The 55,287-nt window shown below is 70.6% G+C and carries 57 protein-coding genes (1 of these 57 only partly in view); 28 read left to right on the top strand and 29 right to left on the bottom strand.

Annotated elements, in window-relative coordinates:
* From AC07EJ_RS41250 to AC07EJ_RS41225, 6 genes are all read right to left on the bottom strand, one after another.
* Positions 1-527, bottom strand: the 5' portion of a protein-coding gene (locus tag AC07EJ_RS41250; RefSeq protein ID WP_389491294.1) for a uracil-DNA glycosylase. Its footprint begins 151 nt before the window's first position; the window shows 527 of its 678 coding nt (coding positions 1-527); the start codon lies at positions 525-527; its stop codon lies off the left edge, out of view.
* 34 nt (positions 528-561) lie between these two features.
* Positions 562-1,650, bottom strand: coding sequence for a WD40/YVTN/BNR-like repeat-containing protein (locus AC07EJ_RS41245; protein WP_478886170.1), 1,089 nt, complete (start codon positions 1,648-1,650; stop codon positions 562-564).
* Between the two features lie 92 nt (positions 1,651-1,742).
* Positions 1,743-3,794, bottom strand: a complete 2,052-nt coding sequence (locus AC07EJ_RS41240) for an ABC transporter ATP-binding protein (RefSeq protein WP_478886169.1) — start codon at positions 3,792-3,794, stop codon at positions 1,743-1,745.
* 34 nt (positions 3,795-3,828) lie between these two features.
* Entirely contained in the window at positions 3,829-4,734 is a 906-nt protein-coding gene (locus tag AC07EJ_RS41235; protein WP_362910117.1) for an ABC transporter permease, read from the bottom strand.
* The gene (locus tag AC07EJ_RS41230; protein WP_478886168.1) at positions 4,731-5,681 is read right to left on the bottom strand and encodes an ABC transporter permease; all 951 of its coding nucleotides are present in this window, start codon (positions 5,679-5,681) and stop codon (positions 4,731-4,733) included. The genes AC07EJ_RS41235 and AC07EJ_RS41230 overlap by 4 nt, the downstream gene beginning before the upstream one ends.
* Complete coding sequence (locus tag AC07EJ_RS41225; protein WP_478886167.1) at positions 5,678-7,555, bottom strand: peptide ABC transporter substrate-binding protein; 1,878 nt, start codon at positions 7,553-7,555, stop codon at positions 5,678-5,680. The genes AC07EJ_RS41230 and AC07EJ_RS41225 overlap by 4 nt, the downstream gene beginning before the upstream one ends.
* A gap of 259 nt (positions 7,556-7,814) precedes the next feature.
* Here AC07EJ_RS41225 and AC07EJ_RS41220 point away from each other — a divergent pair, with 259 nt between their 5' ends.
* From AC07EJ_RS41220 to AC07EJ_RS41210, 3 genes are all read left to right on the top strand, one after another.
* Entirely contained in the window at positions 7,815-8,996 is a 1,182-nt protein-coding gene (locus AC07EJ_RS41220) for an ROK family transcriptional regulator (RefSeq protein WP_389491305.1), read from the top strand.
* Positions 8,993-10,555, top strand: coding sequence for a M81 family metallopeptidase (locus AC07EJ_RS41215; RefSeq protein WP_389491308.1), 1,563 nt, complete (start codon positions 8,993-8,995; stop codon positions 10,553-10,555). The genes AC07EJ_RS41220 and AC07EJ_RS41215 overlap by 4 nt, the downstream gene beginning before the upstream one ends.
* Before the next feature lie 121 nt (positions 10,556-10,676).
* Complete coding sequence (locus AC07EJ_RS41210) at positions 10,677-10,931, top strand: type B 50S ribosomal protein L31 (protein ID WP_389491311.1); 255 nt, start codon at positions 10,677-10,679, stop codon at positions 10,929-10,931.
* Positions 10,932-10,993: 62 nt separating this feature from the next.
* Here AC07EJ_RS41210 and AC07EJ_RS41205 read toward each other — a convergent pair whose 3' ends face one another.
* Positions 10,994-12,073 (bottom strand): NADH:flavin oxidoreductase/NADH oxidase, encoded by a 1,080-nt coding sequence (locus AC07EJ_RS41205; protein ID WP_389491313.1) that lies wholly within the window; start codon positions 12,071-12,073, stop codon positions 10,994-10,996.
* Positions 12,074-12,252: 179 nt separating this feature from the next.
* Between AC07EJ_RS41205 and AC07EJ_RS41200 the strand changes: the two genes are divergently transcribed.
* Positions 12,253-12,654, top strand: a complete 402-nt coding sequence (locus AC07EJ_RS41200; RefSeq protein ID WP_389491316.1) for an ArsR/SmtB family transcription factor — start codon at positions 12,253-12,255, stop codon at positions 12,652-12,654.
* On the opposite strand, the gene AC07EJ_RS41195 is transcribed toward AC07EJ_RS41200, so the two are convergent.
* The 3 genes from AC07EJ_RS41195 to AC07EJ_RS41185 form a co-directional block, all read right to left on the bottom strand.
* Positions 12,601-13,971 carry a nucleobase:cation symporter-2 family protein gene (locus AC07EJ_RS41195; RefSeq protein ID WP_389491318.1) on the bottom strand — a complete coding sequence of 457 codons (1,371 nt, stop codon included), beginning with the start codon at positions 13,969-13,971 and terminating at the stop codon, positions 12,601-12,603. The two genes, AC07EJ_RS41200 and AC07EJ_RS41195, sit on opposite strands and share 54 nt — an antisense overlap.
* Before the next feature lie 173 nt (positions 13,972-14,144).
* Positions 14,145-15,494 carry an FAD-dependent oxidoreductase gene (locus AC07EJ_RS41190; RefSeq protein WP_478886166.1) on the bottom strand — a complete coding sequence of 450 codons (1,350 nt, stop codon included), beginning with the start codon at positions 15,492-15,494 and terminating at the stop codon, positions 14,145-14,147.
* Between the two features lie 95 nt (positions 15,495-15,589).
* A complete protein-coding gene (locus AC07EJ_RS41185; protein ID WP_389491323.1) occupies positions 15,590-16,234 on the bottom strand; it encodes a DUF305 domain-containing protein in 645 nt (214 codons plus the stop codon).
* 116 nt (positions 16,235-16,350) lie between these two features.
* Here AC07EJ_RS41185 and AC07EJ_RS41180 point away from each other — a divergent pair, with 116 nt between their 5' ends.
* Positions 16,351-17,853 carry an LVIVD repeat-containing protein gene (locus AC07EJ_RS41180; protein WP_478886165.1) on the top strand — a complete coding sequence of 501 codons (1,503 nt, stop codon included), beginning with the start codon at positions 16,351-16,353 and terminating at the stop codon, positions 17,851-17,853.
* Here AC07EJ_RS41180 and AC07EJ_RS41175 read toward each other — a convergent pair.
* Positions 17,841-18,533, bottom strand: coding sequence for a TetR/AcrR family transcriptional regulator (locus AC07EJ_RS41175; RefSeq protein ID WP_478886164.1), 693 nt, complete (start codon positions 18,531-18,533; stop codon positions 17,841-17,843). The two genes, AC07EJ_RS41180 and AC07EJ_RS41175, sit on opposite strands and share 13 nt — an antisense overlap.
* Before the next feature lie 540 nt (positions 18,534-19,073).
* On the opposite strand from AC07EJ_RS41175, the gene rox reads away from it, so the two are divergent.
* A complete protein-coding gene (gene rox, locus AC07EJ_RS41170) occupies positions 19,074-20,657 on the top strand; it encodes a rifampin monooxygenase (protein ID WP_478886163.1) in 1,584 nt (527 codons plus the stop codon).
* A gap of 226 nt (positions 20,658-20,883) precedes the next feature.
* Here rox and AC07EJ_RS41165 read toward each other — a convergent pair whose 3' ends face one another.
* Positions 20,884-21,585 carry a 2-phosphosulfolactate phosphatase gene (locus AC07EJ_RS41165; protein WP_478886174.1) on the bottom strand — a complete coding sequence of 234 codons (702 nt, stop codon included), beginning with the start codon at positions 21,583-21,585 and terminating at the stop codon, positions 20,884-20,886.
* A gap of 192 nt (positions 21,586-21,777) precedes the next feature.
* Between AC07EJ_RS41165 and AC07EJ_RS41160 the strand changes: the two genes are divergently transcribed.
* Together AC07EJ_RS41160 and AC07EJ_RS41155 are read left to right on the top strand one after the other, a co-directional pair.
* Entirely contained in the window at positions 21,778-22,362 is a 585-nt protein-coding gene (locus AC07EJ_RS41160; RefSeq protein ID WP_389490411.1) for a GNAT family N-acetyltransferase, read from the top strand.
* Positions 22,363-22,391: 29 nt separating this feature from the next.
* Positions 22,392-22,637, top strand: coding sequence for a DUF2630 family protein (locus tag AC07EJ_RS41155; protein ID WP_389490409.1), 246 nt, complete (start codon positions 22,392-22,394; stop codon positions 22,635-22,637).
* 61 nt (positions 22,638-22,698) lie between these two features.
* On the opposite strand, the gene AC07EJ_RS41150 is transcribed toward AC07EJ_RS41155, so the two are convergent.
* From AC07EJ_RS41150 to AC07EJ_RS41140, 3 genes are all read right to left on the bottom strand, one after another.
* Positions 22,699-23,373, bottom strand: a complete 675-nt coding sequence (locus tag AC07EJ_RS41150) for a phosphatase PAP2 family protein (protein WP_478886162.1) — start codon at positions 23,371-23,373, stop codon at positions 22,699-22,701.
* Positions 23,374-23,446: 73 nt separating this feature from the next.
* The gene (locus tag AC07EJ_RS41145) at positions 23,447-24,382 is read right to left on the bottom strand and encodes a M56 family metallopeptidase (RefSeq protein ID WP_389490405.1); all 936 of its coding nucleotides are present in this window, start codon (positions 24,380-24,382) and stop codon (positions 23,447-23,449) included.
* 121 nt (positions 24,383-24,503) lie between these two features.
* The gene (locus AC07EJ_RS41140) at positions 24,504-25,058 is read right to left on the bottom strand and encodes a DUF5134 domain-containing protein (protein WP_389490403.1); all 555 of its coding nucleotides are present in this window, start codon (positions 25,056-25,058) and stop codon (positions 24,504-24,506) included.
* Positions 25,059-25,334: 276 nt separating this feature from the next.
* Between AC07EJ_RS41140 and AC07EJ_RS41135 the strand changes: the two genes are divergently transcribed.
* The gene (locus AC07EJ_RS41135) at positions 25,335-27,137 is read left to right on the top strand and encodes an FUSC family protein (protein ID WP_478886161.1); all 1,803 of its coding nucleotides are present in this window, start codon (positions 25,335-25,337) and stop codon (positions 27,135-27,137) included.
* Positions 27,134-27,664 (top strand): MarR family winged helix-turn-helix transcriptional regulator, encoded by a 531-nt coding sequence (locus AC07EJ_RS41130; protein WP_389490399.1) that lies wholly within the window; start codon positions 27,134-27,136, stop codon positions 27,662-27,664. The genes AC07EJ_RS41135 and AC07EJ_RS41130 overlap by 4 nt, the downstream gene beginning before the upstream one ends.
* Positions 27,665-27,769: 105 nt before the next feature.
* Here the strand turns inward: AC07EJ_RS41130 and AC07EJ_RS41125 are convergent, their stop codons facing one another.
* A complete protein-coding gene (locus tag AC07EJ_RS41125; RefSeq protein ID WP_389490396.1) occupies positions 27,770-28,549 on the bottom strand; it encodes a FadR/GntR family transcriptional regulator in 780 nt (259 codons plus the stop codon).
* 142 nt (positions 28,550-28,691) lie between these two features.
* On the opposite strand from AC07EJ_RS41125, the gene AC07EJ_RS41120 reads away from it, so the two are divergent.
* The 7 genes from AC07EJ_RS41120 to AC07EJ_RS41090 all read left to right on the top strand — a co-directional run bounded on the left by AC07EJ_RS41120 (position 28,692) and on the right by AC07EJ_RS41090 (position 36,495).
* The gene (locus AC07EJ_RS41120) at positions 28,692-29,927 is read left to right on the top strand and encodes a M20 family metallopeptidase (RefSeq protein WP_389490394.1); all 1,236 of its coding nucleotides are present in this window, start codon (positions 28,692-28,694) and stop codon (positions 29,925-29,927) included.
* Positions 29,924-31,372: an aldehyde dehydrogenase family protein gene (locus tag AC07EJ_RS41115; RefSeq protein ID WP_389490391.1), complete on the top strand. Its 1,449-nt coding sequence runs from the start codon at positions 29,924-29,926 to the stop codon at positions 31,370-31,372. The genes AC07EJ_RS41120 and AC07EJ_RS41115 overlap by 4 nt, the downstream gene beginning before the upstream one ends.
* Positions 31,373-31,409: 37 nt before the next feature.
* Positions 31,410-32,210, top strand: a complete 801-nt coding sequence (locus AC07EJ_RS41110) for an SDR family NAD(P)-dependent oxidoreductase (protein ID WP_389490389.1) — start codon at positions 31,410-31,412, stop codon at positions 32,208-32,210.
* 53 nt (positions 32,211-32,263) lie between these two features.
* Positions 32,264-32,593 (top strand): DUF3311 domain-containing protein, encoded by a 330-nt coding sequence (locus tag AC07EJ_RS41105; protein ID WP_478886160.1) that lies wholly within the window; start codon positions 32,264-32,266, stop codon positions 32,591-32,593.
* Positions 32,590-33,951: a sodium:solute symporter family protein gene (locus AC07EJ_RS41100; RefSeq protein WP_478886159.1), complete on the top strand. Its 1,362-nt coding sequence runs from the start codon at positions 32,590-32,592 to the stop codon at positions 33,949-33,951. Before AC07EJ_RS41105 ends, AC07EJ_RS41100 begins: the two co-directional genes overlap by 4 nt.
* A complete protein-coding gene (locus AC07EJ_RS41095) occupies positions 33,908-34,111 on the top strand; it encodes a hypothetical protein (RefSeq protein WP_478886158.1) in 204 nt (67 codons plus the stop codon). Before AC07EJ_RS41100 ends, AC07EJ_RS41095 begins: the two co-directional genes overlap by 44 nt.
* Positions 34,112-34,176: 65 nt before the next feature.
* Entirely contained in the window at positions 34,177-36,495 is a 2,319-nt protein-coding gene (locus AC07EJ_RS41090; protein WP_478886157.1) for a penicillin acylase family protein, read from the top strand.
* 8 nt (positions 36,496-36,503) lie between these two features.
* Here AC07EJ_RS41090 and AC07EJ_RS41085 read toward each other — a convergent pair whose 3' ends face one another.
* From AC07EJ_RS41085 to AC07EJ_RS41055, 7 genes are all read right to left on the bottom strand, one after another.
* A complete protein-coding gene (locus AC07EJ_RS41085; RefSeq protein WP_389490380.1) occupies positions 36,504-37,889 on the bottom strand; it encodes an NAD(P)/FAD-dependent oxidoreductase in 1,386 nt (461 codons plus the stop codon).
* Between the two features lie 417 nt (positions 37,890-38,306).
* Positions 38,307-38,813 carry a DUF302 domain-containing protein gene (locus AC07EJ_RS41080; protein ID WP_393587633.1) on the bottom strand — a complete coding sequence of 169 codons (507 nt, stop codon included), beginning with the start codon at positions 38,811-38,813 and terminating at the stop codon, positions 38,307-38,309.
* Positions 38,810-39,568, bottom strand: coding sequence for a hypothetical protein (locus tag AC07EJ_RS41075; protein ID WP_389490375.1), 759 nt, complete (start codon positions 39,566-39,568; stop codon positions 38,810-38,812). Before AC07EJ_RS41075 ends, AC07EJ_RS41080 begins: the two co-directional genes overlap by 4 nt.
* A 705-nt stretch (positions 39,569-40,273) precedes the next feature.
* Positions 40,274-40,546, bottom strand: coding sequence for a hypothetical protein (locus AC07EJ_RS41070; RefSeq protein ID WP_389490373.1), 273 nt, complete (start codon positions 40,544-40,546; stop codon positions 40,274-40,276).
* Positions 40,547-40,584: 38 nt separating this feature from the next.
* Positions 40,585-40,851, bottom strand: coding sequence for a hypothetical protein (locus AC07EJ_RS41065; RefSeq protein WP_389490371.1), 267 nt, complete (start codon positions 40,849-40,851; stop codon positions 40,585-40,587).
* A 98-nt stretch (positions 40,852-40,949) separates the two neighbouring features.
* Complete coding sequence (locus AC07EJ_RS41060; protein ID WP_389490369.1) at positions 40,950-41,162, bottom strand: hypothetical protein; 213 nt, start codon at positions 41,160-41,162, stop codon at positions 40,950-40,952.
* Positions 41,163-41,166: 4 nt separating this feature from the next.
* Complete coding sequence (locus AC07EJ_RS41055; RefSeq protein WP_389490367.1) at positions 41,167-41,742, bottom strand: DUF5994 family protein; 576 nt, start codon at positions 41,740-41,742, stop codon at positions 41,167-41,169.
* 281 nt (positions 41,743-42,023) lie between these two features.
* On the opposite strand from AC07EJ_RS41055, the gene AC07EJ_RS41050 reads away from it, so the two are divergent.
* Positions 42,024-42,518, top strand: coding sequence for a DUF5994 family protein (locus tag AC07EJ_RS41050; protein WP_389490364.1), 495 nt, complete (start codon positions 42,024-42,026; stop codon positions 42,516-42,518).
* A 320-nt stretch (positions 42,519-42,838) separates the two neighbouring features.
* On the opposite strand, the gene AC07EJ_RS41045 is transcribed toward AC07EJ_RS41050, so the two are convergent.
* Positions 42,839-43,225 (bottom strand): VOC family protein, encoded by a 387-nt coding sequence (locus AC07EJ_RS41045; protein WP_389490362.1) that lies wholly within the window; start codon positions 43,223-43,225, stop codon positions 42,839-42,841.
* Positions 43,226-43,304: 79 nt separating this feature from the next.
* Between AC07EJ_RS41045 and AC07EJ_RS41040 the strand changes: the two genes are divergently transcribed.
* Positions 43,305-43,856: a GNAT family N-acetyltransferase gene (locus tag AC07EJ_RS41040; protein WP_389490360.1), complete on the top strand. Its 552-nt coding sequence runs from the start codon at positions 43,305-43,307 to the stop codon at positions 43,854-43,856.
* Positions 43,857-43,893: 37 nt separating this feature from the next.
* Here AC07EJ_RS41040 and AC07EJ_RS41035 read toward each other — a convergent pair whose 3' ends face one another.
* The 3 genes from AC07EJ_RS41035 to AC07EJ_RS41025 all read right to left on the bottom strand — a co-directional run bounded on the left by AC07EJ_RS41035 (position 43,894) and on the right by AC07EJ_RS41025 (position 45,454).
* A complete protein-coding gene (locus tag AC07EJ_RS41035) occupies positions 43,894-44,577 on the bottom strand; it encodes a glycerophosphodiester phosphodiesterase (protein ID WP_389490358.1) in 684 nt (227 codons plus the stop codon).
* Between the two features lie 80 nt (positions 44,578-44,657).
* A complete protein-coding gene (locus tag AC07EJ_RS41030) occupies positions 44,658-44,783 on the bottom strand; it encodes a hypothetical protein (RefSeq protein ID WP_389490356.1) in 126 nt (41 codons plus the stop codon).
* A gap of 86 nt (positions 44,784-44,869) precedes the next feature.
* Positions 44,870-45,454 (bottom strand): PadR family transcriptional regulator, encoded by a 585-nt coding sequence (locus AC07EJ_RS41025; RefSeq protein WP_393587645.1) that lies wholly within the window; start codon positions 45,452-45,454, stop codon positions 44,870-44,872.
* Between the two features lie 153 nt (positions 45,455-45,607).
* On the opposite strand from AC07EJ_RS41025, the gene AC07EJ_RS41020 reads away from it, so the two are divergent.
* From AC07EJ_RS41020 to AC07EJ_RS40990, 7 genes are all read left to right on the top strand, one after another.
* On the top strand, positions 45,608-46,747 hold the full coding sequence (locus tag AC07EJ_RS41020) for an LLM class flavin-dependent oxidoreductase (RefSeq protein ID WP_389490352.1): 1,140 nt from the start codon (positions 45,608-45,610) through the stop codon (positions 46,745-46,747).
* A gap of 107 nt (positions 46,748-46,854) precedes the next feature.
* Entirely contained in the window at positions 46,855-47,799 is a 945-nt protein-coding gene (locus tag AC07EJ_RS41015) for an alpha/beta hydrolase (protein ID WP_478886173.1), read from the top strand.
* A gap of 82 nt (positions 47,800-47,881) precedes the next feature.
* Positions 47,882-49,300, top strand: coding sequence for a DUF6421 family protein (locus AC07EJ_RS41010; protein ID WP_478886156.1), 1,419 nt, complete (start codon positions 47,882-47,884; stop codon positions 49,298-49,300).
* A gap of 26 nt (positions 49,301-49,326) precedes the next feature.
* Complete coding sequence (locus AC07EJ_RS41005; protein WP_389490416.1) at positions 49,327-50,085, top strand: SDR family NAD(P)-dependent oxidoreductase; 759 nt, start codon at positions 49,327-49,329, stop codon at positions 50,083-50,085.
* Complete coding sequence (locus tag AC07EJ_RS41000) at positions 50,082-51,152, top strand: threonine aldolase family protein (protein ID WP_389490414.1); 1,071 nt, start codon at positions 50,082-50,084, stop codon at positions 51,150-51,152. Before AC07EJ_RS41005 ends, AC07EJ_RS41000 begins: the two co-directional genes overlap by 4 nt.
* A 105-nt stretch (positions 51,153-51,257) precedes the next feature.
* A complete protein-coding gene (locus AC07EJ_RS40995; RefSeq protein ID WP_478886155.1) occupies positions 51,258-51,851 on the top strand; it encodes a transglutaminase-like domain-containing protein in 594 nt (197 codons plus the stop codon).
* 33 nt (positions 51,852-51,884) lie between these two features.
* Positions 51,885-52,571, top strand: coding sequence for a B3/B4 domain-containing protein (locus AC07EJ_RS40990; RefSeq protein WP_478886154.1), 687 nt, complete (start codon positions 51,885-51,887; stop codon positions 52,569-52,571).
* A 40-nt stretch (positions 52,572-52,611) separates the two neighbouring features.
* Here the strand turns inward: AC07EJ_RS40990 and AC07EJ_RS40985 are convergent, their stop codons facing one another.
* Entirely contained in the window at positions 52,612-53,340 is a 729-nt protein-coding gene (locus AC07EJ_RS40985) for a lysophospholipid acyltransferase family protein (protein WP_478886153.1), read from the bottom strand.
* A 175-nt stretch (positions 53,341-53,515) separates the two neighbouring features.
* Positions 53,516-53,932, bottom strand: a complete 417-nt coding sequence (locus AC07EJ_RS40980) for a DUF4395 domain-containing protein (RefSeq protein WP_389490343.1) — start codon at positions 53,930-53,932, stop codon at positions 53,516-53,518.
* A 76-nt stretch (positions 53,933-54,008) separates the two neighbouring features.
* Between AC07EJ_RS40980 and AC07EJ_RS40975 the strand changes: the two genes are divergently transcribed.
* Together AC07EJ_RS40975 and AC07EJ_RS40970 are read left to right on the top strand one after the other, a co-directional pair.
* Complete coding sequence (locus AC07EJ_RS40975) at positions 54,009-54,416, top strand: TlpA family protein disulfide reductase (protein ID WP_389490341.1); 408 nt, start codon at positions 54,009-54,011, stop codon at positions 54,414-54,416.
* Positions 54,417-54,626: 210 nt separating this feature from the next.
* On the top strand, positions 54,627-55,133 hold the full coding sequence (locus AC07EJ_RS40970; protein ID WP_478886152.1) for a flavin reductase family protein: 507 nt from the start codon (positions 54,627-54,629) through the stop codon (positions 55,131-55,133).
* Positions 55,134-55,287: the final 154 nt, after the last annotated feature.

Here is a 55,287-nt window from a genome sequence, read left to right as displayed (position 1 = left end):
CGCAGATTGCGGGCGTCGCGGCCCCACAGCACGGACACGAGCGGACGGCCGCGCGCGGCCAGCGCCCTGATCGCCTGCTCCGTCACCTCTTCCCAGCCCTTGCCGCGATGTGCGGCGGGGCGGCGAGGGGCCGTGGTGAGCGCCCTGTTGAGCAGGAGCACGCCCTGCCGCGTCCAGGGCGTCAGATCACCGTTCGACGGCTGGGGCAGGCCCAGGTCCGTGTTCAGCTCGCGATAGATGTTGATGAGGCTGCCGGGCAGCGGCCGCACCTCGGGCGCGACCGAGAACGAGAGCCCGACGGCATGTCCCGGCGTCGGATAGGGGTCCTGGCCGACGATCAGGACCCGCACCTCGTCGAACGGCTGCTGGAACGCGCGCAGCACGTTCGCCCCGGCCGGGAGGTAGGTGCGTCCTGCGGCGATCTCGGCGCGCAGGAACTCGCCCATGGCGGTGATCTGTCCCGCGACGGGTTCGAGGGCCTTCGCCCAGCCGGCTTCTACGATTTCGTGCAAGGGTCGTGGTGCCACGGGCGTCACCCTACTGCCGTGACCGACGGGCCGATCAACCGACCACGGCCGCCCGCACGCACAGCACGTCCGGCAGATGGGAGGCCAACTGCCGCCAGCTGTCCCCGTCGTCGGCCGACGCGTACACCTCGCCGTTGCGATTGCCGAAGTACACGCCCGCCGGGTCGCAGTCGTCCGTGCACATCGCGTCGCGCAGCACCGTCCCGTAGTGATCGCCCTGCGGAAGCCCCGCAGTCAGCGGCTCCCAGCTCCTGCCCGCGTCCTGCGTACGGAACACGCGGCAGTGCCGCTCCGCGGGCACGCGGTCCGAGTCGGCGTTGATCGGGAAGACGTACGCCGTGTCCCCGCGGTGCGGATGCGCGGCGGCGGCGAAGCCGAACGTCGAGGGGAGGCCCGCCCCGATGTCGCTCCACCGGGTACCGCCGTCGTCGCTGCGGTACACGCCCCAGTGGTTCTGGAGGTAGAGGCGGTCCGGGTCGGCCGCGTCCTGCGTGACCTTGTGGACGCACTGGCCGAACTCGGGGTTCGTATCCGGCAGGAAGACCGCTGAGACCCCGGAGTTCGCGGGGTCCCAGCTCTTTCCGCCGTCCCGGGTGCGGAACACCCCGGCCGTGGACACCGCGACCGTCACCGCGCTCGCGTCACGCGGATCGGTGACCACCGTGTGCAGCCCCTCACCGCCACCGCCGGGCACCCACTTCGACCGCGTCGGGTGCTCCCACAGCGGACGCACCAGATCGAACGTCTCGCCCCGGTCCTCCGAGCGGTAGAGCGCCGCCGGCTCGGTGCCCGCGTACACCACGTTCGGCTCCGCGGCGGCCGGGTGCAACTGCCACACGCGCTCCAGCGAGGCCCCGGTGTCCTTCGGGAACTTGACGGCGGGGCGCGAAGGCTCGGTCCACGTACGGCCCAGGTCGTCGGAGTGGAAGACGGACGGGCCGAAGTGCGCGCTGTCACCGCCCGCAAGGAGCCGCGGGACCTCGCCCCGCGTGTCGATCGCCACCGAGTACACGGCCTGCGAATTGAAGTACGGGCCTTCGTCGAACTCCCACGCGCCGCCGCCCCGCCTGCGGCCGATGAAAAGCCCTTTGCGTGTGCCTACCGTCAGCAGCACTTCAGTCATGCCGAACACCTCCGAGGACGCCTTTGTCTCAGGTACGGGCCAGTCTGCACCCGACCACTGACAGTCACCCTCGGAGGCGGCATCGTTGCAGGTCACACCGGCTGGGCGGCCGCCTCGTCGGGCACCGGCAGCGGAAAGTGACAGGCCACCTGGTGGCCGGCGCCGCGCGGCGCCGCGACCGGCGGCTCGACCTCGGCGCAGACGTCCTGCGCGAGCGGGCAGCGGGTGCGGAACCGGCACCCCGACGGCGGCTTCGCCGCGGACGGCGTCTCGCCCGTCAGCGGAGACCCGGAACCGGCCGCGGCCGACGGATCGGGCACGTTGACCGTGTCGAGCAGACCCCGCGTGTACGGATGCAGCGGCCGCGCGTACACCTCCTCCGCGGGACCGGTCTCGACGAGCTTGCCGAGGTACATCACGCCCACGGTGTCGGCGAGGTAGCGCACCACCGCGAGATCGTGCGAGATGAACAGATACGTCAGGCCGCGCTCGCGCTGGAGCTCCCGCATCAGGTTGAGGATCTGCGCCTGCACGGACACGTCCAGCGCCGACACCGGCTCGTCCGCGACCACCAGATCGGGCGAAAGCGTCAACGCCCTTGCCAGGCCGAGGCGCTGGCGCTGGCCACCGGAGAACTCGTGCGGATAGCGGTGCACGGCGCCGCGCGGCAGCCCCACCGCGTCGAGGAGCGTGCCGATCTGCGCCTCCTGCTCGGCGCGGCTGCCGACGCCCTGGATGACCAGGGGTTCCCGCAGGATCTCGCCGACCCGCATCCGCGGGTCCATGGCCGCGGTCGAGTCCTGGAACATGAGCTGGATCCGGCGGCGGTGCGCCCGGCGCCCGGCCCGCGTGAGGCCCGCGAGGTCCTCGCCGCCGAACCGCACCGATCCGGCCGTCGGGTCCTCCAGGCCCGCGACGATCCGGCCGAGCGTCGTCTTGCCGCACCCGGACTCGCCGACCATGCCGAACGTCTCGCCCTTGCGGATGGTCAGCGACACCCCGCCCACCGCGCTGACCGTGCCGCGACTGCGCGAGAACGGGCCGCCCTTGAGCGGGAACTCCTTGACGAGACCGTCGAGTTCGAGGAGCGGCGCACCCGGGGCCGACTGTGCGGGGATCACGGCCGGCGCGATCACGTCGGCCGCTTCGCCTTCCTCGGACACGTCCGGCACCGGGTGGAAGCAGGCGAACCGGTGCTCCGCTCCCCGTAGTCCGTCGTCGGCGAGCGGCGGCTCCTGGGTGCGGCACTCGTCCGTGGCGAACAGGCAGCGCGGCGCGAACCGGCAGCCCTGCGGACGCACCGTCAGGTTCGGCGGCAGACCGGGGATCGTGTGCAGTTCGGTGCCGCCGTCGCCCGCCCGCTCCGGAAGCGCCGCGAACAGGGCCTCCGTGTAGCGGTGGCGCGGCCGGGCGAACAGGCCGCGGACATCGGCCTGTTCGGCGACCTTGCCCGCGTACATGACGGCGACGCGGTCCACCCGGTTCGCGATGACGCCGAGGTCGTGCGTGACCAGGATCATCGCCATGCCGAGCCGCTCGCGCAGGTCGTCGATCAGCTCCAGGATCTGGTGCTGGGTCGTCACGTCGAGCGCGGTCGTCGGCTCGTCGGCGATGAGCAGCTTCGGCTCGCAGACCAGTGCCATCGCGATGGCGACGCGCTGGCGCATGCCGCCCGACAGCTGGTGCGGATACGCCTTCATGCGCTCGGCCGGCTGCGGCATGCCGACGAGCCGCAGGGTCTCCTCGGCCCGCGCCCAGGCCTCCTTGCGGGAGACGCCGCGGTGCAGGAGCAGGGGCTCGGCGACCTGCCGGCCGATCGTCATGGTCGGGTTGAGCGAGGTCAGCGGGTCCTGGAAGACCATGCCGATGGTGTTTCCGCGTACGTCCTGGAGGACGGGGGCGGGCGCGGCGGCCAGGTCCACACCGTCGAACAGGACGCGCCCGCCGGTGATCCGCCCGCCGGGCGGCAGCAGCCCGAGGACACTGAGCGCGGTCATCGTCTTGCCGCAGCCGGACTCGCCGACGACGCCGAGCGCCTCACCGGCGGCCAGGTCGAGGGAGATGCCGTCGAGGGCGTGGACGGTGCGGTCGCGGGTGGCGATGTCGACGCGCAGGTCGTCGATCCTGAGCAAGGGCTCGGTCATGTCTGCTTTCCTCAATGCCTCGGTCCTCGGTCCCTTACTTCCGCAGCCGTACTTCGAACGCGTCACGCAGTCCGTCGCCGATGAAGTTGAACGCGGCGACGACCAGGACGATCGCGATGCCCGGCGGGAAGATCAGCCACCAGTAGCCGTTCTGCGTATAGGTGATGCCGGCGGACAGCATCGAGCCCCAGTCCGCGGACGGCGGCGGGATGCTGAGCCCGAGGAACGCGAGATAACTGACGTAGAGGATGGCGTCGGCGATCTGGAACGTGCAGTTCACGATGACCGTGCCGATCGCGTTCGGCACGATGTGCTTGAACACGGCCCGCATGCCGCCGCCGCCCATCATCCGCATGGCCTGGACGTACTCCCTGTTGCGCAGCGACAGCGCCTCACCGCGCACCAGGCGGGCGGGTGAGAGCCAGGCGACCCCGGCGATGATCAGGATGAGGACGCCCTTGCTGGGCGTGATGATCGCGGCGACCACGACGAGGAGGAACATCGCGGGAATGGCGAGCGCCGCGTCGGTGACCCGCATCATCGCGGCATCGACCCAGCCGCCGAAGTACCCGGCGACAGCCCCGTACACGGTGCCGAACAACGTCGCCAACAGGCCTGCCGCCAGGCCGATTTCGAGCGAGGTCCGCCCGGCGACCATGAGCCGGCCGAGCAGGTCGTACCCCAGATCGGTGGTGCCGAGGAGGTGCCCGGCGGTGCCGGGGGAGAGGTTCGCCCGTGCGAGATCCGTGTGGATCTGCTCGGTCGGATGGACGAGCGGGCCCAGGTAGCAGAAGGCGAGCAGCAGGACCAGGACCACGACGCCGGTCAGGGCCAGCTTGTTGCCGGTGAAGACGCGCAGGGTGCGGCGGGCGAGGGAGGGGGTGGCCTGTGCGGCTTCCTCCTGGCCCGGCTGGACGGGAAGGACGGCGGACGTACTCATGCCACGCTCCGGATCCGGGGGTCGAGGACGGCGTACAGGACGTCGGTGAGCAGCGAGCCGAGGACCGTGGCGATGCCGACCACCAGGGTCACGCCGAGGAGCACCGGGAAGTCGGAGCCCTGGGCCGCGTTCCAGAACAGCAGGCCCATGCCTGGGTAGTTGAACATCGACTCGACGACGAGAGCGCCGCTGAACAGAGTCGGGAGGTACAGCCCGAGCAGGGTCGCGAGGGGGATCAGGGCGTTGCGCAGCACGTGCCTGACCATGATCCGCCGGCTGGACTGGCCCTTCGCCATGGCCGTACGGACGTATTCCTCGGTGAGGTTGTCGAGCACGGCGGAGCGCATGTAGCGGCTGAACATTGCCACGATTCCGAAGGCCATGGTCACGACCGGCAGGATCAACCCCGTGAAATCACCGAGGAGTTGACCGATCGTCTCGCCCTGCGGTGCCTCGGCCGGGAAGATCGGCATGATCTGCGCGAACAGGATGATCATGATGAGGCCGAGGAAGAAGACGGGCGTCGCGTACAGCAGGAACGCGAGGCCCGTGAGCGCGTAGTCCGAAGCCTTGCCGCGCCGCACGGCCTGGAGCAGGCCCAGCGGGACGGCGATGACGACGGCGAGGACCGTGGACATGACCGTCAGGAGCAGTGTCTTCGGCAGGCGCTGCTTGAGCAGTTCGAAGACCGGCGAGTTGAGCTTGTACGAGTCGCCGAGGTCCCCGGTGAGCAGCCTCTTCAGATACATCACGTACTGCGTCGGCAGCGAACGGTCGTATCCCTGCTGGTGGTTGAAGTGCTCGATCTGCTGCGGGGTGCCCTTCGGGCCGAGGATGGCGCGGGCGGGGCCGCCCGGCAGCAGATGCAGCAGCGTGAAGACGATGATCGAGACGAGGAACAGGACGACGAGGGCCTGTAGGAAGCGCTTGACCAGAAAGCCGGTCACTTCGCGGCTCCCTTCTTGGCGTGCTGGTTGTTCTTGTCGTTCGTGTGCTGCTTGTCGTTCTTGACGAAGTACCAGTGCTGAGGCGCGAACGTCACCGTCGGGTTCTGCTCGATGCCGCGCAGGTCGTTACGGATCACCGACACCTGGTAGGCGGGGTTCGGCATCCACATCACCGGCAGCTGCCGGGCGAGGTACTCGCCGTACTGGTGGACCGCCTTCATGTCCGGCGAGAACTGCACGGCCCGGATGATCCGGTCCGCCTTCTTGTCGCTGTAGTTGCCGAAGTTGGCGGAGGCCCCCGCGGAGAAGAGCTGCTCGCCGCTCGGGTTGAGCGGGTAGTACCAGCTGCCGGCCGTACCGAAGAAGGACATGTCCCAGTCGCAGCCGGGGTCCTTGGCGGTGCACGGCACGGAGTTGCCGAGTACGGAGTTCAGGGGCTGCTGACGCACGGTCAGGCCGATGCCCGCCCGGCTGAGGGAGGACTTCAGCTCCTGCATCATGTTCGTCGTCTCGGTGGAACCCGACTGCGAGAGCAGGGTCATCTCCAGGGGGGCGTTCTCCTTGATGCCGGCGCCGCACCGGTCGTCGCCGGTGCCGGGGCGTGCGCAGCGCGCGATGCCGTCGCGCGTCCTCCAGCCGTGTGCGGAGAGCAGCTCGCGCGCCGTGCGCACGGAGAACGGGTACTGGTTCTTCGCCATGGCAGGGGACAGGTACTGGCTCTTCGGCGTCACGGGCACCGGACCGAGCGTGGGTGTGGCACTGCCCTGCCAGATGACGTCGCTCATCGCCTTCTGGTCGACGAGGTGCTGCATCGCCTGCCGGATGTACAGCTGGCTCATCAGGGGCCCGGCGTGGGTGGAGTTGAAGTTGTAGACGATGTACGTCGCGGCCCAGCCCTCCCACGGATCGACGCGATACCCCTTGTCCTCGAACTTCGCCTTCTGCGCCATGACGGACGGCGGGATGTAGCCGTAGTCGACGCCGCCGGAGCGCAGCACGTTGTACTCGGAGTCGGCGGTGGTGAACGGCTTGAAGACGACCTTGTCCAGGTGCGGCCGCTCGGACTCGGGGCCGGTGAACTTCTCGTTCGGGACGATGGTCACCTGGCCGCTGTCCCGCCAACCCGCAAGCTTCCAGGGCCCGTTGACCGTCTTCCAGAGGGGATCGCTGCCGTACGAGCCGAGGCTCTTGGCGTGCCGCGTGAGCCGGGCGAAGACGGCCTTGGCGCCCTTGGTGGTCCGGTCGTGGTCACCGATCCTGCCGCCGTCGGTCGTGGCGTCCCAGGCGTGCTGGGGCAGGGCGCGCATCAGTGTGAGCTGGTTGGCCGTGAACCAGTCCGGGTTGTACGCCCGGTCGAGGTGCAGCCGCACCGTGTGGTCGTCGACGACCTCGAACCGCTTGACGTTGTCCGGCATCGTGCCGACCGAGTAGCTGCCCCAGTCGGCCTTGTCCGCCTTGACGAGGTTGAACCAGAACTCGAGGTCGCGGGATGTGACCGGCTTCCCGTCGGACCACTTCACGCCCTCGCGCAGCGGCACGGTCACCGTCTTGTTGCCGTCGCTGTACTTCGGTTCGAGGCCGAGGGTGCTCGGACCGTGCGTGGTCAGCTCGCCCTTGAGCTGCACGGCGTCGTAGACGGGCATGAACAGCAGCGTCTGGATGCCGTAGTTGTACGAGGCCCCGTAACCGGGCGCGCCGATCGGGAAGATCCAGTTCGGTGTGGCAGCGGGAGGCAGGGCCATCGTGGCCGTGCCGCCCTCCACGGGGGTGCCGCCGGTCGGCCCCATGGCGATGCCGCCGCCCTCGTGCGTGCAGCCGGTGAGCGCCGCCGCGAGGACGAGGACGGCGGCGGCCGTTGACCTGAATGAGCGCATGCCGGAGGGCCTCCAAGGGGGCGGGGGACGGCCCCGTACCGGAGTGCGACGGGGCGGCGCCCGAACGCTAGGCCGGTCGATGAAAACAAGTCAATAGCTTCATTCGGCAAATAGTTCTTCGGCTCGGAGGTATGGCCATCTTGGTTCGATTCTGCCTAGAGTTCGAGTTGTCATCGAAGGAACTCGTCGAACGAACCCGCAGAACATCAGCGCGCTGAAGCGAGCAGCCAAGAAGCTGCCGAGCAACGAAGAGGGCGGTATGGCCGACACATCGCAGGGCGAACCGGGGTCGGCGCAGCACATCCTGCACCTGGTCTCCTCGGGCGCCGCCACCTCCCGGGCCGATCTCGTACGCGAGCTGGGCCTAGCCCCGTCCACCGTCTCGCTGCGCGTGCAGGAACTGGTAGCGGCCGGCGTGCTCACCGAGTCGGGCGAGGGCGCCTCCCGAGGCGGGCGGCGCCCCCGCCTGCTGAGGGTGCGGGCCCAGGGCGGCGTCGCGCTCGCGGCCGACCTCGGCAGCCGTCACGCGCGGCTCGGCGTCGTCGGCCTCGACGGGACCGTCCTCGACGCCGTCGACCTGCCGCACGACATCACGGTCGGGCCCGAGTCGGCCGTCGACTGGCTCTGCGGCCAGGTCGCCGAACTCGCCGCGCGCCAGCGTGAGGCGGGCCGAACCGTGCGCGCGCTCGGCGTCGGATTCCCCGGCCCGGTCAAGCCGGGCGAGGGCCGTGTCCTGAGCCCGTCCCGCATGCCCGGCTGGCACCGCTACCCGCTGCGCGACGTCCTCGCCGAGCGCCTCGGCCTGCCCGTCACCGTGGAGAACGACGCCACGATGATGGCCGTCGGCGAACACCGCGCCGCCCGCCCCGACCTCGACCACATGGTGGTAGTGAAGGCGGGACGCGGCATCGGCAGCGGCATCATCTCCGCCGGCCGCCCGCATGACGGGGCCAACGGCTGCGCCGGCGACATCAGCCACGTACGCGTGGAGGCCGCGCAGGACCGCCCGTGCAGCTGCGGCAACATCGGCTGCCTGGAGACGGTCGCCAGCGGCGCCGCGCTGATTCGTGAACTCGCCGGGCAGGGCGTCGAGGTGGCCTCCACCACCGAGCTCCTCCAGCTCGTCGCGGACGGCGACCCGCAGGCCACCACCCTGGTCCGCACAGCGGGCCGGCACATCGGCACGGTCCTGTCCGTCGTCGTGAACTTCTTCAACCCGCAGGCCGTGGCGCTCGGCGGCGCACTCGCGGCCGCCGAGCCCCTGGTCGCCGCCGTCCGCGGAGTCCTGTACGAGCGCTGCCTGCCGCTCGCGACCGCGGACCTGGACATCACCACGACGGTCACGGGCCGCGACGCGGGACTGCTCGGTGCGGGCTTCACCGCCCTGCGCCACAACCTCCCCACCGCACCCGTCCCCCAGGAAGAGAGCGCCCCAGCATGACCAGCACCGCCCCCGCACGCCGCCTGCGCATCGGCATCGGCGGCATCGGCATCGAGTCCTCCACGTTCTGCCCGCACCGCTCCACCACGGACGACTTCCGGCAGACGCGCGGCCAGGAACTCCTCGACCGCTACACCTGGACCAGGCCCGGCTCCGACCTCGCCGGCCTGGTCGAGTGGGTGCCGCTGCTGCACGCGACCTCCCTGCCCGGCGGCCCGGTCGAGGCGGAGTCGTACCTGATCCTCAAGGACGAACTCGTCACCCGCATACGCGAGGCGGGCCCCCTCGACGGCATGGTCTACGACATCCACGGCGCCATGAGCGTCATCGGTCTCACCGACGCCGAGGGCGACCTGACGGAGGCGGTCCGCGCCGCCCTCGACGCGCACGGCAGCCGCCCCTTGCTGTCCGCCGCCATGGACCTGCACGGCAATGTGTCGCGCCGCTTCGCCGACCCCTGCGACCTGCTCACGGCCCACCGCCTCGCCCCGCACGAGGACGCCTGGGACACCCGCGAGCGCGCCGCCCGCAACCTCGTGCGCTGCCTGCGCGACGGCACGCGCCCGCACCGCGCCTGGGTCCAGGTCCCCGTCCTGCTGCCCGGCGAGAAGACCAGCACCCGCCTCGAACCCGCCAAGTCCCTGTACGCCTCGCTCGCCGAGACGGAGAAGCTTCCGGGCATCCTCGACGCGGCGATGTGGGTCGGCTACGCCTGGGCGGACGAGCCGCGCTGCAAGGCCGCCATCGTTGTCACCGGCGACGACGCCCGACTCGCCGCCGCGGAGGCCGAGAAGCTCGCCCGGCGCTACTGGGACGCGCGCAGGGACTTCGTCTTCGTCGGCCCGACCGGCAGCGCCGAGGAGTGCATCGAGAAGGCGGTGGCCTCCGACAAGCGACCCTTCCTCATCAGCGACTCCGGCGACAACCCGACCGCGGGAGGCGCCGGCGACCTCGCGTACATGCTGGGCAAGCTCCTCGACAACGAGGCCATCCGCTCGGGGCAGGTCACGGCCGTGCACCCCGGCATCACCGACCCTCTTGCCGTGGCCCGCTGCTTCGAGGCGGGGGTGGGCGCCGAGGTGACCCTCAGCGTCGGCGGCAAGGTCGACGCCGGCCACGGCGGACCGTACGAACTCACCGGCACCGTCACGGCGTTGCAGCGCGCCACCGAACAGAAGGACCGGGCCGAGGGCGGCGCCTATGACCGAGGCGTCGACATGGCGGCCGTACGCGTCGGCGGACTCACCGTCGTCCTCGTGGAGCGCCGCAAGCCGTTCCACACGCTCGCCGACTTCATGGGCCCCGCCGAGGGCGGCCTCGGCGTCGACCCGCGCACGTACGACCTGGTCGTCGTCAAGATCGGCTATCTCGAGCCCGAACTCCACGACATGGCCGCCGACTGGCTGCTCGCCCTCACCCCGGGCGGCGTCGACCAGGACCTCCTGCGGCTGGGCCACCACCGGGTCGAGCGGCCGCTGTATCCGTTCGACAACGACGCGTACGCGGACGGATCAGGCCCACACGGAACGGGCCCGGACCTCACGGCCACGCTTCTGTAGGCGCGCTCCTGCGGTTGTGCCTTCTGCGAGTCGCGGAGCGGCGGCTTCCGGGTGAGGCTGGAGAGGCCCGTACCGGCTGTCGACGAGCCGGTGCGCTGAACCGCGCGCTGAAGGAGACACGATGCAGCAGGACAAACAGCCCGCCTACGGCCCCGTTGTGTTCCGTGACCGGTCGGCGGGCTTTGCCTTTCTGACCCGCTCGACGGCCGCCAGCCAGGAGACGATCGAGTGGGACGACGGCGAGACCTACCCCGTCGTCGACGTGGAGATCTCCTCCGAGTCGCACCCCTTCTACACGGGCAAGGCGCGAGTGATCGACGCCGAGGGGCAGGTCGCCAAGTTCGAGAAGCGGTACGGCGAGCAGGACAAAGGCTGACCCTCCGGGCACCTGACTCCCTGAGCACCTGACTCCCTGACCGCCCGCCGTACCTCCGGGGCTCAGACCGAGCGGTGGTACTGGTCCGGCACGTGCACGTCCCCGCCCAGCTCGCGCGCCGCCGAGCGCGCCCACGACGGGCTGCGCAGCAGCTCACGGCCGAGCAGGACGGCGTCGGCCTCGCCGTTGGCGAGGATCTTCTCGGCCTGCTCCACGTCGGTGATGAGGCCGACGGCGGCCACGGCCAGCTCCGTCTCGGCCTTCACCCGCGCAGCGAAGGGGACCTGGTAGCCGGGGCCGACCGGGATGCGGACGCCGGACGCGTTGCCGCCGGTCGAGACGTCGAGCAGATCGACGCCGTGCTCCTTGAGGAGAGTGGCGAGGCGCACGGTCTCCTCGGGCGTCCAGCCGTTCTCCTGAAGCCAGTCGGTGGCGGAGATGCGGAAGAAGAGCGGCTTGTCGTCCGGCCACACCTCGCGGACGGCGTCGACGACCTCGAGGGCGAAGCGCACCCGGTTGTCGAAAGAGCCGCCGTACTCGTCCGTGCGGACGTTGGAGTGCGGCGAGAGGAACTGGCCGATCAGATAGCCGTGCGCGCCGTGGATCTCGGCGACGTCGAAGCCCGCGTCCAGGGCGCGGCGGGCGCCGTCGGCGAACTGGCCGACGATCTCGCGGATCCGCTCCACGGTCAGCTCGGCCGGGACGGGGTGCTTGTCGTCGAAGGCGAGCGGGCTCGGCGCGACCGAGTCCCAGCCGTGCGCGTCGGCGCCGACCGGGGCACCGCCCTTCCAGGGTCGGTCGGTGGATGCCTTGCGGCCGGCATGACCGATTTGGATGCCGGGGACGGTGCCGTGCGCCTTGAGGAAGGCGGTGATCCGGCGGAACGCCTCGACCTGCGTGTCGTTCCAGATCCCGAGGTCGTACGGGCTGATGCGGCCCTCGGGGCTGACAGCGGTGGCCTCGACGATGATGAGCCCGGTGCCGCCCGCGGCGCGGGCCGCGTAGTGCGCGAAGTGCCAGTCGTTCGGAGCGCCGGTGTCCGGGCCCTCGGGAGCGGCGCTGTACTGGCACATCGGCGGCATCCAGACCCGGTTGGGGATGGTCAGCGACCGAAGGGTGTAGGGCTCGAACAGCGCGCTCACGGCAGACTCCAATGCGTTCACGACGGGCGTGGCAGGTCCTCGTACGATAGGCATCGTAGTACGGCACCTGTCAAACTACGACGGGTCTCGTACAATGGGGCTGACGCAACCGCAACACCACAACCGCAACGCACCCGCCACCCCCGTCCGCACATCGGGCCGAACGAAGTGGAGCCGCCGTGACGACCGCCGCACCGAGCAGCAGGGCGCTTGCTCACCCCACGCGCGACGAGATCCGCCTGGAGTCGGTGCTGCACGCGCTCGCCGATCCGATGCGTCTGCGGGTGGTGCGGGAGCTGGCGGCCGAGGAGGGCGAGGACGCCGAGCTCGCCTGCTCGCACTTCGTCCTGCCGGTCACGAAGTCGACCACCACGCACCACTTCCGCGTGCTGCGCGAGAGCGGCGTGATCCGGCAGATCTACCGGGGCACCGCCAAGATGAGCGCGCTGCGCCACGCCGACCTGGATGCACTCTTCCCCGGCCTTCTCGACAGCGTCCTCGCGGCGGCCGCCCGGCAGGACGACCGGCTAGGTGACGGGGGCTCCGACGGGGCCGGTGGCCTCGGGGGCCTCGGGGGCTGAACTCCCGCTTCCCGGAAGGTGGTTGAACAGCAGGTTGAGGGCGATCGCCGTGATGCAGCCCGCGCTGATCCCGCTGTTCATGACCGTCTGGAACCAGTCGGGGAACTTCGTGTAGATCCCGGGGACGCCCACCGGGAGCACGCCCACCGCCACCGAAACGGCGACGACCGTCAGGTTGTGGTTGCCGGTGAAGTCGACCCGGGCCAGGGTCCGCACGCCGCTCGCCGCGACCGTACCGAACATGACCAGGCCGGCGCCGCCGAGCACCGGCGCCGGGATCGCGGCGACGACCGCGCCCAGCTTGGGCAGCAGGCCGAGCAGCACCAGGATCCCGCCCGCCGTGGCGACGACCCAGCGGCTGCGCACCCGCGTCATGCCCACAAGCCCGACGTTCTGCGCGAACGCGGTGTACGGGAACGTGTTGAACACGCCGCCGAGGACCGTGGAGAAGCCGTCCGCGCGCAGGCCGTCGGCCAGGGAGCGCGGCCGGACGGGCCGTCCCGTCATCTCGCCCACCGCGATGAAGTCGCCCGTGGTCTCGGTCATCGTCACCAGGGCCACGATCAGCATCGACACGATCGCCGCGCCGTGGAACGTCGGCGTACCGAAGTGGAACGGCGTGCTGATCCCCACCCAGTGCGCGTCACCGACACCCCCGAAGTCCGTGAAACCGGTGGGTACGGCGACGGCCGTGCCGACGACCATGCCCACGAGCACGGCGACGCGGCTCAGGAACGGCGGCGCGAACCGCTGCACCGCCAGCACCACCAGGAGGACGAACGCCGCGAGCGCGACGTTCTTCGGGGCGCCGAAGTCCTTCGAACCCGCGCCGCCCGCAACCCAGTTGCCCGCCACGGGCAGCAGCGAGACACCGATGATCAGGATGACCGTGCCGGTGACCAGCGGCGGGAAGAAGCGCAGCAGCCTCCCGAAGACCGGCGCGAGCAGCATCATCGCGAGCCCGGCGACGATCACCGCCCCGTAGATCGCGGGAAGCCCGCCGCCCGTCGTGCCGATGAGCACCATCGGCGAGACCGCCGCGAACGTACAGCCCTGGACGATCGGCAGCCGGACGCCGAACCGCCACACCCCGACGCACTGGATCAGCGTCGCGATGCCGCACACCAGCAGGTCCGCAGTGATGAGATACGCGAGGTCGGCGGGCGACAGCTTCATCGCGCCGCCCACGATCAGCGGCACGGCCACCGCGCCCGCGTACATGGCGAGCACGTGCTGAAGCCCGAACACGGCCAGTTGCCGCACGGGCGGCACCTCGTCGACGGGGTGGACGGACGGTGGGGCGGCCGGGGCTGCCATGGGCACTCCAAGGGCTGACGGAACGCGAACGCGCAGGCAAATGCGGGTGCGGGGGACGAGGCGGACAGCACGAGACCGTATGGGGCTTAAACGTTTTGTTGATTTCATGACTATTGCCGGGATGTGTCGCCCCTCCCGGGTGCCACACGACAGTGCGTATCGCTGCTCGGACGCTACGTCGCCCCGTCGCGGGCCGCCGCCAGCAGGCCCGCCCAGTCCGGGATCTTCACCGGGCCGCGCCCCAGGGACCGGCCCAGCTCCGCCTCCGCGCGCTCGATCGCGAGCCACCCGGGCCACTCGACGGCGGCGCAGCCCGCAGCGCGAAGGCCGGGGAGAGCGTCATCCGGAACGTCCCGGGCGGCAAGCGCTGCGGCGTCGTCGAGCAGCGACTGCGCGGTCTCCTTGGCGCACGGGCGGTTGGTGCCGATCACTCCCGTCGGGCCGCGCTTGATCCAGCCCGCGACATACTCGCCGGGCGAGACCTCGCCGGCCCGAAGGACGCGCCCCTCGCGATGCGGCACGGTCCCCGTGGCCGCGTCGAACGGCAGCCCGCCCAGGGGCACTCCGCGGTAACCGACCGAGCGCAGGACGAGCTGCGCGTCGATGTCGTCGAAGCGGCCGGTGCCGGTCACACCGCCCGAGCCGTCCGGCGCGGTGTGCTCGAACCGCACGCCCGACACCCGGCCCGCCGCCCCCTCCAGGAGCGCCACGGGCCGCTGGAAGAAGCGCAGATGGATGCGGCGGGGGAGACCCGGCGACTGGCGCTCGGCCCAGCCGCGCAGCACCTCGACGTTGCGCCGGTTCGCCGCCGGGAGCCCCGACGGGTCGAGGTAGCCGGGGTCGAGCGCCAGCTCGGCCGGATCCACGACCACTTCGACCCCGGGCAGTGTGCCGAGCTCACGCAGCTCCTTGGTGGTGAACCGGGCCTGCGAAGGGCCGCGCCGCCCCACCATGTACACGTCCCGCACCCGGCTGTCGGCCAGTGCGCCGAGCGCCGCCTGCGGCATGTCGGTGGGCGCCAGCTCGGCCGCGCCACGGGCCAGGATCCGGGTGACGTCCACGGCGACGTTCCCCACGCCGATGACGACGGCCGACTCCACGTCCCGTACGAACGCCTCGGTCACCGCGTCCGGATGCGCGCTGTACCAGGAGACGAAGTCGGTCGCCGACCAGCTGCCCGGCAGATCCTCGCCCGGTACGCCCAGATGGCGGTCGGTGGCGGCGCCCACGCAGTACACGACCGCGTGGTACATCTCCAGGAGCCGGTCGGGCAGCAGGCCGGGGCCGACCTCGACGCCGCCAACGAAGCGGACGCGCTCGTGCTCCAGGACCGTGCGCAGATTGTTCTGCAGCGACTTGATCTTCTCGTGGTCCGGTGCCACGCCGTAGCGCACCAGGCCGTACGGGCAGGGGAGCCGGTCGAGGACGTCCACATGGACATCCGGCACCCGCTCCTGCTGGACCAGGCTTTGCGCGGTGTACACCCCGCTCGGCCCCGACCCCACAACGGCGACGCGCAGCACGGCGGACTCCTTCCGCAGGCCGACGGACTTCCAGCATGACACCGAGGGGGCCGGGCCGGGAGGGTGTGACGCGCACGGAGCTCACCCGACCGGCGTCACGACATCTTCCGCATGCGCCCGATCTCGGCCGTCTGCTGCGCGATCACGTCGTTCGCCATCTCCTCGACCTGGACGTTGTTCCCCTCGGACAGCACATCCGTGGCCATGGTGACCGCCCCGGTGTGATGCGTGATCATCAGCTTCAGGAAGAGGTCGTCGAAGGCCGCGCCGTGCGCCGCGCGCAACGTCTTCAGCTGCGCCTCGGTCGCCATCCCCGGCATCGCCTCGTGCCCGTGGTGCCCGCCGCTCTCGCGTTCCCTGCCGTGGGAGTTGAGCCATCCCTCCATGGCCCCGACCTCCGGCCCCTGCGCCGCTGCGATGCGCTCCGCGAGCCGCTTGACCTGGCCCGACTTGGCGCGCTTCGGGGCGAGTTCGGTCATCTGCAGGGCCTGCGTGTGATGCGCGATCATCATCTGCGCGTAACTGAAGTCGGCCGAGTTGGGGCTGTCGTCCGGCTTGCGCTTCTTCGCGTCCTGGGCCGACAGCGTCTCGGCGCCCTCACCCGGCTTGCCCGGCGCGATCACCGAAGGCCCCTGCTGTGCACGGGAGTTGGTGCCACCGCCTCCACCGTCCGACGCCGTGTCACAGCCGCCGAGTACGAGCGCGGCGACCGCGACCGTCAACGGCAGAACAACTTTCATGACGAGTACGTTGCCATCTGTTGATCTGTGCATGATGAAGACGATACTCGGGGGGTCCGTGCTCCGCTCCCGCATGAACGGGGGAGGCGGGGAAGTCCTCGATGAGGGAGACAGCAGTGACCCTGTTGAACGAGTCCCGAACGCGCCGCAGACGCCTGGGAGTTGCCGCGACAGCGGCCGGACTGCTGGCCGCGCTGCTCATGGGCGGGCCGGCGGCGGCGACCCCCGACCCGGGCGACGCCCCGGCCAAGACCGAGCGGCTCTCGAAGAGCGTGGCGGCCGACACCCGGGCGGCGATCGCGAACGGCGACATACCCGCCCAGGACGAGGTCGTCCACTCCGACAACATCGAACATCTCACCAACATCCCCAAGGACGTGCTGCCGGGCACCAACTCGGACCTCGCGTTCCAGGGCACGTACGCCTTCGCGGGCAACTACGACGGCTTCCGCATCTTCGACATCAGCAACCCGAAGGCCCCGAAGACCGTCGCGCAGGTCCTGTGCCCCGGATCGCAGAACGACATCTCCGTCTCCGGCGACCTGCTCTTCCTGTCGACCGACTCGTCGCGCAGCGACAACTCCTGTGCCAGCACCACCCAGCCCGCCACGGAGAAGTCCTCCTGGGAGGGCATGAAGGTCTTCGACATCAGCGACAAGAGGAACCCGAAGTACGTCGCCGCCGTCGAGACCGCCTGCGGCTCCCACACGCACACGCTGGTTCCGGAGAAGAAGAACGTCTACGTCTACGTCTCCTCGTACTCGCCGAGCGCGACGTTCCCGGACTGCCAGCCGCCGCACGACGGGATCTCCGTGATCAAGGTGCCGCGCAAGGCACCCGAGCAGGCCGCGATGGTCAACTTCCCCGTCCTGTTCCCCGGTGAGGGACCCGACGGCGGCGGCAACCCGGGCGGACCCACCAACCCGGGCGTCTCCAAGACCACCGGCTGCCACGACATCACGGTCCTGCCCTCGAAGGACCTGGCCGCCGGCGCCTGCATGGGCGACGGCATCCTGTTCTCCATCAAGGACCCCGAGAACCCGAAGGTCATCGACCGGGTCGAGGACAACACCAACTTCGCGTTCTGGCACTCGGCGACGTTCAACCAGAGGGCCGACAAGGTCGTCTTCACGGACGAGCTGGGCGGCGGCGGGGCGGCCACCTGCAACGAGGCCGTCGGGCCGAACCGCGGGGCCGACGGCATCTACGCCGTCGTCGGCAAGGGCGACCACCGCAAGCTGGTCTTCAAGAGCTACTTCAAGATCCCCCGCCACCAGGCGGACACCGAGAACTGCGTGGCCCACAACGGCTCGCTGATCCCCGTCAAGGGCAAGGACATCATGGTCCAGGCCTGGTACCAGGGCGGCGTCTCGGTCTGGGACTTCACCGACTCCTCGAAGCCGAAGGAGATCGGCTACTTCGAGCGCGGTCCGCTCACCACGGACACCCTTCAGGTGGGCGGTTCCTGGTCCGCGTACTACTACAACGGCTACATCTACTCGAACGACATCGCCAAGGGCTTCGACGTCCTGAAGCTCAGTGACCGGCGCACGGACCCGGCCAAGCGGGTCCGTGTCGGCGAGCTGAACGTCCAGACGCAGCCGGACTACTTCGGCTGAGTCTTCGGACGTCCGGAGTCGAAGAACCGGGAGAAGTCCGGAGCCCCCTCCGGGCTTCTCCCGCCGGCCGTCGCGTCGCCCGCGGTGTCGTCCGGCTGCAGTCCGAGCTCCCACGCGAGCCCGTACCGGGCGAACAGCTCCGCCCGCAGGGTCGACAGCGGCATCGGCGCCCCCGGGACCAGCGCCGTGAACACGGCGCCCATCAACTGGGAGCGCAGCAGCGGATAATCACGGTCGACGCTGAGTGAGCCGTTGCGCAGAACCGTGTCGCGCAGCAACTCGGCGAGCCGCTGCTGCTCGGGACACTGCACGAAGCCCTCGGCCTGAAGGATCCCCGCCATGTGCGTCCGCATCAGGACGGGGTGGTCGGCGGCCAGACTCAGGATCGCGTCGACGGCCCGCGCGAGACGCTCCGGCCCGTCCTCGGTGTGCGGCTCGTGCTCCAGCGCCGCCTCCAGTGTCCGGTGCATGAGGCGGTGCACCGCGGACTGGAGCAGCTGCCGCTTGCCGGGGAAGTAGTACGACACCAGCCCCCGCGCCGAACCTGCGCGGTCCGCGATGTCGCCGAGAGTCGTCGCGTCGTACCCGCGCTCCCCGACGAGCTCGACCGTCGCCTGCAGAAGCCGCTCGCGGGATCGCCGCCGCAACTCCTCATTGACCGATGCGCTGCGCGGGGACATCCTGTAACTCCTGCGTTGACTGGTTCACAGCCAGTATACTCGGAGCGTCCCTGGCAGAGGGCCCTTTGCGGAACCTTTGGCCAGGGCTTCCGGGCGTATCCGGCGACGCGGGGGATCGTCGGATACGCCTGGCCTCATCGGGCCGGTGTCCGGACGGCGTCGGCGCCGTCCGGACACCGGCATCGCTGGTTTAGGGGCCATCCGTCGAGGGGCCATCCGACCTGCCCCCTCATTTGCCGCTTGGGCTGGCTGGCACTGGGCGAAGTAACTCGCCCACCGGCTCGCCGAGGCGCGGGGCCGCGGACGCGGTCGCGGATCGGGCCCGTGGGTGGTCACGTGGGTGATCGCGTGGCCGGGAAAGAATTGGACGGGGTGACGCTCGGGCTTGTAGCTTGCGCTGGAACGTGACACCGCCCGAGGAGGTGAGACCCATGAACGCAGTATCGACGTGGGTGCTCCCCCTTCCCGTCACGGCCGGCGATTGACGTAGGCATCGCCGGGAGCGCCTCCACAACAAGGCACTCCCGAAAGGCAACACCTATGGACTCTCCGCAGTTCACCACTGAGCCGTCGTCGAAAGATGAGGTCGGGCGCGACCTCACCGTGAGCGACGTCTCCGGACTCCGGTCGCCGGCCTCCGGCGCCGATGGCGTGCCCCTCATGTTCGACGTGATCATTGCCGGGTGCGGGCCGACCGGCGCGATACTGGCCGCCGAACTACGGCTGCACGATGTGCGGGTACTCGTTCTGGAGAAGGAGACCGAGCCCGTGTCGTTCGTCCGCATCGTCGGTCTGCACATGCGCAGTCTCGAGCTGATGGCAATGCGCGGGCTGCTGGATCGCCTGCGCGAACACGGAAGACAGCGTCCGGCCGGCGGGCTCTTCGCCGCCATCGACAAGCCCGCGCCCCAAGGCATGGATTCCGCGCACGCCTATCTGCTGGGCATCCCGCAGCCCGTTGTCGTTCGCCTGCTCGAAGAACATGCGACCCAACTGGGTGCGCAGATCCGGCGCGGTTGTGCGGTGGCCGATTTCGAGCAGGACGACGAGGGCGTGACCGTCGAGCTGGCCAGTGGGGGCACCCCCGCCAGTGAGGGCGTAGCCGGCGGGGGAGGCGAACGGCTGCGTTCGCGCTATCTCGTCGGCTGTGACGGGGGGCGCAGTACCGTGCGCAAACTCCTCGGCGTCGGCTTCCCCGGTGAGCCCTCACGGACCGAGACGCTGATGGGCGAGATGGAAGTGGGTGTGCCGCACGAGGAGATCGCCGCCAAGGTGACCGAAATCGGCGAGACCAATAAGCGATTCTGGCTCAGGCCCTTCGGCGAAGGGCCATACAGCGTCGTAGTTCCCGCCGCAGGAGTCAGCGATCGGGCGGAGCCACCCACCCTCAAGGATTTCAAACAACAGCTGCGCACCATCGCCGGTACCGATTTCGGCGTGCACTCCCCGCGCTGGTTGTCCCGCTTCGGGGATGCCACCCGGCTCGCCGAACGCTATCGGGTCGGGCGGGTGCTGCTGGCCGGCGATGCGGCGCACATCCATCCACCCACCGGCGGTCAGGGCCTCAACCTGGGCGTTCAGGACGCATTCAACCTCGGCTGGAAACTGGCCGCGCAAATCCGCGGCTGGGCGCCGAAAACACTCCTGGACACCTACCAGGCCGAACGCCGTCCGGTCGCCGAGGACGTGCTGGACAACACCCGCGCCCAGATGGAACTGCACTCCACCGAGCCGGGCCCGCAGGCCGTGCGCAGGCTGCTCACCGAACTGATGGACTTCGACGAGGTGAACCGCTATCTCATCGAGAAGATCACCGCGATCGGAATCCGCTACGACTTCGGCGAAGGCCCCGACCTGCTCGGCCGCCGCCTGCCCGACCTCGACGTGAAACACGGCCACCTCTACGGTCTGCTGCATCGTGGCCGCGGCCTGCTGCTGGACCGCACCGAACGCCTGACCGTCGGCGGCTGGTCGGACCGGGTCGATCACCTCGCGGACCCCACTGCCGCACTGGATGTTCCCTGCGTCCTGCTACGCCCCGACGGCCACGTCGCCTGGATCGGCGACGATCAGCAGGACCTGGACGACCACCTCTCCCGCTGGTTCGGCCGGCCCGCCAACTGATTTCGCCCGCACAAAACCGACAAGGTTGCCTCCGAACAGGCGAATGACCTGGAACCTGCGCATCCGTCAGACGGCCTTGTCGGGCCCGTGTCCGGACGGCGCCGACGCCGTCCGGACACCGGCGCCGCTGTTCACGACGCCATCCGACGGGACAGTGCCACGACCGGGACCGGTCGGTCTCACCAGAAGAAGACGTGGGTCCGACCCGATGGGAGCTCGCCGTCGGTCAGATCGGCGCACCGTAGGTCACCGAAGGCGTGGCGTACGGACGCAGGATCATGAGCGAGCCTTCCAAGGTCGCCACCATGGCAAAGGGGAACCGGTCGAGCTCAAGACAGAGCGCAACGTCATCGCGATGGACCCCTTGACGCACACCCTCCGTCAGTTCGGCAGCGGCGCGTGAACCGGCGGCGCGGCGGAGGAATCCAGCAGCATCCGTCTCAGCCTCGGTGACCCTCCGGGCGATGTATTGAGCACAGGCCAGATCTTCATCGGCCTGCCCGTCTTCGCCAGTGACCACGAACGTGACGCTGTCACTCTCGCGTGTCCGCAAGACCCGAGCCGTCGCCTCCGCCACCACGAAGCCGGCGCACAGCACCAGCGACGCCCCTTTGACCGCAAGGGCGCCGACTGTCCCAGCAGTGGTTTTCTGCACAACAGTCCGTCCGCCAAGGTCGATGGACCTCAGCAGGCCCGGCGAGTTGACGGCGTCGAACCCGGGCGCGGGCGGACCGTCTTTGAGCGCCACCCAATCCGGGTGGCGGGCCTTGAGCGCCCGGGCTTCGTCCAGCGACTCGGCAAGAACGATCTTTTCCGCCCCCTGGGCGAAGGCCCAGGCGGCCACGGTGAAAGCACGCATGACGTCGACCACGACCGCCACGGACGGGGCTTCGGCCAGATCAGCGATTCCAAGGAAACGGGCGTCCATTCCGGTCATGATCGCCCACGCCTGGCCCGAGGCAGCCAGAGAGTGATGCAGGCCACATGGGCGGTCTCGGAATGCGACACTGCCGGGCCCTGTGCCGGCGCCGTCCGGACATCCGCCCGGTATGGGATTCCGGTCCGGCCGCGGCGCCGAAAATCCCCGCCGCGGCGGGGACCTCCCGGGCACACTGGCCCGATGCCGCAGCTGATCGCTCCCGACGTCCGCGTCCACGCCTCCTTCCTCGCCGCCATGGACGAGGCCCGCGACGAGGGCCACGGCGGCCCCGACGACGACTCCACCGCGGGGCTCAGCCTGCGCGCGTACGGAGGCACCTGGCAGGACCCGGCCGTCTTCGCCGAATACGTCGCCCGCATGCGGCTCACCCACGGACCGCGCAGCGTCCTGCAGTACGACGTCGAGTGCACGACCCTCTGGTACGTCGACGGGGACACCTATCTCGGCCGCCTCGCGATCCGCCACCGCCTCACCGAGGCCTGGCTGCGCGACGGGCACATCGGCTACGACGTACGGCCCGGTGCCCGTGGCCGCGGACACGCCATCGCGATGCTCCGCGCCGCTCTCCCGCTCGCCGCGCGCCTGGGCGTCGACCCGGCGCTGATCACCTGCGACACGGACAACACCGCCTCCCGCCGCGTCATCGAGTCCTGCGGCGGAGTACGGGACGAGTCGGGCGAGGACGACGGGGTGCTGCGGTACTGGGCGCCCACCGGATCCGGATCGCACACCGGGCGAACGCTCCCTACAGTGGGCAAGGGGTGACGGGCAGGCCACCTAGGAGGCGTACCGACATGGATCAAGAGCAGATCCTGGCCCGGATCACGGCGATGGTCGACGACGAGAAGAGGCTCCGCGCGTCGCTCGCCTCCGGTGAGATCGACGGTGCGACCGAGCAGGAGCGGCTGGCCGCCGTGGAGCGCGAGCTCGACCAGTGCTGGGACCTGCTGCGCCAGCGCCGGGCCAAGACCGAGTTCGGCGAGAACCCCGACGAGGCGAGGGTCAGGCCCGAGTCGCAGGTCGAGGGCTATGAGTCGTGACGGCCGCATTCTGACGGCCTGGTTTTCGACGGCCCGGTCCTGATGGCCAGATCCTGGTGGGTCAGCTGCTCGCTGTGAGCCGTTCGTACGCCGTCACGGACCCAGTCACCGTCAGCGCTCCGAGCAGCCAGCCGCCGAGTACGTCCGAGGGCCAGTGCACGCCGAGCCACAGCCGCGTGAGGCCGACGCCGACGACCGACACCACGGCGAGCGCGCACGCCGTGCGCCACAGGACGCGCCCTGCGCCGTAGCGGTGCAGCAGCCAGAGAGTCAGCCCGCACACCACCGTCGCCGTCATGGCGTGCCCCGACGGGAAGGCCGCGTAGTGCGCGGAGTCCACGGGGTCGGTCCACACGGGGCGGTCGCGGCCGACAGCCGCCTTCAGGCCCTGCTGGATCAGTGTGCCGACCGCACATGTGGCGGCCACCCACATCGCGAGCCACCAGGCGTTATGGCGCCATACGAGCCAGATGACGACCACGGCGCACAGGGCGCGCATCGTCCACGGGTCCCAGAACCAGTCCGTCAGAACCCGGTTCAAGTGCGTCAGTCCGGGATCGTCGACGGCCCAGTGGTGGGCGGTGCGCGCCAGCTCGCCGTCCAGCGTCATCAGAGGGGCCCAGCGCACCGCCACCGCGATCAGCAGGAGCGCGCTGAGAGCGGCGAGCACCGCCGTCGCGTGCGCGGGCCGCGGATGCCGGGGGCGGGGCGGGGAGTCGACCGGTGCCGGGTGCATGGGGAAGATCCTCACCCATGGACGGTGCCGGTGACCATCATGCGGAGCGGACGCGTCCGGCTCGGGCCGTCGGTCAGCCCAGTGCGCGCAGGCCCGGCACGAAGGTCACCAGGAGCGGCACCACCGGTACGAGCGCGGCGGCGGCGGTCAGGCGGAGGCGCCGGGCCGGGGTGAGCCGCCGCGGCGGGGTCAGCAACCGGTGCACGCGCTGCGGCACATGGGCCAGCGGCGTGGGGCAGGGGCCGAACACCCCGCGGTCCTCGTTGAGTTCGACCAGGGCGAGGGCGATGGTCAGCCGGCCGAAGCGGCGCGACGCCATGTCGTCGGCGGACAGTTCGACCAGCCGGTGCATCTCGTTGCGGAACGCGGCGAAGACCGGAACCTGCGGGAAGCCGGTGGCCAGCGCCCCCGAGCAGTGCAGCAGCCAGTCGTGCCGCCACTGCGCGTGCCCCATCTCGTGCGCCAGGACCGCGTCCAGCTGGCGGCCCTTGAGGCGGCGCAAAGCGGCCGTGGTGATGACGAGTTGGGGCGCAGCGCCCGGGAGCCACCAGGCGTCGGGGCGTTCGCCTTCGAGGACGACGAGACGGTCGCTGCCCGGCTCCTCGCCCGGCAACAGCGGGGAACGAACCAGGAGTTCGGCGCGCCGCTGGCTGCGCCTGGCCCGCGAACGGAAGATCTCCCGGGCGAGCATCGCCGCGGTCCACAGCCCGCCGAGTGCGAGCGTCACGGCCAGCGTCGCCGCCCACCCGCCGGCCGCCCGGAGTGCGTACGCGTCGACGACGGCGTGCGGGGCGGACGCGAACACGTGGCCGCGGACGAACTGCCAGGCGGCGGCCGCGCTCAGCGTCATCGACAGGGCGCAGCACAGGAGGACACCGGCCACCACGCACTGCCACACCCACAGCGCGACCACCGGCTCGCGCTCCGGCCAGTCGGCCCGCGCGAGAAGGCGCGGGGCGACGACAGCGGCGAGGGTGCCGAGCAGCAGCAGTGCTACGGGGACCGTCATGGCCTCAGCCTATGAGCCGGGGCTACCGGAGGGTACGGGCTGTCGCGTCAAGTGACGTACGCCACGGTTTTGAGCGGGCAGTTGTCCGTAATGGAGAAGTTTCCGTGGAGGCCTGTCCGGACTACATGGTCAGGAGCATCGCGACCATGCCGATGCCCATCGAGAGACGGCACGCCTGCGCCAGCTCCGGGCGGTCGCCCCATCCGGACACCTGCGGGCCGCCCCCGGCCGCCACCGGAGCCACCGGCACCAGCCGCGCCCCCGACCACAGCACGTACCCCGCGAAGTAGAGCAGGAGCAGCCCGGTCACCAGCGGCGCGCCTGCCCCTCCGTGACCTGCGTGACCGCTCGGCGCCGCGGCCATCGCCACCGCCATGTACGCCATGGCGAACGCGCCCACCAGGTGGTGCAGATGGTGCGCGCCCGAACGGGCCGCCCACAGTGCCCGCAGCGCCGCGGCCCCGAAGACGAGCGCGTACACCACCCAGGCGGCGCGCGGAGGCGTGACCGCCGCGGCGGGTATCGCCATGAGCGCCATACCGAACCCCATGAGCGCCTCGCCGCCCGCCGTGCGGCGCTGCTCCTCGACTCTGCTGCGCATCCGCAGCAGGCAGTACGCCCCCGTCGCCGCGCACAGCGCGACGAGCAGCCAGGCGGCCGAGCCCGGTCCGTGCACGCGAACCTCCCCAGTCGAACCCCGAACCCCGAACGCCGATCCCCGAACTCCGAACGTGGAGCGCTGAACAGTGAGCACGCGAACGGCGAACGCCGTACCGCGTCGAGGACGAGATGCCCGTGCACGGCGGGGCGCAATCGAGCGCAGGGGAGCACTGGGCGCGTTCGGCAGTGCGACCGTGCGCGGGTCTTGCGCGGTCGGAGGATCGGCCGGCCCGTGGCCGGGTGTGGGCGGCACGGAAAGTTTTCAAGTAAAACACTTGCTAAACTTATCCGTATGAGCAGCTCAGTACCCCCTACGCCATCCCCCCTGTCGTCCCCGTCCCCGTCCCCGTCCCCGTCCAGGCCCCGGTCCGTCCCTCGGCTTCCGCTCGCGGGGGTGCTGCGCCTCAGCAAGCCGTCCGACATCTGGTTCAAGCCCGCGACGAGCGTCGTCGTCTCCGCGGCGGTGCCGAACCTGACACTGCTCGCCCTCGGCCGCCTCGACCTCGCCATGTACACGATGGCCGGGTCGCTGTGTGCCCTCTACGCCCACAACCTGCCGTACGCGGCACGCGCCCGGGCCCTCGCCTGGGTCGTCCTGGGCATGCTCGCGAGTCTCGCCGTGGCCCTGCTCACCGCGTCGCTGACCTCGTCGGCGGCCGTGCTCGTCGCGGTCGGCGCGCTCCTCGCCGCCGCCCAGAAGACCCTGTGCGACGCGACCCGCATCGGCCCGCCCGGCCATGTGATCCTCACTTTCATCAGCTCCGCCAGCCTCTTCGCCCCACAGAGCCTTGGGCAGATACCCGGCCACCTCGCCCTGACCGCCGGTGCGGGCGCCGTGGCCTGGCTCGTCGGCATGGCCCCCGCCCTCGTACGCCCGCACGGCCCGGAGCGGCGCGCCACCGCCCGCGCCCTGAACGCCGCCGCCGCGTACGTGAGTGCTCCTGAGAGTGCGCGCGGGCGTGCCCGCGCCGGTGCTGCCGCCGCCGTGCACGCCGCCTGGCAGTCGCTCCTCGCCACCGGAGGCCGCGGCGCCGCCCGCCGCAGCCTGGAGCGCCTGGTGGTCCGCGCCGAGGTCGCCCTCGCCGCCCCCGCCGACACCGACGCCGCACTCCTGTGCGACTGGGCCGCCGGCCTGAGCGGTACGGGCCCGGTCCCGCGCCCGGCCCGCTACGACGGCATCAGCGCCACCACACACACCAAGACCAACAACCCCACCCACACCAACGACATCGACGACGAGGTCCTCGGCATCGAGGCCGAACTCGCCTTGGGCAAGCCGTCGTTGTGGCGCAGGCTCGCCCCCGGCTCGCCTCTCCTGCCGGTCGCCCTGCGTACCGCCGTCGGCTGCGCCCTCGCCGGATACGGGTCCCTCGCCCTCGGTGTCGGCCGCCCGTACTGGGCCTTGGTCACCGCGGCCTCGCTCTATCAGGCCAACGTCACCCTCACCTGGAACCGCACCGTGCAGCGGGTGGCCGGCAATCTCGCCGGAGTGCTCGTCTTCGCCGCCGTGGTGCCCCTCGCCCACGCCGGCCAGCTCTTCGTCGTCCTGTTCTGCCTGCTCTTCAGCTTCGGCGCGGAGGCGTTCATCTCCCGCAACTACTGGCTCGGCAGCGTCTGTGTGACCCCCATGGCGCTGCTGATCACCGAGTTCGCCAGGACGCAGGAGGCCGGCGAGCTCATCACGGACCGGGTCGTGGACACCCTCGTCGGGGCGCTGCTCGGCATCGTCGCCGCCGTGATCGTCACCAACCGGCGCGCCGCCGATCGCATCGAGCTCGCCCTCGATGCGACCGACCGCGCCCGCGAGGCCGCGGAACGCGCCCTCGCCGCCCCGCGTCCGGGGCCCGGCGCCCTGGAGACCGCGCGCCGCAGGCTCGCGACCGCTCTCGTCGAACTGCGCGCCGCCGACGACACCGCGGCCGGCGAATGGTGGCAGCACGCCCTGCCCGAGGAGCGTGTGGTCGCCGCCGAGCGGGCCGGACACCGTACGCTCGCGGCGACGGTGCGACGCGGGACGCTGCGGACCGTCGGGAACCCCGAGAATGCAGACGAGCACAGGGGCGGTACGGACGCCCGGGAGAACACACGAGCATGACGACACGGAACGGCAGGGCGACGGGGGACGACACCGTCGCCGCGGTGGTGCGCCAATGGCAGACGGTCCGCCCCGACATCGACACCGGGCCCATGGAGGTCATCGGGCGGATCAACCGCTGCGCCGCCCTCCTCCAGCAGGCCGAGGACGCCCCGCTGCGCCGCGCCGGGCTGACCCGCGCCGAGTTCGACCTGCTCGGCGCGCTCCGCCGCACCGGCCACGAACTCACCCCGGGCGATCTCGCGCGGGAGACGTTCTCCTCGGGCGCCGCCGTCACCAAGCGGCTCAAGCAGCTTCAGGAGCGCGGCCTGGTCGACCGGCGCGGCGACACCCGCGACCGGCGCGTCTCCCACCTCAGCCTGACCGACGCCGGCCGCGAGCTGGTCGACGCGCTGCTGCCCGACCAGCTCGCGTACGAGAAAACGGTTCTTTCCGGCCTCGGCGACGCGGGGCAGGGTCAACTCAGTCTCCTGCTGGGCGAGTTGCTCGGTCAGCTCGAAGGCCGCCCGGGTGGTCCGCGCGCCTGATCCCGGCCCGCACCACCACCGACGCCGGTGGAGGGACGCCGCGTCCGTCGTCGCCGCCGCCGTCGTCGCCGCCGCCGTCGTCGCCGCCGTCGTCGTCGGTAGCCGTTACTCCGTCGGATCCTCCACCGCCGCCGCGAGCAACCGCCGCGTCTCCGGCTCCACGTGGTCGGCGTAGTACGCGTACAGCGCCTCACGGCCGAGCCGGGCCGCGCGCGGCGCGTCGCCGGAGCTGATCGCGTCGAGCACCTGCCGGTGATGGGTTATCGAGCGCTCCATCCAGGAGGCGGTGTCCGTGGCGCCCGCGATCTTCTCCTCGATGACCTTGACCACCGCCTCGTGCACCGCGCGGGCGCACAGTCCGAGCAAGGAGTTGCCGCTCGCCTCGGCGATGGCCCGGTGGAAGAGGGCGTCCGCCTCGCTGAAGGCGTGCAGGTTACCGTGCGACGACGCGCCGAGGCGCTCCATCCGGTCGATCTGCTCCCGCATGCGGGCCAGGTCATCGGGGGTGTGCAGGCGCGCGGCGAGCCGGTTGCTCTCCGCGTCGAGCACCATGCGGAACTGCACCAGTTCGCCGAGCGAGGCGATCCGGGAGCGGGTCAGGCGGCTCAGGGCCTGGCTGAGGTTGTCGGGGGAGACGCCGAGGACCTCGGCGCCGAGCGGGTCGCCGGGCCGTGAGCGGATCAGGCCCGCCGTCTGGAGCACGCGCAGGGCCTCGCGGACCGTGGAGCGGCCCACGTCGAAGCGCACGACGAGTTCACGCTCCGCCGGGAGCCTGGAGCCGGGCGGCAGGTCGCCGCTGAGGATGCGCTCCTCGATCTGCTGGGCCACCCGCTGGTAGGCGCGGACCGGCTTCACCGGCTGGAAGAGATCGTCGTCGGGCGCCATGTGCCTCTCCGTGTCGGGCCGTTGCACCGGAGTGAATCCATGATCCGGCCATTGACCCGGGCGTGAACGTGGGGGCAGAGTACGGGAAATCAACTGGTCTGACCAGTCGACTGGCCTCGTGGCCAACCGACTTGGAGGTTCCATGCGTTCCCGCTCAACAGCCCTGCCCGTCCCCGTGACCGACGCCGAGGCCGCGGTCGCCCTCACCCAGGAACTCGTGCGGCTGCGCACCGTCAACGCCGCGGGAGCCACCGAGGTGGAGCGCCCCGCCGCCGACCTCGTGCAGCGGCTCTTCACCGAGTTCGGCTGGAAGTACGAGGTGGTCGAGGTCGTCCCCGGGCGGCCCAACACCGTCGCGGTGGTCGAGGGCGGCGGCGGGGACGGCCCCACGCTCATGTTCGAGGGGCACATCGATGTCGTGACTGAGGGCGACACGGACGACTGGACCGTCGATCCGTACGGCGCCGAGATCCGCGACGGAAAGCTCTGGGGGCGCGGCTCCGCCGACATGAAGTCCGGTGTCGCCGCCATGATCTACGGAGTCCGTGGCCTTCAGCTGGCCGGCCCCTTCCCCGGCAGGATCGTCGTCGGCGTGCTCTGCGACGAGGAGGGGCTGATGCTCGGCGCGAAGGCGTTCGCCGCTTCTGAGCTCGCCCGCGAGGTCGACGGAGTCATCGTCTGCGAACCCGAGGGCTACGAGGTGTGCACCTCGGCGCGCGGTGGGATCCGCCTCCGTCTCGACCTGCACGGCGTGATGGCCCACGGCGCCATGCCGCAGGAGGGCAGAAGCCCGATCGTCGCCGGCGCCCGCATCGTCGAGGCGCTCGCCGGCGTGCAGGAGTGGGCCGAGGAGCGCTACGGCGAGCACCGCCACGCCGGCCGCGTCACCGTCACACCGACCGTGCTGCTCGGCGGCGACCCCGACCAGCTCAACGTGATCCCCGCGCACGGCGTAGTCGGCATCGACGTACGAACGATCCCCGGCACCGACCACGCCGAACTCATCGACCGCGTAAGGGAGTCGGCGGAACAGGCGGCCGCCGGCGTCGGGGTGGGCGTCGACCTCACCGTCGTCGACGACCGGCCCGCCATCGAGATCCCCGAAGACCACCCCGTGGTCACCGCCCTCGTCGACGCCCACTGCCAAGTACACGGCGAGGCGCCTCCGTTCGGAGCCGTGCCCGGTACCACCGACGGCACCATCCTGACCCGCGACGCCGGCCTGGCCACCGTCGTCTACGGCCCCGGCGGCAAATGGATCGCGCACCAGGCCGACGAGTACGTCGAGGTGCGCGAGATCGCCGAGTACACCCGCGTGTACGCGGCCGCCGCGCGGGCCTTCCTCACCGGCGGCACGGACGGGGGAGTGGCGCGATGACGTATCCGCGAGAACTGCCCACGGGCCTGCCGGTCGGCGACGTCTGGGTTGCCGCGCCGACACGACAGCCCGTCGTCTTCCCTTACGACGGCAGCGAGTTCGCCTCCGCGCCCGTCGGCGACGCGGACCTCGCTCGGCGCGCCGTCGAGCACGCCGCCGGGCTCCGCAAGCAGGTCGCCGCCCTGTCGGCGCGGGTGCGGCGGGACGTGCTCGCCGGTGTCGCGGCCGACCTGGAACGCGTCTCGTCCCGGATGGCGGAGCTGCTCGTCCTGGAGACCGGGAAGCCGCGTGTCGACTGCGACATCGAGATGCAGCGCGCCGTCGCGACCTGGCGGGCCGCCGCCGACGAGGTGGCCCACCTGCACGGCGAGACCGTCCCGCTGGACCTCCAGGCCTCCGGCGACGGCATGTTCGGGTTCTGGACGCGCAGGCCCATCGGGGTCGTCGTCGGCATCGCCGGCTTCAACTATCCCGTACTCCTCGCCTCCCACAAGATCGCACCGGCGTTGGCGGCGGGCTGCCCGGTGATCGTGAAGCCCGCACCGGCGACCCCGCTCGCCACCCTCTGGCTCACCCACCTCGTCCGCGAACGCCTCGCCGAGGCGGACGCGCCGCCCGGAGCGGTCCAGCTCGTCACCGGTGACACCGAGGTGGGCCGCACCCTCACCACGCACCCCGAGGTCGCGGCGGTCTCCTTCACCGGCTCCGCCACGGTCGGGCACCGCATCGCGCGCGACGCGGCGCCACGCAAGGTCGTCCTCGAACTCGGTTCCAACGCGGCGCTCGTCGTCGCGGCGGACGCCGACCTCGACGCGGCCGCCGACGCCGTGGCCCGAGGCGGCTTCTACGCGTCCGGGCAGGCCTGCATCTCGGTCCAGCGGGTCATCGCCGTGGAGGAGATCGCCGGCGCCCTGGAGAAGAAGATCGCCGAACGGCTGCCCGACGTCGTGGTCGGCGACCCGCGCGACACCGGCACCCGCGTCTCCGCCCTCATCGACGAAGCCGCCACCGAACGCGTCCTCGACTGGATCGGGCGGGCCAGGGCGGCCGGCGCCCGGGTCGTCGCGGGCGGCGGCCGCGCGCACGCGAGGTGCCTCGCCCCGACGCTGCTCGCGGACGTCCCCGACGGCGAACCCGCCTGGGACGAGGAGGTGTTCGGGCCCGTCGTGTGCCTGCGCACGGTCCCCGGCCTCGACGCGGCGTACGACCTGGTCAACGCGAGCCGGTACGGGCTGCACGCCGCGGTCTACACCCGCGACCTCGGCGCCGCGTTCCGCGCGGTCGACGCACTCGACGTCGGCGGCGTCGTCATCAACGAAGTCCCCGGCTACCGCAGCGACATCGCCCCGTACGGAGGCGTCAAGGACTCCGGCACCGGACGCGAAGGGCCACGGTTCGCTATCGAGGAGCTGACGGTCACGCGGATGGCCGTCATCCGCCCCTGACGGATCACCTCAGCAGACAGAAAGGCAGCAGCACTTCATGGATTACGCGAATCTGTTCCGGCTCGACGGCAGGCGCGTCGCGGTCGTCGGTGGCGCGGGCGGCATCGGCCGTGAGGCCGTCCGCGCCCTCGTCGCCCAGGGCGCCGACGTCGTGGTCGCCGACCGGGACGAGAAGGGCGCCGAGGACACCGTCACCCTGGCCCGCGCGGACGCGGACACGGACGCGGACCGGGCCGGCACGGCGTCCGCGTACGCTCTCGATGTCCTCGACCCCGAAGCGATCCGCGCCGCCGCCGACGCCTGGGGCCCCCTCGACGCGCTCGTCGTCACCGTCGGCGCCAACGTCCGCAAACGCATCGCCGACTACACGCTCGACGAGTTCGACCGCGTTATCGCCCTGAACCTGCGGGCCTACGTCAGCCTCGTCCAGGCCTTCGCCCCCGGCATGGCGGAGCGCGGCCGCGGCAGCGTCGTCGGCTTCGCCTCCATGCGGGCCTTCCAGGTGGAGCCGGGACAGAGCGTGTACGCCGCGTCGAAGGCCGGCCTCATCCAGTTCCTGCGCACCGCCGCCGCCGAATGGGGTCCGCAGGGCGTGCGGTTCAACGCCGTCGCCCCCGGCGTCGTCCGCACCCCGCTCACCGACCAGATCGCCGCGGACCCCGCCTGGTACGAGGCCTACGCCCAGGCCTCCGCGCTCAAGCGCTGGGCCCGCGCCGACGAACTCGCCGGTGCCGTCGCGTACTTGGTCTCCGACGCGTCGACGTACGTCACCGGCGGCGTCCTGACCGTCGACGGCGGCTGGACCGCGGTCGACGGCCGCTACGACCCCGCGCTCTGAACAACCCCGCCGCCCTTCCCCCTCCCCGGACCGCCCACCCCTCAAGGAAGTTCATGCCCCCCACAGACGCAGCCGACGGCCGCTCCCCGGAACCGGAGCTGGACCCGCACGTCGCCGACCCCCTCGAAGGATTCCCCACCCTCAGCGGTCAGACCCGCCGCTCCCTCTGGATGCTGCTCGTGCCCGTCGTCCTCTACGGCGCCGCGCCCTTCGTCGCCAACCGCATCGAACCCCGCGTCCTGGGCGTCCCGTTCCTGCTGGCCTGGGTCATCGCCGCCACCGTCATCAGCCCCGTCGCCATCTGGCTCGTCGCCCGCTTCGACCCCGCGTACCGCACCGGCGCCGTCGAACCCGTCCCCGCCGACGAGGGAGGCACCCGATGAGCGGCTCCGCGACCGTCGCGACGACCGTGTTCGCCCTGGCCATGGTCGCCACCATCCTGATCGGCGTGCTCAGCGCGCGCGGCCGGTCCAAGGGCCTCGCCGAGTGGTCCGTGTCCAGCCGCGGCCTCGGCGTGATGTTCATCTGGCTCCTCATGGCCGGCGAGACGTACACCAGCTTCTCGTTCCTCGGGACCGCCGGCTGGTCGTACTCCTTCGGCGCGCCGATCCTCTACCTCGTCGCCTACCTCACCGTCGGCTTCGCCGTCGCCTACATCGTCGGCCCCGCCCTGTGGACGTACGCCTCCCGGCACAGCCTCATCTCGATCGCCGACATCGCCGAATTCCGGTTCCGCTCAAGGCCGTTGGGGATCCTCGTCGCCGTCGTCGGGACCGTGTTCCTCGTGCCGTACATCCAGGTGCAGATCCAGGGCATGGGCGTCGTCGTCAACGCCATGACGTACGGGAGCGTCGACCTGAACGTCGCCGCCGTCATCTCGTTCGTCGTCGCCGAGGTGTTCATCCTCGTGTCGGGGCTGCGCGGCTCCGCCTGGGTGAGCGCGCTCAAGGACGTGCTTGTGATCCTCGCGGTCGTCTTCCTCGCGGTCTACATCCCGATGCACTACCTCGGCGGATTCTCCGACTTCATGCAGCGCATGGTCACCGAGAAGCCCGAATGGCTCACGTTCCCCGGCCACGCGTCCGGCGGGCGTAGCGCAGCCTGGTTCCTGAGCACCGTCGTCCTCAACGCCGTCACCATCACCATCTTCCCGACCACCGTGGCCGGTTACCTCAGCGCCAAGAGCCCCAACGCGCTGCGGCGCAACGCCCTGCTGCTGCCGTGGTACCAGCTGCTCCTGTTCGTGCCGATGATGGTCGGCGCCACCGCGCTGTTCGTGCTGCCGACCCTCGGCAACCCCGACCTCGCCCTGTTCCGCCTGGTCACGGACTCGCTGCCGTCGCCCGTCGTGGCGGTCATCGGCGTCGCGGGCGCCCTGTCGGCGATCGTGCCGATGAGCGTCTTCATGCTGTCCATCGGCACCTTGTGGGGCAAGACCGTCCTGGGCGGCGGCAACGGCGCCGACCCGCGCCGCCCCCGGCCGGCCGTCACCGACGACCACGACTTGCGCACCAAGCGCCTCTCGCAGGCGGTCTGCGTCCTCGCGGGCCTCGTCGCGCTCGGCGGCAGCCTCTTCTACCCCAACACGCTCGTCCAGCTGTCCGTCCTGCTCCTACGAGGGCCTGGCCCAGCTCGTGCCCGTCGTGCTGCTCTCCCTGTTCTGGCGGCGCATGACGGCCCGCGCCGGGGTGTCCGGCATGCTCGTCGGGCTCGCCGTGATGACGGTGTTGTGGGCCAGTGACAACGACCCGTGGCACGGGGTCAACGGCGGCATCATCGCGCTGGCCGCGAACCTCCTGGTGACGTTCGCGGCCACCCGCGCGACGCCGGACCCGAGCACCCCCGCCCCGCCACGGCCCACCGCCCCGGCCACCTCGGCGACCCAGGCGAAGGAGTCCTGATGACGCCGAAGCCGGGAGTATCCACGAATGGACGAATGGACTCCGATGATGACGGTGACATACCGGTGAACCCTCGAACAGCGACGGACTTCGAAGTCTCCGGTCTCACCGGCCCGGTGCAGATCCTCGTCGACCAGTGGGGCGTCCCCCACCTCTACGCCGACTCCCAGGACGACCTGTTCCTGGCGCAGGGCTTCAACGCGGCCCGCGACCGCCTCTTCCAGCTCGACCTGTGGCGCCGCCGCGGCCTCGGCCTCCTGTCCGAGGTGTTCGGCGCGCGCTACGTCGAACACGACCGCGCCGCCCGCCTGTTCCTCTACCGCGGCGACATGGCCGAGGAGTGGAGCGCGTACGGCGAGGACACCGAACAGATCACCACGGCGTTCGTGAACGGCATCAACGCCTACGTATCCCTCTGCCGCCGCGACCCCTCCCAACTCCCGCCGGAATTCGCCATGCTGGGCTACGAACCCGGGCACTGGGACCCGTCGGACGTCGCCCGGATCCGTAGCGGCGGACTCCAGTACAACCTCCACGACGAGGTCGCCCGCGCCCTCACCCTGCGCGACCACGGCACCGGCGTGGAAGACCTGCGCCGCCGCCGCGAACCCGCTCCGCACCACCTCACCGTCCCCGATGGCCTCGACCTGAGCGTCATCCCGGACGACGTGCTGCGCGTCTACGACCTCGCGACGGTCCCGCCCTGGCCGGACGCCGCCGCCCTCCACGGCATCGACGGCTCCAACAACTGGGTGCTCGCGCCGTCCAGGACCGCCACCGGCCGCCCCATCCTCGCGAACGACCCGCACCGCGCGGTCACCCTGCCCGCCCTGCGCTACATCGCGCACCTGACCGCACCCGGCATCGACGTCATCGGCGCGGGCGAGCCCGCCCTGCCCGGCCTCTCCATCGGCCACAACGGGAACATCGCGTTCGGGTTCACGATCTTCCCGATCGACCAGGAGGACCTGTACGTCTACGAGACCGACCCCGACCACCCCCGCGCCTACCGCTACCAAGGCCGCTGGGAAGCCATGACCCGCGTCATCGAGACCATCCCGGTCAAGGGCGGGGAACCCGTCGAGACCGAGCTGTGGTTCACCCGGCACGGCCCCGTCATCCACGAACACCCCACGCGCGACGCAGCGTTCGCCGTCCGCGCCGCCTGGCTCGGCCCCGGCATGGCGCCCTACCTCGGCAGCACGGGCTACATGCGGGCCGAAGGCCCCGACGCCTTCCTCGCCGCCCTGCGCCGCTGGGGCGCGCCCGGCGAGAACCAGGTCTACGCGGCGCCCGACGGCACGGTCGGCTGGCGCCCCGCGGGCCGCGTCCCGGTCCGCCCCAACTGGGACGGCACCCTCCCCGTGCCCGGCGACGGCCGCTACGAGTGGGACGGCTTCCTCGACCCGGACGCGCTGCCCGCCGAACGCGACCCGGAACAGGGCTGGTTCGCCACCGCCAACCAGATGAACCTGCCGCCCGGCCACCAGAACGACCGCGACACGGTCACGTACGACTGGTACGCCCCCACCCGCCACCAGCGCATCGCCGAAGAACTCGACGCGCGCGCGAACTGGACGGTCGAGGACTGCGTACGCCTCCAGACCGACACCGTGAGCCTGCCCGCGCGCCGCATCGTGCCGCTGCTCGCCGGAGTGACCAGTGACGACCCTCTGATAGGGCAGGTCATCGGCCTTCTGCGGGACTGGGACGCCGACCTCACGGCGGACTCGGCAGCCGCCGTGCTCTTCGAGATCTGGTACCGCCGTCACCTGCGCCCCGCCGCCTTCGGCAAGACGCTGCGCGGTCTCGTCCCGGAGGCCGAACACGCGGCGGCCCTCGCCCGGATCCTGCCGCCCGACGACCCCACCTCCGACCCCCGCGTCGACCTGGACCTGCTCACCGGAGAGGACACCGCCCTCGAACCCGGCGACCTCCTCACCACCCTGGCCGCCACGGTCACCGAGCTCTCCGGCCTCCTGGGCCCCGACCCGGCCGCATGGACCTGGGGCGCGCTCCACCACGCCCGCGTGTACCACCCGGTGACCGCGCTCCACGACGGGCCTCAGCCGCCCTGGGCGTCCGTCGGTCCCGCCCTGCGCGGCGGCAGCGGCGACACGGTGGGCGTCGCGCCGTACGGACCCGACTTCCGCCAGACGACGGGCGCCACCTTCCGCCTCGTCGTCGACGTCGGCTCCTGGGACGACTCGGTGGCCATGAACTCGCCGGGCCAGTCCGGGAATCCGGACAGCGAGCACTACAGCGACCTGTTCGCCACCTGGGCCGCCGACGGCTCCTTCCCCCTCCTGTACAGCCGCGAGGAGGTCGAGAAGCACACGGCGCGGACGATCACTTTGCGACCGTCCGCGCCGGGCCCCGCCTGACAGCCGCCCTACGAGATCTCGGGTTCGGCCGTCGAACGGCCGAGCTCGACATCCGCCGTCACCATCGCGTGCACTTCCTCCGGCGTCAGATACGCGTCCGTCTTCTCGAAGTCCTTCAGCGTCGCGGGCCGCTGCGCCTGGAACCCCGTACGCACGAAGTCGTCACCGGCGACCGCGTTGAGCCCCCAGTTCGCCGCCGTACGGAACCGCGCCGTCCCGGTGCGCAGGGCTCCCAAGTGGTAGGCGCGCGCGACAACCTGGGCGGGCAGCCCGGTCAGCTGCACACCCAACGGCTTGGACACCGCCTGGATCCCACCGAGGTCGACCACGAGCCCCAGGTCCCTGTGCCGGTACGGGGCCGTCGGCAGGCCGTGCAGCGCGGCCGCCACGTTCTTCGCGGCGGCCCAGCCCTGCCGCATGGCGTGCTGGGCGGTCGGCGGGCAGATCGCGTCGGCGCCCTTCTCCAGGTCCGGCACGGCGGCCGCGTCACCCAGCGCGAACACGCCGTCGAGCCCCGGCACCGTCAGATCGGGCTCCACCACGAGCCGGCCCCGGTTCGTCTGCGCGTTCAGCGTCGCGATCAGCGGACTCGGCGCGACACCCGCCGTCCAGATCAGCGTGCGGCACGGCAGCACACGGCCGTCGGTCAGCGTCACCGTGTCCTCGGTCGCCTTCGCCACGGACACCCCGAGCGACACATGCAGCCCACGCCGCTCCACGATCGACAGGGCCTTCTCGCCGAGCCGGTCACCGAGCTCGGGCATCAACTTGGGCGCGATGTCGACGAGATGCCACTTGATCTGTGCCGGGTCGAGCCCGCGAAGACGCTTGGCGGCGGCGGTGGTCAGCCGTTGCAGATAGGCGGCCGTCTCCGTACCGGCGTACCCGCCGCCCACCACCACGAACTGCAGCCGCGACTCCCGCTCGGCGGGGTCCGTGCTCGCCGCGGCCAGGTCGAGCTGCGAGATGACGTGGTCGCGGATCCAGGCCGCCTCCGCGAGCGTTTTCACGCCGACCGCGTACTGGTCCACCCCGGGGATGTCGAACTGCCGCGTGACGCTGCCCGGCGTCAGGACCAGGTAGTCGTAGCGCTCCACCACCGTCTCGCCGTTGATCTTGCGTACGACGACGGCCTTCGCCTCGGGGTCCACGCCCACCGCGCCGCCCGGCACGATGCCGGTGTGCCGCAGCATGCGGCGCAGCGGCACGGCCACCGACTGCGGTGTGAGGACGCCCGAGGCGACCTGGGGAAGCAGCGGCAGGTACAGCTGATGGTCGAACGGACTGACCAGCCTCAGCTGTGCCTCGCCCGGCTTGAGGATCTTCTCCAGCTTGTGCGCGCATTCCATGCCGGCGAATCCGCCGCCGACGATCAAGATCCGAGGAGCTGCCATGTGATGTCTCTCCAGGGTCGGGCTCATCCGGACGCGAAGGGGGACCGATCTCCGGCCATCCCGCTCATCCTCTTCCGCGCGCACGTGCCGCGCACGCCGAACGAGTACTTCCGCTCGCGTACCCCGGAAGCCGCCCCCTGCATACCTCCTGCAGTCGGGATACTTCAGGCGTTGTTGGAATGGGACAAACTCTTACTTTCGGATCGGTCGACGCCTGCCCTGATGTCCCCGTCCGGACGCTGGGACGGTCATCATGAGGGCAAGTAGGTGTTATGTAGCATCTATACAATTTGGCCCGGTCCCGTGGAGCACCTGCCCACGGCGCACCGGCCGGCAGCGCCATGAGTTCACGCGCAACCTCGACGAACTCGACCCGCGCGGGGAACTGGAGAGAATACGTTCGGAGGCCGCGGAGGCTCACAGCTGGGGAGGTACGTCGCCGCCGAGGAGCGTGATCAACTGGGCCAGGCGTGCGTCGAGTTCGCGGCCGACCTCGGCGATCTGTGGCTTGCCGTAGCTGTCGAACAGCAAGCCGGGCTGGTCGACGGCGAATTTGGTGTCCCCGTCGGGGTCTGCGTAGATCAGGGCGGGCAGCGGCGCGTGCAGCACGGCCGATGCATCCTCGCGGAACGCGCGTTCGACGAGGGTGTGGTTGCCCATGAGGTACTGGGTGGCCTTCCAGAGGGATTGCGAGCCGGCCATGAGGGCGCAGATGTCGCTGCGGTAGTAACGCATGAACCCGTGAGGGCCGTTGATCTCGGCGAGTTCGAGCGCGGCTTTCCAGGAGCCCAATTGGTAGAAGCGGCTGAGATCGGCCTCCGGGACGAGGGTCTCGAAGTGCTCGCACGCCGCGTCGTAGGGACGAGGGAGCGTCACGACGAGCCTCCGGGCGGGGTGGTCGATGAAGGCGCTGTCCGTGGTCATGGCCGCACCTGTTCGTCGTCGCAGCGAACGAGCTCAACACCGTGGACATCGACCGTGATGGAGGGGGAGTTGAGGTTGACGCTGTTGTCGGGGTTGCGGCGGAACATTCGCCGTCGCGTCGGCATGACCAGCCCGTCGAAATTCTGGTGGTGGCCGGTGTAGTGGCCGACGAGGAAGCTGTTGTTGACCTCGGCGACGTAGTCCATGCGTCGTTGCAAACCGAAGGCGTCGTAGTAGAAGACCGCGTTCGGGCTGTGTGTGGCGATGCCGGGCGGGAAGCGCACCTGCAGACGCCGCCATGTCTGCCCGGCCTCGTGCCACGGTTCGATCTCGCGGGCCCGCACGCCCGGATAGGTGAAGAGGAACGGGCTGGTGAAGTAGTTCCAGAGGGCGTAGCCCAGGAAGTAGCCGAGGTGCGGAGCGTCCCAGTCGGTGTTCCGCAGCATTCCCTTGAAGGCGTCGCGGGCGGGTGCGAGGGTCTCGACCGGTTCGCCGTCGAGAGTCTGCACGGTGACGCTGTCAGTGGCAGCGTCGAAGATCATCTGCCACTCCGGGCGGGTGAACGGGGTGAACACGATGTGTTCTCTGGCCGTGTCGATCGTCAGAACCTGGTCGAAGCTCGTCCCCGGTGGCCAGCCCTTCAGCCCCCAGACCGGACCGTCGATGGAGACATCGGCCTTCAGACCACTCACGGTGTCCCAGAGTTCTCTGCCTCCGGCGGCGGCGATGGCCAGATCGAGGAGTTCAGTGCTCATGGCCTGGGTTCTCTCTCTAGCAAACACGCACGAAAACCAGTGTCTCGCAGGGGAGAGGGCATGCAACTTGACGAGCCCACAAGATCACTACGGTGACGAAGACCGGCGGCAAACACCGAGGTTCAACGGGCAACGGATGCCCTGCGGGCCGCACTCGACAGGGTTGGGCTCGGTCTTCCCTCTCTGGGCGTCGACGACGGATTCCCTGAATTAGGGCTCGGAACTTTGGGCGTGTTCGGCGGATGTGGCCATGCGGCTAGCCGCATCGCTTCGGCCAGAGGGCTGGGATGAGTGAACGCAACAGACCTCAGAAACGGCGCACTGGTCGTCGATACGGCGACGGACGAGCTAGGCCGCTTCATGGGTCGCGTCGGTGCTTACGTTCAGCATGCCGCCTCCGCGGGGGGCCGACGACCAGCGGCTCTCGGGGCGCCGGTAGGGCCGGCGAACCCAGGTTGCCAAAGGGGGTGTCGATGGTGGCGGTCGTCGCAACGGCCCCAGCGCATTCACTCCGCCGGGGCCGCCCTTCCGGATCGTCACACGTGAGAGTGCTCGATCCGTGTTCAATGATACGACTGCGGGCCGGACAGGCCGAGAGGGTGAGGGGGGCAGGCCTCGTCCCCTGGTTCGTGTGTGCAAGAGGGGCCGTGAAGGCCGTAAATACCGGGCTGAGCGGTGGACGGGCCGGCCCTCGGACAGTCCGGCTCAACCGCGTTCTTCTTCCTCGGCCTCCATGCGGCGGATTCCCTGGTGGGTGAGGGAGACCATCGCGGGTACGTTGCCCGGTTCCCAGTCGACGGTAATCAGGCCCTCGCCGGCCAGGTAGGTGCAGGCGGCGGCCAGGTCTTCCTCTGGGATGCTCAGGTCGTTCCGCAGCTTCCGCCCAGGGACTCCGAGGAGGCGGTTGCCTTCGGTGGCTTCGTAGAGGGCGGTCAGGACTCGTTCGCGGTAGACCTGCCGCTCGCGGAGGGACGCCATGGCCGAGTCCTTTCGTGCATGTGAAGGTCCGATGCTTCTCAGACTTCGTCGCCGTGGGCGCCGGTGCGCGTCGACGGTCTGCTGGTGGTGAGCCAGGAGTGGGCCGGTGCTGCGGCGGATTCGGTGTCGACGGTGAGGTGGACCCGGGTGCCGCCTTCGGGGCCGGGGTAGCTGCGCTGTTCCGCACCGGCGAAGGTATGGCGGAGTAATTCGGCGACCTTACGGGCGGCTTCGGGGGAGGCGGCAACGATGCGGATCTCGGCGTGTCCGGCCGAGGGCAGTGTCGCGGTGTCGGTGGGATACAAGGTGCCAAGTCCCTTCAGGGGCGAGCGAGGGGCCGGCGGGTGGGTCGTCCCGGGTGCCGGGAGCCCCACCCGCGGCCTTCGGTCGGAGTGGTCTGAGGTCAGGGCCAGGTACCCGTGAGCCTGCGGCTGGAGGCGGGCCCTGTCGACCTGTGGTGGCTGCCATGGCCGGGTGGCCGGCTGATGACCGGGAAGGGGTCGCTGAAGTGGTAGGCCGCGATGCGTGCGTCATGCTGGGCGTTGAGCCGGTGGATCAGGCGCAGGCCGAGCGCGATCAGGAGGGCGCCTACCGCGAGCGTGATGAGGGTCTCCATGTCGTCATCTCCGCGTGTTCCCCGGCAGGGGGATCATCCGCGCGCCGACCGGGTGCCGGAGGGGCGGCAGGGCGGACCCGCCGTCGGTCTCCCAGGCGTCCTCGCTGCTTCGGGCGTCCCGCATACGGCGGCCGGTCGCGGCTTCGTCGGACATCAGCACACCGGCAGTGAGGGCGTTGCCGGGGATGGTGGCGGCCCTCATCAGCCGGGCGGCTGCGGCGGGTTCGGTCTCGGGCGGGATCACCAGCAGGTCGCAGCGGCCGACGGTGTAGGAGAGCAGGATCATCTTGTCGGGATCCTGTTCGGTGAACCAGCCCACGTGCACGGTGTGCCCGGTGACGAGAACCTTGTGCGGGACGACGGGCCAGCGGGTGGGGTTCACCATGGCGCGCGTGATGCGTCCCCAGCGTCCTTCCAGTGCTTTGACCAGGGACGGGAGCTCGGTGGGCAGGTCGCGCGAATAAGGCCACCAGGCACCGTCCAACTGGCCGGCAAGGGTGGTCTTCGGCGTCAGGGAAAAGCGCGTCGGGAGCGGGGGAACAAGCGCCCGTGCCACTCCGCGTTCGACGGTCGTGACCATGATGCGGACCCGTCTCCGGGCCGCCCTGCAGGGCGGCCCAGTGTCTTGATCGCCGGAAACGACGTCCGCGTGGGAGCGGGTGTTCGAACTACTCCCGGTACTTTCAGCGTACTGCGCCCCGTGGCCGGACGAACGGTTTCTGACCAGGCGATTTCCGACCGGGGACACCGCCCGGCCGATGGTAGCGGGCATGATCGCGGACACGCGGAGTACCGTGAGACGACGGCGGCATCTCGCCGGCCATGAGGTGTCGGCGGCCCCGTGTAGGCAGGCGGACCACCATGGCCGAATCTGACACTCCCACCGCTCGGAAGCTCCTTCCGGACGAGATCCACCGAGCGGTGAGGCCCGGCGCGGCCCTGCTCAGGCTGCAGACGACGCACTCCCGTGAAGGCGTCCTCGACGGCGCGTGGTGGCCCCGCTCCCGGGACGTCATGACGGAGCTGCCCGCCCTGATCCAGGCGCTCACCACGCACCTCGGCCCCATCACACGGGTCGGCCTGGACACCGCCGCCTGGGAGGAGGTCCCGACTCGTATGGTCGTCGACGACTTGGTCGTGCACCTCGACTCCTTCCCCGTCGGCGACGACACCGTCCTCATCACACGCGGCGACAACGACCACTTCGCCCTCTTGGTGGTGCCGCCGGACACGACACCCGACGCGGCACGTGACGCCATGGCCCGTGCGGTCGATGCCGGTAACGTCACCCAGGCCGCCGACATCCTTGTCGCCACGCTTCCCGAACCAGCGACTGACCGCGAGGAGTCGGCATGATCCAGATCGCGGGCACCCGTGAGTGGCGAACCCACGACGCTAGGCTGAGCGAGGGCGGCTGACCTGCAAGAAGCCGCTGGGCTCCACCCCCCCCGGGCACAGGGGGCGCGAGTTCGCTGTGTCCGTAAGGCGCTCCGCTGCGCCAGAGTTCACATCCCCTCCCACTCGAAGACCGCGACCTGCGCGGATGGCCGAGCGCTTCATACCTGCGGTGGGTGAGCACGGGCAGGAGTGGGCCCGTAGCGGACTCGCAGTGGACGGAAGGACCCGTGGGGATCAGGAAGCCGGCGGAGGCTTCGTCGTGACCTGCGGACTCTGCGCTACGGGCGGTACCGCAGCGGATGGTCCGCCGGAACCTCGCAGACGACAATGTTGGTTCCGTCCGGGTCCGAGATCCACATCTCGATCAGCCCCCACGGCTCCTTGACCGGCGGCCGGAGCACCTCGACGCCGTGCGCCGTCAGCTCCTCGTGCGCGGCTGCCACGTCCGCGACCTGGAGCCACAGCTGGAGACCCGGCGACGGCGGCGCCTCCGACCGGCCGGACACCTCGAGGAAGCCGCCCCCGAGGAAGTAGACGGTGCCGCGCTCGGGCCCCGTCCCGAACTCCCGGTACACGGCGAGACCGAGCGCCCCACCGTAAAAGGCCCGCGACCGCTCGGGATCGGTGGGGCGAAGTAGCGTCCTGCTGCTCAGTACGTGAACCATGCGAACGCAGCGTAGAGGCTCGGCGTTAGGCTCGACGGCGCCCGCGCCGAAAGCCGTGCACGAGATCGGAGACCGTCCCATGTCCATCGCACCCCGCCCCACGACCGGCGACCTCGCCTTCCGGGACGCCACCGACGCCGATGTCGACGTGCTCGTCGAGCTGATCGAGTCGGCGTACCGCGGGGACTCCAGCCGCACCGGCTGGACCACGGAGGCGGACATCCTGGAGGGGCAGCGCACCGACCCGCAGGGTGTCGCCGACGTCATCAAGTCGCCGGACAGCCGGCTGCTCACCGTCGAACGCGACGGCGTGGTCGTCGCCTGCTGCCAGCTGGAGCACCGTGGGAAGCACGCCTACTTCGGCATGTTCGCCGTGAGCCCGGCCCTCCAGGGCGCGGGGCTCGGCAAGGTGATCATCGCGGAGGCGGAGCGCACCGCCCGCGAGGCGTGGGGCGTGCGCGAGATGCACATGACGGTGATCTCCGTACGCGAGGACCTCATCGCCTGGTACGAGCGCCGGGGCTACCGCCGTACGGGAGAGATGACCCCCTTCCCGTACGGCGACGAGCGCTTCGGCATCCCGCAGCGGGACGACCTGCAGTTCGAGCTGCTGGTCAAGCCCCTCGGCTGACCGGCGGCCCCACAGCGCGGCTCCCGGCCGGGGTGCGTCAGGCCGTGAAGCGGCCCGTCCGTTTGATCTCCGGGTAGTCGGTCGTCGCGCCGTCCAGGCCGAGTGCCCGCACCAGGCGCAGATCGTCCTGCGTGTTGACGACCCAGCCGATGATCCGCAGGTCCGCCTTGCGGGCGCGCTCGACGATCTCCTGCGTCAGGCGCCGGATGTTGAGGACCAGGGACGTGGCGCCGACGGCGGTGGCCCGCTCCACCACGTCGGTGCCGTAGCGGCTGGCCACCAGAGCCGTACGCACGCCCGGCACCAGCCGGGTGATCTCGGCGATGGCCTCGTCGTGGAACGAGATCACCTCGACGCGGCTCACCAGATCACGCCGCTGCAGCACGTCGGCGAGGGCACGCGCCGCGGCGACGTCCTTGATCTCGGCCTGGAGCGGCGTGGAGACGGCGTCGAGGACCTCCTCGAAGACCGGCACCCGCTCGCCGCGCCCCGCGTCCAGGGCGCGCAGCTCGGCGAGGGTCTTGTCGGCGATGGGGCCCCGGCCGTCCGTCGTGCGGTCGACGTCGGCGTCGTGCATGACGACGAGGGCGCCGTCCTTGCTCAGATGCAGATCGAGTTCGATGAGGTCGAGGCCCGCGTTCTGTGCGGCGACGAAGGACCGGAGCGTGTTCTCGGGTTCGACACCCATGACTCCGCGATGCCCGATGGTGAGGAAGTTCAAGATCGTCTCGCTTCCGTCGACGGCGGCTCGGCATCCGCGCGAGGTGGTGGAGGGGCTCGCCCGCGCGGCACGGCCGAAGCCTAACGGCCCGTCTCCACGATGGGACCGCTCCGACGCGAGGGAGTGGAGTGGTCTGCTCTGATTGCGGTGATTCCCAGGACCAGTCCGGTGATGACGGCGGCGACCAGGACGGCACGGATGCTCACGGTCAGGGCTCCAGACGGGCGCAGGGACAGGGGAGGGGCGGGGACCGGTCCGTCCTACCGCCTTCGGCAGCCTGCCGCGGGAAGCGTCACCCGTGGGTGGGCGAGTTTCCGGGCGGTTGACCGGGCACCGCGTCCAGGTCGTCCAACATGGCCTCGGCCAGCTCGACTTCGGCCGCGAGCCGCCGCTCGCTCCAGCGCAGCGCGATCTGCGGATGGGCCCACGCCTCCACCCCGTCGGCCCGCTCGAGCGCGTCCCTGACCTCCTTCAGCTCGCCCTTCGTGCGGGCCACGTGTTCCGTCACGAGGCCCCGCAGATGCTCCGGCGCGGCGAGATGTCCGAGCCACACGCGCAGCAGCACGGGGTGCTTGAGCACCGGCGCGCCGAGGCCCTGTCCACCTCCGGCCCACACCGCGAGCGCCCCTCGCCCCTCCCCGGTGATCGTGTACGTCCGCTTGGCCCGCGGCTCCGTGGTCCCGGAGTGCAGTGACGTGACGTAACCCAGTGACTCGAGGCGGCGCAGCTCGGCGTAGATCTGGCTGATCGCGGGCGACCAGTAGAAGAACCGCAGGGAGGCGTCGGCCCACTTCTTCAGCTCGTATCCGGTCCGCTCCCCGGGGAAGGACAGCAGTCCGAGGACGGCCCAGGCGGTCGGTGGTAGGTCGTCTGCCATGCGCCGCATTGAAGTGACGGGTGCCGGTCACCGCAAGACCCCGGAGCCTTTGTCATTGCCGAATACCGTCGCCGGTCTTGCCCCTTGAAGACCTGACGGTTAGTCATATACCTAACCGAAACAACGCGCGTGGCTCAACTCCCTGGAGGCAACGTGAAGTTCTCCGTCATCTTCGAGGCGCAGCTCGCCGACCCCACCGTCGAACACGAACACCAGGTCATCCACGACTGTGTGGAGCAGGCGGTCCTCGCCGAGGAGATGGGCTTCGACCGGATCTGGGCCGTCGAGCACCACTCCCTCAAGTGGTACGCGCACATGTCGGCCCCGGAGATCTTCCTGACCTGGGTCGCCGCCCGCACCAGCACCATCCGGATCGGGCACGGCGTCGTCTGCATGCCCTTCAACTTCAACCATCCCGTGCGGGTCGCCGAGCGGGCCGCCATGCTCGACCTGCTCTCCGGGGGCCGCCTCGACCTCGGGGCGGGCCGGGGCGGCACCAAGCAGGAGACGTCTTTGTGCGGTGTCGACAAGGACCGGACGACGCAGGAGGTCGAGGAGGCGCTGCGGATCATCGGGAAGGCCTGGGAGAAGGACGAGCTCGAACACCACGGGGAGCTCCTCGACATCGATCCGCACCCCATCCTGCCCCGTCCGAAACAGACACCCCACCCGCCCCTCTTCCTCGCCTGCAGCCGCACCGAAACGCTGACGCAGGCCGCCGAACTCGGCATCGGCGCCCTGGTGATGGGCTTCGCGGGCCCCGAGTCGATCGCCGGCATGCGGCGCGCCTACGACGACGCGATCGCCGCCCGTACCCTCGACCGCTTCGTGTCCGGCGTCGTCAATGACCACTTCTCCGTCCTGTGCCCGACGATCGTCCTGGACGACGGTGAGACGGCCCGGAACATCGGCATCCGCGGCCAGCGGTTCTTCGCGCAGTCCATCGGGCACTGGTACGGCGGCGCGGGCGTCCCCGACGAGGCCGTGGTGGAGGGCGCCGACGAGGCGGCCGACATGCGCAGGGCCGCCGAGCAGGTCGTGGCGCGGCTCCACGAACACCAGATCCCGGTACGTCCCACCGCGACGGCCACCTTCAACGCCGACCACGCCTACGGCACTGCCGACGACGCCATCGCCTACGTCGAGCGCCTGCGCGACGCGGGCGCCGACGAGATCATGTGCCTCGTCCAGATGGGCACGGTCCCCCAGGAGGCCTGCCTGGAGACGTTGCGGCAGTGGGGCGAGAAGGTCATCCCGCACTTCCGCGCCCAGGAGCAGGCGGTGTCCGCATGAGCCCCGCACCCGAGGACCGCCCCGCATCCGAGGAATGCCTCGCATCCGAGGAATGCCCCGCACCCGAGGACCGCCTCGCGCCCGACGTCCGTGCCCTGGTCGACGCGATGACCGCGTTCTTCCCCGATCTCGGCGGCGCCGTCACCGACGCGGCCGAGGCCCGCCGCGCACTGGCCGCGGCGCCCGCGTCACCGCTCCCGCCGCCGGTCGTCGGCTCGGTCGAGGACCGCGACATCCCCGGCCCCGCCGGAGCGCCCAGGATCCCCGTACGGATCTACCGCCCGGACCCCGACGACGCGCCGGGGCCGCGTCCGACCGTCGTCTTCCTCCACGGGGGAGGGTGGGCGATCTGCGGCCTGGAAAGCCATGACTCCACCGCCCGCGGGCTGTGCCGGGAGGCGGGGGCCGTCGTCGTCTCCGTCGACTACCGGCTGGCCCCCGAGTCGCCGTTCCCGGCGGCGGTCGACGACGCGTACGCGGCGCTGTGCTGGGCGGCCGACCACCACACGGCACTGGGCGGCGACGCCGGCGCCCTGGTCGTGGCGGGCGACAGCGCGGGCGGCAACCTCGCCGCCGTCATCTGCCTCCTGGCCCGGGACCGGGGCGGCCCGCCCATCGCGCTCCAGGCCCTCGTCTATCCGGCCACCGACGCCCATCAGTCGACCGAGTCGTTCGCGCGGAACGCCGACCGCTATTTCCTGACGGCCGCGCACTGCCGCTGGTTCGTCGAGCAGTACCTCGGCCCGGACGGTGACCGGTCCCACCCGCACGTCTCGCCGCTCCTCGCCGACCTCGCCTCGCTGCCGCCCGCCCACATCGTGACCGCGGGCTGCGACCCGCTGTGCGACGAGGGCCTCGCCTACGCGACGGCCCTGCGTGAGGCGGGCTCCGAGGTCACCGAGAGCCACTTCCCGGGGATGTTCCACGGCTTCTTCGGCTTCCCTGAGCTGCTCGACGACGCCCGTACCGCCGTGGCGGATGTGGCGAAGGCCATCGTTTCAACCGTGTCAGGCAGGAAAAACGACGGTGAACCAGGGGGTCACGCAGGATAACTTCCTCCCGGCTCCCCTTGTGGTGGAGAACCTCGCCCCCTTACGGTGTCTATACGCGAGGTTCTCCCGTGGAGGATGGGTAATGACGGAAATTCTTGTGCAATCGGGCGTGGAGGGGAAGGTTCCTCCGGAGAAGGCCGGGGGAATCCCCGAAAGCAGGGTGGTCGAGCACCCCGCATGGCCCGTGCTCAAGGCCGCCGTGGAGAAGGTCCGTCCCTGGCAGCAGAAGGACGGCTCCATCGACTTCGCCGCCGACGGTGCCCCGTCCAAGGCCGTCGCCGAGCTCACGCTCGACCGCGTCATATCCGCCGTCGAGCAGCTCTCCCCGCTGCTCCCGCACGACGCCGCGTACCACTCGGCGCTCGTCGCCGACCTGCGCCGCTGGGCGGAGGAGGGCTTCCAGGTCCCCGACTTCCTCGACTCGCTGCTGGCCTTCCAGCCCGCCGCGCACCGCGAGGACGGGCTGCAGCACCTGGTCGTCTTCCCGATGTACACGCAGAACGGCAACCCGGACCGCAATCTGGAGGCCGTCGTCCTGCGCATGGTGTGGCCCGAGTGGCTCGCCGAGCTGGAGGCGACGCGCTACGACAACCCGCTGTTCTGCGGGATCACCTTCGAGGACTTCACCACCGGCTACGACACGAACTCGGCCGTGCTCTTCCCGGAGACCATCGCCGTACGCGAGGCGCCGGAGCGCTTCTCCTGGGGCGGCATCTTCTGCGACCGCGAGGCCGCACGCTTCCGGGCCGTCACCGAGGCGTCCGTCGGCATCCTCGGGCTCGAACTGCCCGACGACATCCGCGAGATGGTCGCCGACCAGGACCGCTGCCAGCAGGCGTTCGTCCTGTGGGACATGGTGCACGACCGCACCCACAGCCACGGCGACCTTCCGTTCGACCCGTTCATGATCAAGCAGCGCCAGCCGTTCTGGATGTACGGCCTCGAAGAGCTGCGCTGCGACCTCACCGCCTTCAAGGAGGCCGTGAAGCTGGAGGCCGACGGCTTCCCGCAGGGCCGCGACGTGCAGTACGCCGTCCTCTTCGACCGCATGTTCCGCTTCCCGGTCACCGGCGAGCGCGTGCGCAACTACGACGGACTCGGCGGCCAGCTCCTCTTCGCGTACCTGCACAAGCACGACGTGGTGCGCTGGACCGACAACAAGCTCCAGATCGACTGGGAGCGCGCGCCGCAGGTCACCAACCAGCTGTGCGCCGAGATCGAGAAGCTGTACCGCGACGGCATCGACCGCCCGAAGCTGGTGCACTGGTTCGCCGCGTACGACCTGGTCTCCCAGTACCTCTCCCCGCACCCCGGCTCCCGCTGGGCCAAGGGCCCCGACGCCCTCGACCTGAGCCTGCCGCCGCGCAAGCTCGTCGACGACGTGCTTCCGGACGAGTTTCCGCTCAGCATGTTCTATGAGGCACTGTCCAAGAAGCTGAAGAACGTGATCGCCTCCACCAAGGGGATCACCGCTGCGGGCGCCGAGCAGGCCGCCGCGTGAGCGCTCGCGACGAGGAGGCGACGACCATGGCCGAAGGCAACGGGAACGGCACGCTGGACGGAGCGGTCATCGCCGTGGCGGGCGCGGCAGGACCCGCGGGCCGCGCCACCCTGCTGCGCCTCGCCGAGGCGGGTGCGACAGTGGTCGGAGCGGACGCGGACGCCGCACGCCTGGCGGAGGCCGTGGACGCGGCGCGCTACGCGCACGGCGGCGCCACCGTCATCGGCGACACGGTCGACCTGCTCGACCTGAACGCGACCCGCGACTGGGCTGCTCACGTGGAGAAGGACTTCGGGCACGTCGACGGCGTGGTCCACCTCGTCGGCGGCTGGCGCGGCAGCGCCACCTTCGCGGAGACCGACCTCGCCGACTGGGAGCTGCTCGAAAAGCTCCTGATCCGTACGGTCCAGCACACCTCCCTCGCGTTTTACGACGCACTCCAGCGCAGTGACCGCGGACGCTTCCTGCTGATCAGCGCCGCGGGCGCCAGCAAGCCGACCGCGGGCAACGCGGCGTACGCGGCCTCCAAGGCCGCCGCCGAGGCCTGGACCCTCGCTCTCGGCGACGCCTTCCGCAAGGCGGGGGGTGACGCGGGCCCGCAGCAGGCGGCTGCGATCCTGGTGGTGAAGGCGCTGGTGCACGACGCGATGCGCGCCGAGCGACCCAACGCGAAGTTCGCGGGTTTTACGGACGTCACGGACCTGGCCGATGCCATCGCCGGCGTCTGGGACCGGCCCGCCCATGAGTTGAACGGGACCCGTCTGTGGCTGACCGAGAAGCCGTGAATCCGCCGAAGACCGACGCGCGCCGGCATCACGACCCGGACGTCCGCGGCTTCGCGAGCGACAACTACGCGGGCGCGCACCCGGAGATCCTCGCGGCCCTCGCCCTCGCCAACGGCGGTCACCAGATCGCGTACGGCGAGGACGACTACACCGAGAACCTCCAGCAGATCATCCGCGCCCACTTCGGCCCCACGGCCGAGGCGTTCCCGGTCTTCAACGGCACCGGTGCCAACGTCGTCGCGCTCCAGGCGGTCACCGACCGCTGGGGCGCGGTGATCTGTGCCGAGTCCGCGCACATCAACGTGGACGAGGGCGGGGCCCCGGAGCGCATGGGCGGCCTCAAGCTGCTCACCGTGCAGACCCCGGACGGCAAGCTCACGCCCGAGCTCATCGACCGGCAGGCCTTCGGCTGGGACGACGAGCACCGGGCGATGCCGCAGGTCGTCTCGATCACGCAGAACACCGAGCTGGGCACGCTCTACACGCCTGACGAGATCCGCGCGATCTGCGACCACGCCCACGAGCGCGGCATGAAGGTGCACCTCGACGGCTCCCGCATAGCCAACGCGGCCGCGTCACTCGACGTGCCGATGCGCACGTTCACGAACGCGGTCGGCGTCGACATCCTGTCGCTGGGCGGCACGAAGAACGGCGCCCTGTTCGGCGAGGCCGTCGTCGTCCTCAATCAGGACGCCGTCAGTCACATGAAGCACCTGCGCAAGCTGTCGATGCAGCTCGCCTCCAAGATGCGTTTCGTGTCGGTGCAGTTGGAGGCCCTGCTCGCCAAGGACCTGTGGCTGCGCAACGCGCGGCACGCCAACGAGATGGCCCAGCGCCTCGCCGAGGGGGTCCGCGCCGTGCACGGCGTCGAGATCCTCTACCCGGTGCAGGCCAACGCGGTCTTCGCGCGCCTTCCGCACGACGTCAGTGAGCGCCTCCAGAAGCGCTACCGGTTCTACTTCTGGGACGAGGCGGCCGGCGACGTCCGCTGGATGTGCTCCTTCGACACCCGCGAGGAGGACGTCGACGGTTTCGTCGCCGCCCTCAAGGAGGAAATGGCCCGCTAGCGGCTCCTCCCGACTCACGCCGAGAACTGCGTGAGGCTGCATAGATATGCGATCGACCGTAAAGTCATTGACGCGGGGTCGGTCGCATTTCTATGCTTCCGATCCATGCAGCTGATCCAGAAGAACCCTGACCTGTCTGCCTACTTGGCGGCCGACGAGGTCATCGACCATCGCCACCCGCTCGTACGGAAGACTGCCGAGCGCCTCGCCGCACAGGCCTCCGACTCATATTCATACGCCCGGGTCGCCTACGAGTTCGTGCGGGACGCCATCCCGCACTCCGCCGACAGCGGCGACCTCCGCGTCACCTGGCGCGCCTCGGACGTCCTGGAGCAGGGCACGGGCATCTGTCACGCCAAATCGCATGCGCTGGCCGCGCTCCTGCGTGCCGAGGACATCCCTGCCGCGCTCTGCTACCAGCGGCTGACGCATGACGCGGGGACCGGGCATGTGGTGCACGGCATGGTTGCCGTGCGATTTCACGGGGCCTGGCACCGGCAGGACTGCCGCGGCAGCAAACCCGGGGTCGACGCCCAGTTCTCCCTCGATGGCGAGCGGCTGGCCTACGTCGCGGTTGCGGAGTCCAATGAGGTGGACTATCCGGTACTCTTTGATGCACCGCACCCGGCTGTCCTGCGCGCCCTGCGTGACGCCCCCGACCGGCCGTACCTGTGGGAACACCTCCCCGACGCGCTCTGAACACCGAGCGCACCCCGAACAGCAAGGCAGGCGATGACCCTCCAGCTCACCGTGTCCGGCGAGGTACGGACCCTCGCGCCCGAGTTCCGGCACATCGCCATCGAGGCGTACGGACTGGTCAACAGCCCGAGCAGCGCGGGGACTTCGGCACTTCTCGACGACGCGGCGCGCCGCCTCGGGGAGCGCCTGGCCGGACGCGCCCCGCACGAGGACCCGCACATGGCGGCCTGGCGCGCCGCCTACACCGCCTTCGGCGCCAAGCCCTCCCGCACCCGCAACTCGGCGGAGGCGCTGGCCAAGAGGGCACTCGCGGACGGCGGACTCCCGCGGATCAACACCCTGGTCGACGTCTACAACGCGATCAGCGTGGCCCATCTGATCCCGGTCGGCGGCGAGGATCTGGACCAGGTCAAGGGAGGGATGCGTCTCGTCAGGGCCACCGGTGACGAGGGCTTCGCCACCGCGGCCGCCGGTGAGGACGTCGTGGAACACCCCGACGCGGGCGAGGTCGTCTGGTGCGACGATGAGGGCGTGACCTGCCGCCGCTGGAACTGGCGCCAGGGCACGCGCACGCGCCTCACCGAGGAATCGGTCAACGCCCTCTTCCTGCTGGAGGCGATGGGGCCGCACTGCGACGTGGCGGCGGCCGGCACCGAACTCGCCGAACTCCTGGAGAAGTTCAGCCCCGGCGCGCGGATCGCTGTCCACGCGCCGCAGTAGACGTACCGCGGTGGGCCCGCGGCACCTCTGCAGTACCGATTCAGGTTGCCTCGGCGGCCTTCACCTCTGCCGCGGTGGGCGCGGTGCCGCCGAGGTGCGCGGGCATCCACCAGGTGTCGTCCGGACCCTTGGGACGTACGGGGTACGCGCGCTGCGCCGCCTCGAGCAGCTCCTGCACCCGCTCGCGCAGCCGCCGTGTGATGGCGCCGGCGAACTGGTCGCGCGGGGCCTCCATCGGCTCGCCCACCCGGATCGTGATCGGGATGTGCTGGCGCTTGAAGTTCTTCGGGTGGCCCTTCGTCCACAGGCGCTGGGTGCCCCACAGTGCCATCGGGATGAGCGGCACACCGGCCTCCTGGGCCAGGCGCGCGGCGCCCGACTTGAAGCTCTTCAGCGTGAACGACTGCGAGATCGTCGCCTCGGGGAACACCCCGATGACCTCACCGGAGCGCAGTGAGTCGAGGGCGTGCGCGTACGCGTCCTCGCCCTGCTTCCGGTCCACGGGGATGTGCTTCATGCTGCGCATCAGCGGACCGGAGATCTTGTGCCGGAACACCGACTCCTTCGCCATGAAGCGCACCAGGCGCTTCTGCGGCAGGGCCACGAGACCGTCGAAGATGAAGTCCAGGTAGCTGATGTGGTTGCTGACCAGGACCGCGCCGCCGGAGCGCGGAATGTTCTCCGCGCCCTTGACGTCGATCTTGAGATCGAGCGCCTTGAACATCGTGCGGGCCGCGCCGATGACCGGACGGTAGACGAGCTCTGCCATGGAGGGGGAGGACCCTTCATCTCTGCCTGGGGAGGGGGCTCCCGGCGGGAAGTTACGCAGCCGTAGGTTTTGTGGCTTGCGCAGATCGTGCCCCATCAACGGCCGAGTAGCCAGTCCTGGTTCCGGCAGGGCGGGAGATCCTCGTCACTCCCACGCGGTCCGCACAACCCGTTGATCAGCCAAATCGTGCCGCGCCACGCCGCAGGAGCAGGTACATCTCGCACCCCAGGCAGTAACCGAACGCCGAGTTGAGGAACGCCGCCGCCAGCGCGCAGGCCGTCGCCCCGAGCCCGAGCCAGCCCGGCCCCCACAGCAGACCCGCCAGACCCACCGCCGCAAAGACGAGCCCGACGAACTGCGCGAACCGCGGCGGCTGCGGAGCCTCGAACTCCGTGGGCGGCCCGAGCCGCGGCCGCACCGCCTTACGGAACAGCCACGCATAGGGAGAACGCCCCACCCCGCCCGCCGCGCCGAGCGCGAAACACAGCGTCTGCCACGCCAGGAGCCAGGCGCTGCCCGTGACGAGTACCAGGGCCAGTACGACCGTCGTGACCGCGGCACCGAACCGCGGCCCTCTCACATCGATGTCCATGAACCCAGCATTCCGCAACGGTGCGCTGCGCGGACCCGGGGAATCTTTGCGGTCTCGTAAATGCTGCACTGGAACGATGACCGGACTTGTGGTGTGTGTGGCCGTGCTCGCCGTGGCGAGCGCCTTCGGGCTGATGCAACGGCGGCGGAGCGGGAGGATGAAGGTGCGGCAGGGCGAAGCGGCGCTAGGAGCGGCGCAGTTGGGCGAGGAACTGGGGGAGCGGGCCACGCTCGTGCAGTTCTCCAGCGCCTTCTGCGCACCGTGCCGGGCGACCCGGCGTGTGCTCGGCGAAGTGGCCGAAATGATTCCGGGCGTGGCGCACGTGGAGATCGATGCCGAGGAGCGGCTCGACCTCGTACGGGAACTCGGCGTCCTCAAGACGCCCACCGTGTTCGTTCTCGACGCGGCCGGGCAGATCGTGCGCCGCGCCATTGGCCAGCCGCGCAAGGTGGACGTCATCGCCGCGCTCGGGGAGGCGGTCTGACGGGCGGTGACTTCGTCGTGACGCTTCTCCCAGATGGCGGGATGCACTTGACTGCACGCACCACGTATCGTCAGCCTGACTGTATGCCCACGGAACTCCTTCTCTTCGAGCGTGTCCATGTGGACCTCGCCCGCTGCGCGAGTGCGCGCTGTCCCCGCTGCTGAGCAGCCACGGACCCCGCTCGCACCCCTCCGGCAGAAGGACAACTCCATGACGGCCACGCCCGATCTCCGCACCGCCGCGACCGCATCGGCCGACCTGCTGCGCTCGGTCTTCCGCCGGCACGCGGCCGGAGTCGCGGTGATCACCGCCCGGGGCGCCGCCCCCGTGGGCTTCACCGCCACCTCCCTGACGTCCGTGTCGGCCGAACCCCCCGTCATCTCGTTCGGCATAGGCCTGGGCGCCTCCAGTTGGCCTGTCGTCTCCGAGGCCGAACACGTCGGCGTGCACGTACTCGGCGAGCACCAGCAGGACCTCGCCGCCACGTTCGCGAAGAGCGGCGCCGACCGCTTCGGGGAGCCGACGCGCTGGTACGAGGGCCCGGAGGGCGTGCCCGTCCTCGACGGCGTTCTGGCCTGGCTGGTGTGCCGGGTGATTGCGCGCGTGCCCGCCGGGGACCACCGCATCGTGCTGGCGGAGGCCGTCGTCGGAGACTCCGTGGGGACCGGCCGGCCGCTCGTCTACCACCAGGGCCGCTTCAACGGTCTGCGCGACTAGGATCACAGTTCAAAGCGCTTGCTTAGCGGGCAGAACCTGGGTGTACTGACGAGTAATATTTCGTTCGGGGCGCGGGCCGCCCCGACCGGGAGAGTCCGCTTCGGACGCCTATGCTGCCTGCAGGGAGCAAGGCCGCCCAGTAAAGACGATTGCA

Source organism: Streptomyces sp. NPDC045026, assembly GCF_056432625.1.
The sequence above is the reverse complement of the archived record's forward strand: the minus strand, read 5'-3'. Positions and strand labels throughout refer to the sequence as shown.

Excerpts from the sequence above, each read along its gene's own strand:
- AC07EJ_RS41105 (WP_478886160.1), top strand. The coding sequence starts at position 32,264 with ATGCCCCCCACAGACGCAGCCGACGGCCGCTCCCCGGAACCGGAGCTG.
- AC07EJ_RS41055 (WP_389490367.1), bottom strand. The coding sequence starts at position 41,742 with ATGGTCACGACCGTCGAACGCGGAGTGGCACGGGCGCTTGTTCCCCCG.
- AC07EJ_RS41150 (WP_478886162.1), bottom strand. The coding sequence starts at position 23,373 with ATGCACCCGGCACCGGTCGACTCCCCGCCCCGCCCCCGGCATCCGCGG.
- AC07EJ_RS40995 (WP_478886155.1), top strand. The coding sequence starts at position 51,258 with ATGCAGCTGATCCAGAAGAACCCTGACCTGTCTGCCTACTTGGCGGCC.
- AC07EJ_RS41100 (WP_478886159.1), top strand. The coding sequence starts at position 32,590 with ATGAGCGGCTCCGCGACCGTCGCGACGACCGTGTTCGCCCTGGCCATG.
- AC07EJ_RS41125 (WP_389490396.1), bottom strand. The coding sequence starts at position 28,549 with ATGGCGCCCGACGACGATCTCTTCCAGCCGGTGAAGCCGGTCCGCGCC.
- AC07EJ_RS40990 (WP_478886154.1), top strand. The coding sequence starts at position 51,885 with ATGACCCTCCAGCTCACCGTGTCCGGCGAGGTACGGACCCTCGCGCCC.
- AC07EJ_RS41080 (WP_393587633.1), bottom strand. The coding sequence starts at position 38,813 with ATGACCACGGACAGCGCCTTCATCGACCACCCCGCCCGGAGGCTCGTC.
- AC07EJ_RS41075 (WP_389490375.1), bottom strand. The coding sequence starts at position 39,568 with ATGAGCACTGAACTCCTCGATCTGGCCATCGCCGCCGCCGGAGGCAGA.
- AC07EJ_RS41145 (WP_389490405.1), bottom strand. The coding sequence starts at position 24,382 with ATGACGGTCCCCGTAGCACTGCTGCTGCTCGGCACCCTCGCCGCTGTC.
- AC07EJ_RS41040 (WP_389490360.1), top strand. The coding sequence starts at position 43,305 with ATGTCCATCGCACCCCGCCCCACGACCGGCGACCTCGCCTTCCGGGAC.
- AC07EJ_RS41130 (WP_389490399.1), top strand. The coding sequence starts at position 27,134 with ATGACGACACGGAACGGCAGGGCGACGGGGGACGACACCGTCGCCGCG.
- AC07EJ_RS41220 (WP_389491305.1), top strand. The coding sequence starts at position 7,815 with ATGGCCGACACATCGCAGGGCGAACCGGGGTCGGCGCAGCACATCCTG.
- AC07EJ_RS41175 (WP_478886164.1), bottom strand. The coding sequence starts at position 18,533 with ATGTCCCCGCGCAGCGCATCGGTCAATGAGGAGTTGCGGCGGCGATCC.
- AC07EJ_RS41070 (WP_389490373.1), bottom strand. The coding sequence starts at position 40,546 with ATGGCGTCCCTCCGCGAGCGGCAGGTCTACCGCGAACGAGTCCTGACC.
- AC07EJ_RS41210 (WP_389491311.1), top strand. The coding sequence starts at position 10,677 with ATGCAGCAGGACAAACAGCCCGCCTACGGCCCCGTTGTGTTCCGTGAC.
- AC07EJ_RS40970 (WP_478886152.1), top strand. The coding sequence starts at position 54,627 with ATGACGGCCACGCCCGATCTCCGCACCGCCGCGACCGCATCGGCCGAC.
- AC07EJ_RS40985 (WP_478886153.1), bottom strand. The coding sequence starts at position 53,340 with ATGGCAGAGCTCGTCTACCGTCCGGTCATCGGCGCGGCCCGCACGATG.
- AC07EJ_RS41115 (WP_389490391.1), top strand. The coding sequence starts at position 29,924 with ATGACGTATCCGCGAGAACTGCCCACGGGCCTGCCGGTCGGCGACGTC.
- AC07EJ_RS41050 (WP_389490364.1), top strand. The coding sequence starts at position 42,024 with ATGGCCGAATCTGACACTCCCACCGCTCGGAAGCTCCTTCCGGACGAG.
- AC07EJ_RS40980 (WP_389490343.1), bottom strand. The coding sequence starts at position 53,932 with ATGGACATCGATGTGAGAGGGCCGCGGTTCGGTGCCGCGGTCACGACG.
- AC07EJ_RS40975 (WP_389490341.1), top strand. The coding sequence starts at position 54,009 with ATGACCGGACTTGTGGTGTGTGTGGCCGTGCTCGCCGTGGCGAGCGCC.
- AC07EJ_RS41165 (WP_478886174.1), bottom strand. The coding sequence starts at position 21,585 with ATGGACGCCCGTTTCCTTGGAATCGCTGATCTGGCCGAAGCCCCGTCC.
- AC07EJ_RS41120 (WP_389490394.1), top strand. The coding sequence starts at position 28,692 with ATGCGTTCCCGCTCAACAGCCCTGCCCGTCCCCGTGACCGACGCCGAG.
- AC07EJ_RS41135 (WP_478886161.1), top strand. The coding sequence starts at position 25,335 with ATGAGCAGCTCAGTACCCCCTACGCCATCCCCCCTGTCGTCCCCGTCC.
- AC07EJ_RS41085 (WP_389490380.1), bottom strand. The coding sequence starts at position 37,889 with ATGGCAGCTCCTCGGATCTTGATCGTCGGCGGCGGATTCGCCGGCATG.
- rox (WP_478886163.1), top strand. The coding sequence starts at position 19,074 with ATGGACTCTCCGCAGTTCACCACTGAGCCGTCGTCGAAAGATGAGGTC.
- AC07EJ_RS41185 (WP_389491323.1), bottom strand. The coding sequence starts at position 16,234 with ATGAAAGTTGTTCTGCCGTTGACGGTCGCGGTCGCCGCGCTCGTACTC.
- AC07EJ_RS41245 (WP_478886170.1), bottom strand. The coding sequence starts at position 1,650 with ATGACTGAAGTGCTGCTGACGGTAGGCACACGCAAAGGGCTTTTCATC.
- AC07EJ_RS41215 (WP_389491308.1), top strand. The coding sequence starts at position 8,993 with ATGACCAGCACCGCCCCCGCACGCCGCCTGCGCATCGGCATCGGCGGC.
- AC07EJ_RS41110 (WP_389490389.1), top strand. The coding sequence starts at position 31,410 with ATGGATTACGCGAATCTGTTCCGGCTCGACGGCAGGCGCGTCGCGGTC.
- AC07EJ_RS41225 (WP_478886167.1), bottom strand. The coding sequence starts at position 7,555 with ATGCGCTCATTCAGGTCAACGGCCGCCGCCGTCCTCGTCCTCGCGGCG.
- AC07EJ_RS41045 (WP_389490362.1), bottom strand. The coding sequence starts at position 43,225 with ATGGTTCACGTACTGAGCAGCAGGACGCTACTTCGCCCCACCGATCCC.
- AC07EJ_RS41005 (WP_389490416.1), top strand. The coding sequence starts at position 49,327 with ATGGCCGAAGGCAACGGGAACGGCACGCTGGACGGAGCGGTCATCGCC.
- AC07EJ_RS41235 (WP_362910117.1), bottom strand. The coding sequence starts at position 4,734 with ATGAGTACGTCCGCCGTCCTTCCCGTCCAGCCGGGCCAGGAGGAAGCC.
- AC07EJ_RS41060 (WP_389490369.1), bottom strand. The coding sequence starts at position 41,162 with ATGGAGACCCTCATCACGCTCGCGGTAGGCGCCCTCCTGATCGCGCTC.
- AC07EJ_RS41155 (WP_389490409.1), top strand. The coding sequence starts at position 22,392 with ATGGATCAAGAGCAGATCCTGGCCCGGATCACGGCGATGGTCGACGAC.
- AC07EJ_RS41160 (WP_389490411.1), top strand. The coding sequence starts at position 21,778 with ATGCCGCAGCTGATCGCTCCCGACGTCCGCGTCCACGCCTCCTTCCTC.
- AC07EJ_RS41010 (WP_478886156.1), top strand. The coding sequence starts at position 47,882 with ATGACGGAAATTCTTGTGCAATCGGGCGTGGAGGGGAAGGTTCCTCCG.
- AC07EJ_RS41025 (WP_393587645.1), bottom strand. The coding sequence starts at position 45,454 with ATGGCAGACGACCTACCACCGACCGCCTGGGCCGTCCTCGGACTGCTG.
- AC07EJ_RS41015 (WP_478886173.1), top strand. The coding sequence starts at position 46,855 with ATGACCGCGTTCTTCCCCGATCTCGGCGGCGCCGTCACCGACGCGGCC.
- AC07EJ_RS41095 (WP_478886158.1), top strand. The coding sequence starts at position 33,908 with ATGCTCGTCGGGCTCGCCGTGATGACGGTGTTGTGGGCCAGTGACAAC.
- AC07EJ_RS41240 (WP_478886169.1), bottom strand. The coding sequence starts at position 3,794 with ATGACCGAGCCCTTGCTCAGGATCGACGACCTGCGCGTCGACATCGCC.
- AC07EJ_RS41195 (WP_389491318.1), bottom strand. The coding sequence starts at position 13,971 with ATGGCAGCCCCGGCCGCCCCACCGTCCGTCCACCCCGTCGACGAGGTG.